The 56,241-nt window shown below is 67.1% G+C and carries 53 protein-coding genes and 1 tRNA gene (1 of these 54 only partly in view); 24 read left to right on the forward strand and 30 right to left on the reverse strand.

The window, feature by feature from the left end; genetic code table 11:
- The 3 genes from prmB to QMO14_RS06765 all read left to right on the forward strand — a co-directional run.
- On the forward strand, positions 1 to 706 hold a 706-nt coding region (prmB, locus tag QMO14_RS06755), incomplete at its 5' end, for a 50S ribosomal protein L3 N(5)-glutamine methyltransferase (RefSeq protein ID WP_301505610.1).
- Positions 707 to 904: 198 nt separating this feature from the next.
- On the forward strand, positions 905 to 2,908 hold the full coding sequence (locus tag QMO14_RS06760; RefSeq protein WP_301505611.1) for an ABC-F family ATP-binding cassette domain-containing protein: 2,004 nt from the start codon (positions 905 to 907) through the stop codon (positions 2,906 to 2,908).
- Positions 2,909 to 2,945: 37 nt separating this feature from the next.
- Positions 2,946 to 3,449 carry a hypothetical protein gene (locus QMO14_RS06765; protein ID WP_301505612.1) on the forward strand — a complete coding sequence of 168 codons (504 nt, stop codon included), beginning with the start codon at positions 2,946 to 2,948 and terminating at the stop codon, positions 3,447 to 3,449.
- On the opposite strand, the gene QMO14_RS06770 is transcribed toward QMO14_RS06765, so the two are convergent.
- Positions 3,400 to 3,633, reverse strand: a complete 234-nt coding sequence (locus QMO14_RS06770) for a hypothetical protein (protein ID WP_301505613.1) — start codon at positions 3,631 to 3,633, stop codon at positions 3,400 to 3,402. The two genes, QMO14_RS06765 and QMO14_RS06770, sit on opposite strands and share 50 nt — an antisense overlap.
- A 7-nt stretch (positions 3,634 to 3,640) precedes the next feature.
- On the reverse strand, positions 3,641 to 3,874 hold the full coding sequence (locus QMO14_RS06775; RefSeq protein ID WP_301505614.1) for an XRE family transcriptional regulator: 234 nt from the start codon (positions 3,872 to 3,874) through the stop codon (positions 3,641 to 3,643).
- Between the two features lie 68 nt (positions 3,875 to 3,942).
- Between QMO14_RS06775 and QMO14_RS06780 the strand changes: the two genes are divergently transcribed.
- Positions 3,943 to 4,659, forward strand: a complete 717-nt coding sequence (locus QMO14_RS06780) for an XRE family transcriptional regulator (protein ID WP_301505615.1) — start codon at positions 3,943 to 3,945, stop codon at positions 4,657 to 4,659.
- Positions 4,660 to 4,981: 322 nt separating this feature from the next.
- Here the strand turns inward: QMO14_RS06780 and QMO14_RS06785 are convergent, their stop codons facing one another.
- A complete protein-coding gene (locus QMO14_RS06785; protein ID WP_301505616.1) occupies positions 4,982 to 5,542 on the reverse strand; it encodes a fasciclin domain-containing protein in 561 nt (186 codons plus the stop codon).
- A gap of 259 nt (positions 5,543 to 5,801) precedes the next feature.
- Here QMO14_RS06785 and QMO14_RS06790 point away from each other — a divergent pair, with 259 nt between their 5' ends.
- From QMO14_RS06790 to QMO14_RS06800, 3 genes are read left to right on the forward strand one after another with little or no spacing between them, the layout of a single operon-like run.
- Positions 5,802 to 7,412 (forward strand): efflux transporter outer membrane subunit, encoded by a 1,611-nt coding sequence (locus QMO14_RS06790; protein WP_301505617.1) that lies wholly within the window; start codon positions 5,802 to 5,804, stop codon positions 7,410 to 7,412.
- 38 nt (positions 7,413 to 7,450) lie between these two features.
- Positions 7,451 to 8,623 carry an efflux RND transporter periplasmic adaptor subunit gene (locus QMO14_RS06795; RefSeq protein WP_301505618.1) on the forward strand — a complete coding sequence of 391 codons (1,173 nt, stop codon included), beginning with the start codon at positions 7,451 to 7,453 and terminating at the stop codon, positions 8,621 to 8,623.
- A gap of 10 nt (positions 8,624 to 8,633) precedes the next feature.
- On the forward strand, positions 8,634 to 11,729 hold the full coding sequence (locus QMO14_RS06800; RefSeq protein ID WP_301505619.1) for an efflux RND transporter permease subunit: 3,096 nt from the start codon (positions 8,634 to 8,636) through the stop codon (positions 11,727 to 11,729).
- A gap of 188 nt (positions 11,730 to 11,917) precedes the next feature.
- On the opposite strand, the gene QMO14_RS06805 is transcribed toward QMO14_RS06800, so the two are convergent.
- Complete coding sequence (locus QMO14_RS06805) at positions 11,918 to 14,557, reverse strand: GH92 family glycosyl hydrolase (RefSeq protein ID WP_301505620.1); 2,640 nt, start codon at positions 14,555 to 14,557, stop codon at positions 11,918 to 11,920.
- A gap of 249 nt (positions 14,558 to 14,806) precedes the next feature.
- Between QMO14_RS06805 and QMO14_RS06810 the strand changes: the two genes are divergently transcribed.
- From QMO14_RS06810 to QMO14_RS06840, 7 genes are all read left to right on the forward strand, one after another.
- Complete coding sequence (locus QMO14_RS06810) at positions 14,807 to 15,784, forward strand: LacI family DNA-binding transcriptional regulator (protein WP_301505621.1); 978 nt, start codon at positions 14,807 to 14,809, stop codon at positions 15,782 to 15,784.
- A gap of 497 nt (positions 15,785 to 16,281) precedes the next feature.
- On the forward strand, positions 16,282 to 17,649 hold the full coding sequence (locus QMO14_RS06815) for a carbohydrate porin (RefSeq protein WP_301505622.1): 1,368 nt from the start codon (positions 16,282 to 16,284) through the stop codon (positions 17,647 to 17,649).
- A 176-nt stretch (positions 17,650 to 17,825) separates the two neighbouring features.
- On the forward strand, positions 17,826 to 19,082 hold the full coding sequence (locus QMO14_RS06820; RefSeq protein WP_301505623.1) for an ABC transporter substrate-binding protein: 1,257 nt from the start codon (positions 17,826 to 17,828) through the stop codon (positions 19,080 to 19,082).
- A 27-nt stretch (positions 19,083 to 19,109) separates the two neighbouring features.
- Complete coding sequence (locus QMO14_RS06825) at positions 19,110 to 19,979, forward strand: carbohydrate ABC transporter permease (protein ID WP_301505624.1); 870 nt, start codon at positions 19,110 to 19,112, stop codon at positions 19,977 to 19,979.
- The gene (locus QMO14_RS06830; RefSeq protein WP_301505625.1) at positions 19,972 to 20,823 is read left to right on the forward strand and encodes a carbohydrate ABC transporter permease; all 852 of its coding nucleotides are present in this window, start codon (positions 19,972 to 19,974) and stop codon (positions 20,821 to 20,823) included. The genes QMO14_RS06825 and QMO14_RS06830 overlap by 8 nt, the downstream gene beginning before the upstream one ends.
- Positions 20,824 to 20,839: 16 nt before the next feature.
- A complete protein-coding gene (locus tag QMO14_RS06835; protein ID WP_301505626.1) occupies positions 20,840 to 21,967 on the forward strand; it encodes an ABC transporter ATP-binding protein in 1,128 nt (375 codons plus the stop codon).
- A gap of 115 nt (positions 21,968 to 22,082) precedes the next feature.
- Positions 22,083 to 22,754: a hypothetical protein gene (locus QMO14_RS06840; protein ID WP_301505627.1), complete on the forward strand. Its 672-nt coding sequence runs from the start codon at positions 22,083 to 22,085 to the stop codon at positions 22,752 to 22,754.
- Between the two features lie 85 nt (positions 22,755 to 22,839).
- Here the strand turns inward: QMO14_RS06840 and QMO14_RS06845 are convergent.
- The 5 genes from QMO14_RS06845 to tolB form a co-directional block, all read right to left on the reverse strand.
- Positions 22,840 to 22,915: transfer RNA gene (locus tag QMO14_RS06845), tRNA-Lys, on the reverse strand.
- A gap of 50 nt (positions 22,916 to 22,965) precedes the next feature.
- Positions 22,966 to 23,760, reverse strand: coding sequence for a tRNA threonylcarbamoyladenosine dehydratase (locus tag QMO14_RS06850; RefSeq protein ID WP_301505775.1), 795 nt, complete (start codon positions 23,758 to 23,760; stop codon positions 22,966 to 22,968).
- A gap of 76 nt (positions 23,761 to 23,836) precedes the next feature.
- Positions 23,837 to 24,586, reverse strand: coding sequence for a tol-pal system protein YbgF (ybgF, locus tag QMO14_RS06855; RefSeq protein WP_301505628.1), 750 nt, complete (start codon positions 24,584 to 24,586; stop codon positions 23,837 to 23,839).
- A complete protein-coding gene (gene pal / locus QMO14_RS06860; RefSeq protein WP_301505629.1) occupies positions 24,586 to 25,101 on the reverse strand; it encodes a peptidoglycan-associated lipoprotein Pal in 516 nt (171 codons plus the stop codon). The genes ybgF and pal overlap by 1 nt, the downstream gene beginning before the upstream one ends.
- Before the next feature lie 28 nt (positions 25,102 to 25,129).
- Entirely contained in the window at positions 25,130 to 26,356 is a 1,227-nt protein-coding gene (gene tolB / locus QMO14_RS06865; protein ID WP_301505630.1) for a Tol-Pal system beta propeller repeat protein TolB, read from the reverse strand.
- A 254-nt stretch (positions 26,357 to 26,610) separates the two neighbouring features.
- Here tolB and msbA point away from each other — a divergent pair, with 254 nt between their 5' ends.
- On the forward strand, positions 26,611 to 28,395 hold the full coding sequence (gene msbA / locus QMO14_RS06870) for a lipid A export permease/ATP-binding protein MsbA (RefSeq protein WP_301505631.1): 1,785 nt from the start codon (positions 26,611 to 26,613) through the stop codon (positions 28,393 to 28,395).
- 10 nt (positions 28,396 to 28,405) lie between these two features.
- On the opposite strand, the gene rng is transcribed toward msbA, so the two are convergent.
- From rng to QMO14_RS06910, 8 genes are all read right to left on the reverse strand, one after another.
- Positions 28,406 to 29,932: a ribonuclease G gene (gene rng, locus QMO14_RS06875; protein WP_301505632.1), complete on the reverse strand. Its 1,527-nt coding sequence runs from the start codon at positions 29,930 to 29,932 to the stop codon at positions 28,406 to 28,408.
- A gap of 7 nt (positions 29,933 to 29,939) precedes the next feature.
- Positions 29,940 to 30,542 carry a nucleoside triphosphate pyrophosphatase gene (locus tag QMO14_RS06880; RefSeq protein WP_301505633.1) on the reverse strand — a complete coding sequence of 201 codons (603 nt, stop codon included), beginning with the start codon at positions 30,540 to 30,542 and terminating at the stop codon, positions 29,940 to 29,942.
- 279 nt (positions 30,543 to 30,821) lie between these two features.
- The gene (rlmH, locus tag QMO14_RS06885) at positions 30,822 to 31,289 is read right to left on the reverse strand and encodes a 23S rRNA (pseudouridine(1915)-N(3))-methyltransferase RlmH (RefSeq protein ID WP_126181685.1); all 468 of its coding nucleotides are present in this window, start codon (positions 31,287 to 31,289) and stop codon (positions 30,822 to 30,824) included.
- On the reverse strand, positions 31,286 to 31,948 hold the full coding sequence (gene rsfS, locus QMO14_RS06890; protein WP_301505634.1) for a ribosome silencing factor: 663 nt from the start codon (positions 31,946 to 31,948) through the stop codon (positions 31,286 to 31,288). Before rsfS ends, rlmH begins: the two co-directional genes overlap by 4 nt.
- Complete coding sequence (gene nadD / locus QMO14_RS06895; RefSeq protein WP_301505635.1) at positions 31,948 to 32,595, reverse strand: nicotinate-nucleotide adenylyltransferase; 648 nt, start codon at positions 32,593 to 32,595, stop codon at positions 31,948 to 31,950. Before nadD ends, rsfS begins: the two co-directional genes overlap by 1 nt.
- Before the next feature lie 133 nt (positions 32,596 to 32,728).
- Positions 32,729 to 33,646, reverse strand: a complete 918-nt coding sequence (gene hemF / locus QMO14_RS06900) for an oxygen-dependent coproporphyrinogen oxidase (protein ID WP_301505636.1) — start codon at positions 33,644 to 33,646, stop codon at positions 32,729 to 32,731.
- On the reverse strand, positions 33,646 to 34,944 hold the full coding sequence (purD, locus tag QMO14_RS06905) for a phosphoribosylamine--glycine ligase (protein ID WP_301505637.1): 1,299 nt from the start codon (positions 34,942 to 34,944) through the stop codon (positions 33,646 to 33,648). Before purD ends, hemF begins: the two co-directional genes overlap by 1 nt.
- A 55-nt stretch (positions 34,945 to 34,999) precedes the next feature.
- Positions 35,000 to 35,725, reverse strand: coding sequence for a YebC/PmpR family DNA-binding transcriptional regulator (locus tag QMO14_RS06910; RefSeq protein WP_295979864.1), 726 nt, complete (start codon positions 35,723 to 35,725; stop codon positions 35,000 to 35,002).
- Between the two features lie 125 nt (positions 35,726 to 35,850).
- Here QMO14_RS06910 and QMO14_RS06915 point away from each other — a divergent pair, with 125 nt between their 5' ends.
- From QMO14_RS06915 to QMO14_RS06930, 4 genes are read left to right on the forward strand one after another with little or no spacing between them, the layout of a single operon-like run.
- Entirely contained in the window at positions 35,851 to 36,639 is a 789-nt protein-coding gene (locus QMO14_RS06915) for a class I SAM-dependent methyltransferase (protein ID WP_301505638.1), read from the forward strand.
- A 2-nt stretch (positions 36,640 to 36,641) separates the two neighbouring features.
- Positions 36,642 to 37,676: a Rid family hydrolase gene (locus QMO14_RS06920; protein ID WP_301505776.1), complete on the forward strand. Its 1,035-nt coding sequence runs from the start codon at positions 36,642 to 36,644 to the stop codon at positions 37,674 to 37,676.
- A gap of 40 nt (positions 37,677 to 37,716) precedes the next feature.
- On the forward strand, positions 37,717 to 38,514 hold the full coding sequence (locus QMO14_RS06925) for a 1-acyl-sn-glycerol-3-phosphate acyltransferase (protein ID WP_301505639.1): 798 nt from the start codon (positions 37,717 to 37,719) through the stop codon (positions 38,512 to 38,514).
- The gene (locus tag QMO14_RS06930; protein ID WP_301505640.1) at positions 38,481 to 39,257 is read left to right on the forward strand and encodes a glycosyltransferase family 2 protein; all 777 of its coding nucleotides are present in this window, start codon (positions 38,481 to 38,483) and stop codon (positions 39,255 to 39,257) included. The genes QMO14_RS06925 and QMO14_RS06930 overlap by 34 nt, the downstream gene beginning before the upstream one ends.
- 40 nt (positions 39,258 to 39,297) lie before the next feature.
- Here QMO14_RS06930 and QMO14_RS06935 read toward each other — a convergent pair whose 3' ends face one another.
- From QMO14_RS06935 to macA, 3 genes are read right to left on the reverse strand one after another with little or no spacing between them, the layout of a single operon-like run.
- On the reverse strand, positions 39,298 to 40,689 hold the full coding sequence (locus tag QMO14_RS06935) for an efflux transporter outer membrane subunit (RefSeq protein ID WP_301505641.1): 1,392 nt from the start codon (positions 40,687 to 40,689) through the stop codon (positions 39,298 to 39,300).
- On the reverse strand, positions 40,682 to 42,661 hold the full coding sequence (macB, locus tag QMO14_RS06940; protein WP_301505642.1) for a macrolide ABC transporter ATP-binding protein/permease MacB: 1,980 nt from the start codon (positions 42,659 to 42,661) through the stop codon (positions 40,682 to 40,684). Before macB ends, QMO14_RS06935 begins: the two co-directional genes overlap by 8 nt.
- On the reverse strand, positions 42,658 to 43,833 hold the full coding sequence (gene macA / locus QMO14_RS06945) for a macrolide transporter subunit MacA (RefSeq protein WP_301505643.1): 1,176 nt from the start codon (positions 43,831 to 43,833) through the stop codon (positions 42,658 to 42,660). Before macA ends, macB begins: the two co-directional genes overlap by 4 nt.
- A gap of 351 nt (positions 43,834 to 44,184) precedes the next feature.
- Between macA and QMO14_RS06950 the strand changes: the two genes are divergently transcribed.
- Complete coding sequence (locus tag QMO14_RS06950; RefSeq protein WP_301505644.1) at positions 44,185 to 44,538, forward strand: hypothetical protein; 354 nt, start codon at positions 44,185 to 44,187, stop codon at positions 44,536 to 44,538.
- Positions 44,539 to 44,618: 80 nt separating this feature from the next.
- On the opposite strand, the gene QMO14_RS06955 is transcribed toward QMO14_RS06950, so the two are convergent.
- The 8 genes from QMO14_RS06955 to QMO14_RS06990 all read right to left on the reverse strand — a co-directional run bounded on the left by QMO14_RS06955 (position 44,619) and on the right by QMO14_RS06990 (position 51,460).
- A complete protein-coding gene (locus tag QMO14_RS06955; protein WP_301505645.1) occupies positions 44,619 to 45,122 on the reverse strand; it encodes a disulfide bond formation protein B in 504 nt (167 codons plus the stop codon).
- Positions 45,119 to 46,216: a sulfate/molybdate ABC transporter ATP-binding protein gene (locus tag QMO14_RS06960; RefSeq protein ID WP_301505646.1), complete on the reverse strand. Its 1,098-nt coding sequence runs from the start codon at positions 46,214 to 46,216 to the stop codon at positions 45,119 to 45,121. The genes QMO14_RS06955 and QMO14_RS06960 overlap by 4 nt, the downstream gene beginning before the upstream one ends.
- A gap of 19 nt (positions 46,217 to 46,235) precedes the next feature.
- The gene (gene cysW, locus QMO14_RS06965) at positions 46,236 to 47,138 is read right to left on the reverse strand and encodes a sulfate ABC transporter permease subunit CysW (protein ID WP_301505647.1); all 903 of its coding nucleotides are present in this window, start codon (positions 47,136 to 47,138) and stop codon (positions 46,236 to 46,238) included.
- 1 nt (position 47,139) lies between these two features.
- Positions 47,140 to 48,027, reverse strand: coding sequence for a sulfate ABC transporter permease subunit CysT (cysT, locus tag QMO14_RS06970; protein WP_301505648.1), 888 nt, complete (start codon positions 48,025 to 48,027; stop codon positions 47,140 to 47,142).
- 136 nt (positions 48,028 to 48,163) lie between these two features.
- A complete protein-coding gene (locus tag QMO14_RS06975) occupies positions 48,164 to 49,180 on the reverse strand; it encodes a sulfate ABC transporter substrate-binding protein (RefSeq protein ID WP_301505649.1) in 1,017 nt (338 codons plus the stop codon).
- Positions 49,177 to 49,752, reverse strand: a complete 576-nt coding sequence (locus tag QMO14_RS06980; protein ID WP_301505650.1) for an alpha/beta hydrolase — start codon at positions 49,750 to 49,752, stop codon at positions 49,177 to 49,179. Before QMO14_RS06980 ends, QMO14_RS06975 begins: the two co-directional genes overlap by 4 nt.
- Positions 49,753 to 49,773: 21 nt before the next feature.
- Positions 49,774 to 50,415 carry a peroxiredoxin gene (locus QMO14_RS06985; protein WP_126019383.1) on the reverse strand — a complete coding sequence of 214 codons (642 nt, stop codon included), beginning with the start codon at positions 50,413 to 50,415 and terminating at the stop codon, positions 49,774 to 49,776.
- A gap of 130 nt (positions 50,416 to 50,545) precedes the next feature.
- Positions 50,546 to 51,460 (reverse strand): LysR family transcriptional regulator, encoded by a 915-nt coding sequence (locus QMO14_RS06990; RefSeq protein ID WP_301505651.1) that lies wholly within the window; start codon positions 51,458 to 51,460, stop codon positions 50,546 to 50,548.
- A 135-nt stretch (positions 51,461 to 51,595) separates the two neighbouring features.
- Between QMO14_RS06990 and QMO14_RS06995 the strand changes: the two genes are divergently transcribed.
- Complete coding sequence (locus QMO14_RS06995; RefSeq protein ID WP_301505652.1) at positions 51,596 to 52,243, forward strand: FMN-dependent NADH-azoreductase; 648 nt, start codon at positions 51,596 to 51,598, stop codon at positions 52,241 to 52,243.
- A 71-nt stretch (positions 52,244 to 52,314) separates the two neighbouring features.
- On the opposite strand, the gene QMO14_RS07000 is transcribed toward QMO14_RS06995, so the two are convergent.
- Positions 52,315 to 52,869: an NADPH-dependent FMN reductase gene (locus QMO14_RS07000; RefSeq protein WP_301505653.1), complete on the reverse strand. Its 555-nt coding sequence runs from the start codon at positions 52,867 to 52,869 to the stop codon at positions 52,315 to 52,317.
- A 151-nt stretch (positions 52,870 to 53,020) separates the two neighbouring features.
- On the opposite strand from QMO14_RS07000, the gene solA reads away from it, so the two are divergent.
- The 3 genes from solA to QMO14_RS07015 all read left to right on the forward strand — a co-directional run bounded on the left by solA (position 53,021) and on the right by QMO14_RS07015 (position 55,937).
- The gene (solA, locus tag QMO14_RS07005; protein ID WP_301505654.1) at positions 53,021 to 54,238 is read left to right on the forward strand and encodes an N-methyl-L-tryptophan oxidase; all 1,218 of its coding nucleotides are present in this window, start codon (positions 53,021 to 53,023) and stop codon (positions 54,236 to 54,238) included.
- A gap of 72 nt (positions 54,239 to 54,310) precedes the next feature.
- Entirely contained in the window at positions 54,311 to 55,252 is a 942-nt protein-coding gene (panE, locus tag QMO14_RS07010) for a 2-dehydropantoate 2-reductase (RefSeq protein ID WP_301505655.1), read from the forward strand.
- A 7-nt stretch (positions 55,253 to 55,259) separates the two neighbouring features.
- A complete protein-coding gene (locus QMO14_RS07015) occupies positions 55,260 to 55,937 on the forward strand; it encodes an Asp/Glu/hydantoin racemase (RefSeq protein ID WP_301505656.1) in 678 nt (225 codons plus the stop codon).
- Here the strand turns inward: QMO14_RS07015 and QMO14_RS07020 are convergent.
- A protein-coding gene (locus QMO14_RS07020; RefSeq protein WP_301505657.1) for an NAD(P)/FAD-dependent oxidoreductase crosses the window boundary here: on the reverse strand, positions 55,924 to 56,241 show its final stretch. The gene runs 1,041 nt beyond the window's last position; 318 of the gene's 1,359 nt are visible here — the last part of the coding sequence; its start codon lies off the right edge, out of view; it ends in the stop codon at positions 55,924 to 55,926. The genes QMO14_RS07015 and QMO14_RS07020 overlap by 14 nt on opposite strands.

The following is a 56,241-nucleotide window of genomic DNA, read 5'->3' on the forward strand; positions in this document are numbered from 1 at the left end:
CGACGCGGGCAAGGTGGCGGCGCTCATCGACGAGCGCATCTCCACGCGCAAGCCCGCCGCCTATCTCACCAAGGAAGCCTGGCTGCAGGGCGTGCCCTTCTACGTGGACGAGCGCGCCATCGTGCCGCGCAGCTTCATCGCCGAGCTGATCGCCGACGGGACCATCGACTACTGGCTGGGCGAACACACGCAGCGCGTGCTCGACCTGTGCACCGGCAACGGCAGCCTCGCGGTGCTCGCGGCGCTCACGTACCCGGAAGTGACGGTGGACGCAGGCGACCTCTCGGTGCAGGCGCTGGAAGTGGCGGCCATCAACGTCACACGCCACGCGCTGGATGCCCGGGTCAGGCTGATCGAATCCGACGGACTGAAGAAACTGCCCGGCCCCTACGACCTGGTGCTGTGCAACCCGCCCTACGTGAACAGCGCCAGCATGGCCGCCCTGCCCGCCGAATACCGTGCCGAACCCGAACTGGCGCTGGCCGGCGGCTCCGACGGCATGGATTTCGTGCGCCAGCTGTTCGCCGATGCGCCTTCGCGCATGAGCGAGCGTGCGGTGCTGGTGCTGGAGATCGGCAACGAGCGCGAGTACTTCGAGGCGGCCTTCCCGCAGCTCGAAGTCTTCTGGCTCGAAACCTCGGCCGGTGAAGACCAGGTTCTGCTGGTGACGCGCGACGCCCTGGTGGCCGGCGCCGGCACGCGTTAGCTGCGCTCGCCCGAGCCCCCTTCAGCCGCTTTCTCGCAGCCATTGGCTGCGAAACCCCATTCACCGGGCCATCTTCCCGCGCCTTTCCCCCGCGCCTTTCCCCCGCGCCTTTCCCCCGCGCCTTTCCCCCGCGCCTTTGCCCCCTTTTTCCGGGCGCGAAGGGCCGGGCGGGATAATCGCCCCTACGGTTCCTCTTTCATGATCACTCTCAAGAACGTCATTCTTCGCCGCAGCGCCAAGGTCCTGCTCGACGGCGCCACGGTCACCCTCAACCCCGGCGAGAAGGTCGGGCTTGTGGGCCGCAACGGCGCCGGCAAGTCGACCCTGTTCGCCCTGCTCAACGGCACGCTGCACGAAGACGGCGGCGATTTCTCCATTCCGAAGCAGTGGCGCATGGCCCAGGTGGCGCAGAACATGCCCGAGACCGAGGAGTCGGCCACCGACTTCGTGGTGGGCGGCGACACCCGCCTGACCGAGCTGCGCCAGGCCCTGGCCGCCATCGAGGCCGCCTACGCCGAGAACCCCGACGACGCCGACATCGGCATGGAGCTGGCCCACGCCTACACCGACCTGGCCGACGCCGGCGAGCACGACGCCGTGCCGCGCGCGCAGGCGCTGATCCTCGGGCTGGGCTTCAAGACGCACGAGCTCGATGCCCCCGTCAACAGCTTCTCCGGCGGCTGGCGCATGCGCCTTCAGCTGGCGCGCGCTCTGATGTGCCCGAGCGACCTGCTGCTGCTCGACGAACCCACCAACCACCTGGACCTGGACGCGCTGGTCTGGCTCGAAGCCTGGCTGCAGAAGTACCAGGGCACCATGATCGTCATCAGCCACGACCGCGAGTTCCTCGATGCCGTGACCGACGTCACCCTGCACATCGCCAACGCCCAGCTCACGCGCTACGGCGGCAACTACAGCAAGTTCGAGGACATGCGCGCGCTGCAGATGGAGCAGCAGCAGCAGGCCTTCGCCAAGCAGCAGGACAAGATCGCCCACCTGCAGAAGTTCATCGACCGCTTCAAGGCCAAGGCCAGCAAGGCTAAGCAGGCGCAGAGCCGGGTCAAGGCGCTGGAGCGCATGGAGCGCGTCGCGCCGCTTCTGGCCGAAGCCGAGTTCAGCTTCGAGTTCAAGGAGCCGGGCAACATCCCCAACCCGATGCTGTCGATAAGCAATGCGAGCTTCGGCTATGTGGTGGAGAACGAAGAGCCCAAGACCATCCTGCGCGGCGTCAACCGCTCGGTGCTGGCGGGCCAGCGCATCGGCATCCTGGGCGCCAACGGCCAGGGCAAGTCGACGCTGGTGAAGACCATCGCGCGCGAAATGGGCGCGCTGGCGGGCCAGGTCACCGAAGGCAAGGGCCTGAACATCGGCTACTTCGCGCAGCAGGAACTCGACGTGCTGCACCCCGAGAGCAACCCGCTGGAGCACATGGTGCGCCTGGCGCGCGAACTCGGCGGCAACGCCAAGGAGCCCTCGGGCGAGCAGGCGCTGCGCGGCTACCTGGGCAGCTTCAACTTCAGCGGCGACATGGTCAAGCAGCCCGTGGGCACCATGAGCGGCGGCGAAAAGGCCCGCCTCGTGCTCGCGATGATGGTGTGGCAGCGCCCCAACCTGCTGTTGCTGGACGAACCGACCAACCACCTGGACCTGGCCACCCGCGAGGCGCTGGCCGTGGCACTCAACGAGTTCGAAGGCACGCTGATGCTGGTGAGCCACGACCGCGCGCTGCTGCGCTCGGTGTGCGACGAGTTCTGGCTGGTGGGCCGCGGCGTGGTCGGCGACTTCGACGGCGACCTCGACGACTATCAGCGCTACCTGCTCGACGAGTCCAAGCGCCTGCGCGAGGAAGCCAAGGTGGCGGTGCGCCAGGCCGAGACCGCGGCAGCCGCTGCCGCCGTGTCGGCGGCCACACCCGCACCCGCACCCGCCGCCGCCCCGCAGCAGCGCAAGCAGGACGCCCAGGAGCGCCAGCAGCGCAGCGACCAGGCCAAGCCGATCAAGCGCGAGATCGCCCAGATCGACGAGCGCCTGGCCAAGGCCGGCACCGAGCGCGCCGAGCTGGAGGCGCGGCTGGCCCAGCCGCTGCCCTCCGGCGAGATCGCCGAGGCCGGCAAGCGGCTGAAGGCGCTCAACGACGAAATCGGCCGCCTCGAGGAGCGCTGGCTGGCCCTCTCGGACCAGCTGGAAGCCCTGGCGGCCTGAGCCACAGCAAGCAAGCAACAAGCAAGGGAGTCGCCGGATGCCGTCAGCCATCGATCTGGCCCGGGGTGACGAAAAGCTCATCGCCGCGATCCAGCGCAGCCGCCGCCTCATCAGCCGCAAGGCGCTGATGGCGGCCGCGGCCAGCGCGGTTCCGCTGCCCGGGCTCGACTGGATGGCCGATGCCGCGCTGCTCTCGCGGCTGGTGCCGCAGATCAGTACGGAATTCGGCCTCTCCGTCACGCAGGTCGAGAAGCTCGCGCCGCACCAGCGCGAACGCATCCAGAAGGCCGCGACCACCGTGGGCGCGCTGCTGGTCGGAAGACTGGTCACGCGCGACCTGCTGCTGAGGCTCGCCAAGCATGCGGGCGTGCGCCTCACGGCCAAGCAGGCGACAAAATACGTGCCCATCGCCGGGCAGGTCGTGTCGGCCGCGCTGGGCTACGCGGCGCTTCGCGCCCTGGGCGAACAGCACATCAAGGACTGCGTGCGCGTCAGTACCACCCTCGCTCTCGCGCCGCCCGAGCCGCACGCGAGCGCCTGAGCGCTTCGCCGTCGAAAAGCACCTGCGCCGCCCACGCGGCGCACGCCAGCCCGAAACAGCTGCCGCCCGCGACGGCCGGATGCGCCGCGATCAGGCCGAAGGCCAGCCCCGCCAGTGAAAGCAGCGCCAGCAGCACGCACAGCGCGCGGTCGAGCCACAGGCCCGACGTCCATCGTCGATGCACCGCCTGCTCATCGCTTCTTTGCCATAGGGCGGAAGGCCTCCGGCCCCGGCTTCAGCGCCTCCTCTTTCACCCGCTGCTCGTAGGCAGCCAGCAGCGCTACATAGTGGCGCGACATGACGTCTGCCACCCGGCCCAGGCCGATCTTGCTGATCGTCGGCTGCGGAATGCCCGTTCTCTGTTCGATCTGCTTCTGTGTGAGGCCCATGGCTCTCAGCGCCAGAACCAACTCCCGTGGTTTCATTCTTTCCTCCCTTTTCAAACTATTCTAGAGTTTTGGAGGAATATTCGTTTGGGCTTAAATCCCCAGCGATGGACAGCATTGCCAAACGCGCCCTGGCCGCGCGCAAATTCGCCAAGATGACGCAGAAGCAGGCCGAAGCGGTCTCGGGCGTCAAGCAATCGAGCATTTCCAAGATCGAGCGCGGGGACGTCACCCGCTCCATGAGCGTGCTGGCGCTGGCGCGCGCCTACCGGGCCGATCCGAACTGGCTCGACACCGGCGACGGCCCCGCCCCCTGGGACGAAGACCAGATGCGCCAGGCCCGCGACCGGGCCAGCGAGCCGCTCGGACCTTACCGGGTGACGCACATCCCGCCGACGATTCCGAGCTTCAACCCGCGCACGCCCGGCACCGTGCCGCTCATCTCATGGGCGGACGCAGCCAACTGGGACAGCCACGAGGTCTCGCAGCAGCCGCGCGCCGAGCGCTGGATTCCCTGTATCGCCCACCACAGCCTCCAGAGCTATGCGCTGCGCGTTCGCGGCGACAGCATGACCTCGCCCAGCGGCCAGCTGAAGAGCTACCCGCCCGGCTCCATCGTCTTCGTCGACACCGCGCTGAGGACGCCGGACGACGGCGAGCGCATCATCGCCAAGCTCGAGGACAGCGACGAGGTCACCTTCAAGGTGTTCAAGGAGGATGACGGGCGCCGCTGGCTGCTGCCACTCAATCCGAAGCACGAGCCGGTGCGCACGGCCTTCACCGTGCTGGGCACAGTGGTGGGCAAATGGGAAGACGAGGATTGAGCGAAGGCCCGGCGAGCGAAGAATGAGCCGGGAATTAGCCTGAAACAGAATTCCAGCAAGGTCAGGTTGCGTGCAGGTTCGGAGGCGATATTCATGGCTCTCCCTGTGGCCTGCATCCTCTGATCCTCCCTCCTCCAGCAGGTCACCTTCAAGCCCGCCTCGTGCGGGCTTTTTTTTAAATTTTTGCTCGCCCCCCAGGCTGCGCGGCACTGCGTGCCGCTTCGCCAACCCCCGACCGGGGGCAACACCTGCGGCCCGGCGGAGCCGGTTCCGCGGTGTTTCTGGAAGGGGTCAGTGGGAGCGGTGGCTTCGTTCTGTTGGCTTACTTCGGCAGCAGCACCTTGTTGACCACGTGGATCACGCCGTTCGACTGGTAGACGTTGGGGATCGTCACGGTGGCGGTGCCGCCCTTTTCGTCGGTGATCATGATCTTTCCGCCCTTTTCCTTGGCGACGAGCACGCCGCCGGCCACGGTCTTCAGTTCGGCGGAGCCCTTGCCGGCCTTGATTTCCTTCTTCAGCGCAGCGGCGTCGAGCTTGCCGGCCACGACGTGATAGGTCAGCACGCCGGTCAGGGCGTCCTTGCTCTCGGGCTTGAGCAGTGTGTCGACTGTGCCGGCCGGCAGTGCGGCGAAGGCTTCGTTGGTCGGCGCGAAAACGGTGAATGGACCCGGGCCTTTCAGGGTGTCGACCAGGCCGGCCGCCTTGACGGCCGCGACCAGCGTGGTGTGATCCTTGGAATTGACTGCGTTGTCGATGATGTCCTTGGTCGGCAGCATCGGCGCGCCGCCCACCATGACCGAGGCCGCAAGGGCCGAAACCGCGCCTGCAGACAGTGCAATGGCAAGGGAGAAGGCGGCGAGGCGATGAAATTTGCGTTGCATGTGAATGCTCCTGATTGAATGATTGACCGCCGCGAAATGGCGGCGGCTGTCTTCAGTACGGGTGCCCGCATGGAACGGATTCGACGGCGGCGAAAGAAAGAAGACCGCCCCACACGCAGTCGCGCTTCACGCCGCGCCCATGCATTTCGCGCTGTGTAATACCAATTTCGTCGCAACCGCCTCGCGGCGCGGAGCAGTGCGCACGAGACTTCAGAAAAGTCAGGCAGCCCGGGCGTTCCGGGTGTACAACCCCTGCGCCATGCAATATCAAGAAAACAAAGCGTTGGAGGATCACCCCGGATCGTCGTCGCGCACCGCGCCTGTGCGCCATCGGCCGGGGTGGCCCGTTCAGGGCGCCGTGCTCGGCGCCGTCCTGCTGCTGACGAGCGGCTGCGCGGTCGGGCCGGACTTCAGGACGCCCGACCTGCCGGCCGCAGCCAGCGGCGCGGACTACACGCCAGCGCCGATGCCCGCGCGCACCATGAAGTCCGACGTGCCGGCCGGCCAGGCGCAGGAACTGCTCCCCGGCCGCGACATTCCCGCCCTGTGGTGGGAGGTGTTCCGCTCGGAGCCGCTCGATCGCCTGATCCGCGCCTCGCTCGCCCAGAGCCCCACGCTGGCTTCCGCGCAGGCCGCGCTGCGGCAGGCAGAGGCCACCTACGACGCGAAGTCGGGCAACCTGCTATGGCCGCAGGTCACCGCGCAACTGGGCGTGCAGCGCGAGCGGGCCTCGGAGGTGAGCTCGCGGGTAGCGGGCGGCCAGTTGCTCACGCTGTACAACGCGTCGGTCAACGTCAGCTACAACCTCGACGTGTTCGGTGCCTCGCGCCGCCAGATCGAAGGCGCGCAGGCCGCGGTGGAAGCGCAGCGCTACCAGGTGGAAGCGACCTACCTCACGCTGACCTCGAACCTCGTCACCACCGCGATCCGCGAGGCCGCGTTGCGCGGACAGCTGCAGGCCACCCGCGAGGTGCTGCAGGCGCAGCGCGAACAGCTGGGCGTGATCGAAAAGCAGTTCGACACCGGCGCGATCCCGAAATCGATCGTGCTGCAGCAGCGCACGCAGGTCGCGCAGACGCAAGCGGCGATCCCGCCCCTGGAGAAATCGCTCGCCCAGACGCGCCACCAGCTCGCGGTGTTCGCGGGCCGCCTGCCTTCCGAGCAGGGCTTGCCGGAGTTCGACCTCGCCAGTCTCTCGCTGCCGCAGGAGCTGCCTTTGTCGCTGCCCTCGGAGCTCGCGCGCCAGCGGCCCGACGTGCGCGCCAGCGAGGCGCTGCTGCACCAGGCCAGCGCGGCGGTCGGCGTGGCCACGGCGAACCTCTACCCGCAGATTCAGCTCAGCGGCAGCTACGGCAACACCGCCTTGCGCGCACGCGATCTGTTCACCGGCCCTGCCACGCTGTGGAACCTCGGCGCGGGGCTCACGCAGCCGATCTTCAACGGCGGCGCCCTGCGCGCGCAGCAGCGCGCGGCTGTCGCGGCCTACGACTCGGCGGCGGCTCAGTACCGCAGCACAGTGCTCGGCGCCTTCCAGAACGTGGCCGATGCCTTGCGCGCGCTCGAGCTCGACGCCGCCGCGCTGCAGACCCAGGCCACGGCCGAATCGCTCGCCAGGCAGTCGCTCGAGCTGTCGACCGCGCAGTTCCGCGCCGGCGCCGTGAGCTACGTGACGCTGCTCACCGCCCAGCAGGCCTGGCTGCAGACGCACACCGCGCTGGTGCAGGCGCAGGCCGCCCGCTACGCCGACACGGCCGCACTCTTCCAGGCGCTGGGAGGCGGCTGGTGGAACCGTGGCGCGCTGGCGGACGCGGCCATCGCCCCGGGGCAACCCGCACCGCCGGCACAACAGGCAGCCGCACCGCAGAACTGAGCGGAACAGAACCCTCCAAAACTCCAAGAAGACAATTTATGACCCGAAGAATGATCATCATGATCGGCTGCGTACTGCTGCTGGTCGCCGTGCTCGCGTTCGGCAAGTTCATGCAGATCCGCGCATTGATCGCGGCCGTGCCCAAGCCGGGGCCGCAGACGGTGTCGACGGCCGAGGTGCAGAAGCTGCAGTGGCAGTCGCAGTTCACCGCTGTAGGCACGCTGAACCCGGTGCGCGGCGCCGATCTCGGCACCGAAGTGGCAGGGCTGGTGCGCACGGTGCACTTCAAGTCGGGCCAGGACGTGAAGGCCGGCACGCTGCTGGTCGAGCTCAACGCCGATTCCGACGTCGCCCAGCTGCATGCGGCCCAGGCCGCCGCCGCGCAGGCTGCCATCGTGCTCAAGCGCGACCAGGCGCAGTTCGCGGTGCAGGCGGTGAGCCAGGCGCAGATCGACGCCGACACCAACGACCTGAAGGCCAAGCGCGCGCAGGTCGAGCAGCAGGCCGCGCTGGTGGCGAAGAAGTCGATCCGCGCCCCCTTCTCCGGCCGCCTGGGCATCACCACGCTGAACCCCGGCCAGTACGTGAACGCCGGCGACAAGCTGGTCACGCTGCAGACGCTGGACCCGATCTACGTCGACTTCGCCCTGCCGCAGCAGCAGCTCGCGGGCCTGGCGGTGGGCCAGGTGGTGAACCTGACGGTCGACACCTTTCCCGGCCAGTCCTTCAGCGGCAAGATCAACGCGATCAGCCCCAAGGTGGATGCCGCCACGCGCAACGTGCAGGTCGAGGCCACCATCTCCAACCCGAAGCAGCAACTGCTGCCCGGCATGTTCGCCAACGTGAAGATCGACGTGGGCGGCGTGCAGGAGCAGCTCACGCTGCCTTCCACCGCCGTCACGTACAACCCGTACGGCTCGACCGTGTACGTGGTGAAGGAAGCCGAGCCACCCAAGGCCAGCGCCGCGGGTGCAACGGGCGCGCCCGCCCAGCCCGCCAATCCTTCGGGTGCCAAGCAACTTGTCGCGCAGCAGGTCTTCATCGAGACCGGCGCCACGCGCGGCGACCAGATCGCCATCGTCAAGGGCCTCACGGCCGGCCAGGTGGTGGTGAGCAGCGGGCAGAACAAGCTGAAGAACGGCACGCCGGTGGTGGTGGACAACAGTGTCCAGCCCACCAACAACCCGGCGCCGACGCCGCAGGAAAAGTGAGGTCGCCCGCATGAACTTCACCGACATCTTCATCCGCCGGCCGGTGCTGGCGATGGTGGTGAGCCTGCTGATCGTGGTGCTGGGACTGCGTGCGCTGGCGGGCCTGCCCGTCAACCAGTACCCGAAGACCGAGAACGGCGTGGTCACCATCAGCACTGCCTACTTCGGCGCCGACGCGGCCACGGTCGCGGGCTTCATCACGCAGCCGCTGGAGGCCGCCGTATCGCAGGCGCAGGGCATCGACTACCTCTCGTCGTCCAGCAGCCTGGGGGTGTCGACCATCACCGCCACGCTGCGGCTGAACTACGACTCCAACCGCGCGCTGACCGAGATCAACACGCAGGTGAACTCGGTGCGCAACCAGCTGCCGCCGCAGGCGCAGCAGCCGGTGCTGACGGTGGCCACGGGCCAGACCACCGATGCGATGTACATCGGCTTCTACAGCGACACGCTGCCCAACAACAACGTCACCGACTTCCTGGTGCGCGTGGTGCAGCCCAAGCTCAACGCCATTCCCGGCGTGCAGACCGCCGAAATCCTCGGCGCGCGCACCTTCGCGCTGCGGGCCTGGCTCGACGCGCAGAAGATGGCCGCCTACGGCGTGACCGCCACCGACGTGAGCGCGGCGCTGGCCGCCAACAACTACCTCGCGGCCGTGGGCCAGAGCAAGGGCCAGATGGTGAGCGTGCCTCTCACGGCCGGCACCTCGCTGCACAGCGTGGACGAGTTCAAGCAGCTGTCGGTGAAGAGCTCCAACGGCGCCATCGTGCGGCTGCAGGACGTGGCCAACGTGACGCTGGGCTCGGAGAACTACGACTTCAACGTGGCCTTCAACGGCGTGCGCTCGGTGTTCATCGGCATCAAGGTCGCGCCCGAGGCCAACATCCTCGACGTGGCCAAGCAGGTGCGCACCGTGTTCCCGGACATCCAGTCCCAGCTGCCCACGGGCCTGACGGGCAAGATCGTCTACGACTCGACCGACTTCATCAACACGTCCATCAGCGAAGTGATCAAGACGCTGGTGGAGGCGCTGATCATCGTGACGGTGGTGATCTACCTGTTCCTGGGGAGCCTGCGCGCGGTGGTGGTGCCGGTGATCGCGATGCCGCTGTCTCTGATCGGCACCTTCTTCATCATGCTGGCGCTGGGCTACTCCATCAACCTGCTCACGCTGCTGGCGCTGGTGCTCGCCATCGGCCTGGTGGTGGACGACGCGATCATCGTGGTGGAGAACGTCGACCGGCACATGCGCGAGGGCAAGTCGCCGCTGCAGGCCTCGCTGCTCGCGGCGCGCGAGCTGGGCGGGCCCATTCTTGCCATGACGGTGGTGCTGGTGGCGGTGTACGTGCCCATCGGCTTCCAGGGCGGGCTCACCGGCTCGCTCTTCACCGAGTTCGCCTTCACGCTCGCGGGCTCGGTGGTGGTGTCGGGCATCGTGGCGCTCACGCTGTCGCCGATGATGTGCTCGCGCTTCTTCAAGCCCGAGCAGGACAGCGGCAAGTTCGCGATGAAGATCGAGCACGTCTTCGAGCGCGTGCACCAGCGCTACCAGCTGATATTGCGCGGCGTGCTCAAGACCTGGCCGGTGATGATCGTCATGGGCGCGATCCTGGTGGCGCTGCTGTTCGTGATGTTCAAGATGTCGAAGTCGGAGCTCGCGCCCGAGGAAGACCAGGGCATCGTGCTGTCGCAGGTGGTGGGCGCGCCCACGGCCACCATCAACCAGATGCAGACGTACGCCGACCAGATCTTCAAGATCGCGCACGACACGCCCGAGTACGAGCAGCTCTTCCAGCTGACCGGCGTCCCCAGCACCAACGCGGGCATCGCGGGCGTGCTGCTCAAGCCCTGGGATCAGCGCACCCGCAGCGCGCACGACATCCAGACCGACCTGCAGAAGCGCTGGAACGGCATTGCCGGTGCAAAGGTGGTGGCCTTCCAGTTCCCGGCGCTTCCGGGCGCCTCGGGCCTGCCGGTGCAGTTCGTCATCAAGACGACCGAGCCCTTCGAGAACCTGAATGCGCTGGCCCAGCAGGTCATGGAGAAGGCGCGCGCCGACGGCAAGTTCTACTACATCGATGCCGACCTGAAGATCGACCTGCCGCAGGCCAAGGTGGTGGTCGACCGCGACAAGATCGCCACGCTGGGCATCACGCAGCAGGACGTGGGCAACGCCATGGGCGCGGCGCTGGGCGGCGGCTACGTCAACTACTTCTCGATCTCGGGCCGCTCGTACAAGGTGATCCCGCAGGTGCAGCAGGTCGACCGGCTCAACCCGTCGGACGTGCTGAACTTCTACATCAAGACGCCCAACGGCGTGGTGCCGGCCAGCACGGTGGCGAGCCTGAAGTACAGCGTGCAGCCCGAGACGGTGAACCACTTCCAGCAGCTCAATTCGGTAACCATCCAGGGCGTGCCCAGCGGCACGCAGGGCGAGACGCTGGAGTACCTGCGTGGCCTCGTGCAGCAGCTGGCGCCCAGCGGCTACACGGTGGACTACTCGGGCCAATCGCGCCAGTTCGTGCAGGAGTCGGGCAACTTCGCCATCACCTTCGTGTTCGCGCTGATCATCGTGTTCCTGGCGCTGGCGGCGCAGTTCGAGAGCTTCCGCGATCCGGTGGTGATCCTGGTGTCGGTGCCGCTGGCCCTCTTCGGCGCGATGATCTTCATCTTCTGGGGCTTCGCCTCGATGAACATCTACACGCAGGTGGGCCTGGTGACGCTGATGGGCCTCATCAGCAAGCACGGCATCCTGATCGTCGAGGTGGCCAACCGCCTGCAGAAGCAGGGCCTGAGCAAGCTCGACGCCATCGTGGAAGCCGCCGGCACGCGTCTGCGCCCCATCCTGATGACGACCGCCGCCATGGTCTTCGGCGTGCTGCCGCTGGTGATCGCCTCGGGCGCCGGCGCGGCGGGCCGCAAGGCGATGGGCATCGTGATCTTCAGCGGGCTTTCCATCGGCACGCTGTTCACCCTCTTCGTGGTGCCGGCGATGTACCTCTTCATCGCCGCGCGGCACCAGAAGGAAGAAAGCTCGGGCGAGGAATCTGCCGGCGGTGCAACGCCGCCGGCCGCGCTACCGGGCAGCGTGGCACCCGAGGCCTGAACGGCCCGGGTCTTCAGTCAAGCGGCGCGGCCAGCAGCTCGAATTCCGAGAGGCTGACCGCCCCGCTCCCCCCAATCTCCAGCAGGTAGCTCGGCCAGAGCCGCCGCCGCATCCCCACAAGGCCGCGGCGACGAGCCATGCGGCAGCCTGGGCAAGCCTGCCCCCCCCCGCGAATCGTGCCGAGGCGCTCACATCGCACCCGATGCGGTTGACCTGGTGTAGTCCGCTGCCGCCCCCGAGGGCGGCGTCAGCGACGGATCGGAAGCCCAGTCGGTGGGCGTCGTCGACAGCTTGAAGGAAAGCGTTCCGCCGTCCTTGATCTTGTCGAGCGGCAGCCACGAGCCCGCGTAGGTCGTGCCGTTGAGCTTCATCTCGCCGATGTAGCGCACGTTGTCGATCAGCGCCTGCCGGTCGGCCTCGATGCGCAGCTTCTTCCCGTTGCCCAGCCACAGCGTCATGCCCGAGAACTGCGGCGTGGACACGGCCAGCCCAGGCGCCGAGGGAATCACCGGGTACAGCCCCATCGATGCCCACACGAACCAGCCCGAGGTAGCGCCCATGTCGTCGTTGCCCGGCAGGCCGCCCGGGGCGGTGCTGAAGTTCTTGCGCAGGATGGCCGGGATGATGTACTGCGCGTACCTGGCGGAGCCGATCCAGTTGTAGGCCCATGGCGTCTGGAATGCGGGCTCGTTGCCGATGTAGTAGTTGTCGGAAGTCTCCCCGCCGTTCAGGTCCTGTCCGCCGGGCTCGGTGCCGTTGAAGGGGTCGGCGGCATCGAGCGAGAACAGGCTGGCGAGCCGGTCGAGCGCGCCTTTCCGGCCTCCGAGCTTCTGCTCGAGACGGGTCCAGTCGTAGGCGAAGGTCCAGAGGTAGTTGGCCTCGGTCGATTCATGGAAGACGCCGTCGGTCCAGTCGCCCGCCGCGGTCTTCGACTTCAGCGTCCTGCTGGTGTCGTCGAAGATGTTCTGCCAGTTGCCCGCGCGCTTGAAGAGCGTGTCGATCACGCCCTTGTCGGTGGCCCGGGTGGCGGGCAGCGCATCGAGGAAGGCGCCTGCGGAGCGGTCGGTGGTGATGGCCTCCAGCGTTGTCGACGAGGGGTTGTCGTAGCCCCTGTCGGAGGGAATCCAGCCGAGGCTCATGTAGTCGGCCAGGCTGTCGCCGGCCTTGCCGATGGAGAACTTGTCGTTGCACCGGCCCTTGGGGTTGGTGACGGCCTGCAGCATGTACTTGCGCGCAGTGTCGAGGTCGAACTTGCGCGCACCGAAGATGTACGAGCCGGCCACGACGGTGGGCGCATGGTCGCCGTTCATCGGCGTGGTGTCCTCGCTGCCGTCCACCCAGTGCGGGAAGGCCCCGCACTGCTGCGCGTCGGCCACCAGCGACTGCATCATGTCGCTGGCCTCGTCGGGCGCGATCATGGCGAGCAACTGGGCCTGGCTGCGATATGTGTCCCACATCGAGAAGCCGCTGTAGTGCGTCTTGTAGCTCGCGTCCTTGCCGTCGAGCTTGAACTTGTAGCTCGCGACGTTCTCGGTGGCCCGGGTCGGCAGCACGTTGTTGGGCTGAGAGAGGTCGGCCTGCTTCATGCTGCGGTAGTCGCCGTTGACGTCGCTGTAGACGGTCGGGCCGCTGTAGACGCGGTAGAGCGCGGTGTAGAACTTGGTGAGCTGGGTTTTCGCGTCGTCCTTCTTCTTCGCGTCGAGTTTGTCGATTTCTCCCGGCTTCGCGAGGTCGAGCTGCACGACGTTGAGCCGGCTGTTCCAGTTGCTCTCGGCCGCGGCCCTGACGGTGTCGAAAGAGGCGTCGAGGTTCTCGGCCTCGAGGTTCTTCTTCGCGTTCGCGACGCTCACGGACGAGATGCCGACGCGCACCTGCACCGAGAGGTCGTCGTCTTTCAGGTCGAACTGCAGGGTCGCCGCCTTGCCCGAAATGGCCGAACCTGCATTCTTCAGTGGCTTGTCGAAGCTCGCGTAGTAGTAGACGGGCTGCTTCCAGGTGCCGCCGCAGAACTCGTTGGCGACCGCTGTGCCGGACACCGACCTGAGATCGGCGCCCAGCGCGATGCTCGTCAGGCCGCTGTAGGACACGCCGTTCTGATTGGGGTTGTTGCGCGCGGAGTCGATGACGAGAAAGGCCTTGTCCTTGTCCGCGTAGCCGATCCGGGCCATGCCGGTGCGCGTGGTCGCGGTGAGCTCGCTGGTGATGCCGTTGTCGAACTTCACCTTGTAGTAGCCGGGCTTCGCCGACTGGTTCGCCTTGGCGTAGGAAAGGCCGCCGGAGGGAATGCCGCCCGTGACGCTGTTCGGCAGGATGGCCACCGCGCCCTGCCCCCTGCAGCCGGGGCCGTTGAGGTGGGTCATGCTGAAGTAGCGGATGGCGTTGTCGCTGTCGTAGTAGCCGCCCGAGCCGTAACCCCAGGGCGAGCCGCTGCCCCGCGTGTCGGGGCCGAAGCTGACCATGCCGAAGGGCGTCTGCGCGCCGGGATTGACGTTGCCCGAGTGACCGCTGCCGGTGTCGGATTTCGCCGTTCCGATGAACAGGCTCACGTAGTCCGTGAGGTTTCGAATGTCTTCTCGCTTTTCGGCAGGAGGAGCCTCGCCTCCGTTCAAGCCCGAGCCGCTGCCCGAGCCGGCGCCTGCGCGGTTGTCTGCAACGCGCCCGGAATCGGGGCCGTTCGCGGCCGGAGGGGCGGTGGTGGTTGTCGATGCCGTCGATGCCGGCAGCGGCATCGAGAAGCCGCCCGAACCACCACCGCCGCAGCCCCAGAGCAGCGAAGCACCGATCACCGCGACGGCCAAAGTCCTGCCGCATGCGAACTTCTTTTCCATGTTGTCTGTCTCCCTGGTTGCCTGTACATCGCTCACGATGGAGCGCCGGACGGGCGCAGTGTATGTACGGCCCCCACACCGTCGGTCTTGTGATTTCCCCGACGAAACACGGCGTTGGCAGGGAAACAAATCAGAGCGCTTCCCCTTTCATGTCGAGACGCGCGCGCGTGCAGCATTACCTCGACAACCTCGCCGAGCCCCCGTGAAAATGACGCCCCCTCCAAGCAAAGACACTACCCAAGGAGCTCCATGCCCGTAACCATCCGCGATGTGGCCGAGGCCTCTGGCGTCTCCATCAGCACCGTGTCGCGCGCCCTGAAGAACCAGCGCGGCCTCTCGGACGAAACGCGCCGCATGATCCGCCAGGTGGCGCGCGACATCGGCTACAACGCGGCGCGCCTGCGCGGCGCCAAGGCAAAGCAGCTGGCCTTCATGGTGCACAGGCAGCACAGCCACTTCTCGACCAACCCCTTCTTCTCCGACGTGCTGCATGGCGTCGAGGAGGCATGCCGAAGGTTCGGCATCGTGCCCACGCTGCTGACCTGCGGCCCCACCGATCCGATCCGGGAACAGCTGCGCATGCACGAGCCCGACATGATCCTCGCGGCCGGCTACTTCGAGAGCGAAGTGCTGCAGATGGTGGCGGGTCTCGACCTGCCGATCGCGCTGATCGACTTCTCGCAGGGCGACCTCCCCAGCGTGAACCCCGACAACGCGGTGGGCGGCTACATGGCCACGCGCCACCTGCTGGACATCGGCCGCAAGCGCATCGCCTACATCGCGGGCTCGCTGGCGCACGTGAGCATCCTGGAGCGTGCGCAGGGCTATCGCCGCGCGTTGTTCGAGGCCGGCATCCTCGCAGACCCCGAACTGGAGGTGGTGGCGCCAACGGGTCAACTGCACGACCTGGGCGCATCGGCTGCGATGCAGCAACTGCTGCGCCTGCGCCAGCCGCCCGACGCGGTGTTCGCATACAACGACGCGGCGGCGCTCGCGGCGCTGCGCACGTGCATGCAGGCGGGCCTCTCGGTGCCCGGCGACATCGCCATCGTCGGCTTCGACGACACCCTTTCCGCGGCGCAATCCGATCCACCGATCACGACGCTGCGCGTGGACCGCCAGGAGCTCGGCCGCTTCGGTGTCGAACTGGTGCTGCAGGGCTCCTCGATGCCCAGGCTCAACACCCTGCCGGTCGAGCTGATCGTGCGCGCGAGCACGAGCGGCTGAAGCTCTCTTCTTGCGCTCTAGCACGCCCTTCGCTGCGGCGTCTTTTGCGCTGGCAACGCTGTGTTTCGTCCGGGAAATCACAAGATCGCCGTACGAAACCCCGCTCCTACACTGCGTGCCGTCACACATCGGGCTCTCTCGGAAGGCAGGCCTTCCGGCAACGAGCGCCACGACTCGCGCAGCACAACAACAGGAGATACAGCACATGGCAGCGAACTGCATCCACGACCGGCAAATGCCTGAACGCAGGCATCGCTGCCGCCTCGTCGTGCGTCCCCTCCTTCGCGAATGCCTTGTGCTCTGTGCCCGCCCCGCCTGTCGCCCGATGAAGCGATAGCGCCTCCCTCCTTCCCTCTCCCCTTTCCGTCCGAACGCGTCTGAACGCGACACACCGGTTCTTGCCGGTGCGGGACCGCTTTTGCCCAAAGCGGCCGGACGGCCTTTTTCTCTCCCGCTTCCTTCACGCCTTCACAACAACCCTGACCAAGGAGACTTCCGTGAGACCCAAGCTGAACCGAATTACCGCCGCAGCCGCCGTACTGCTGGCCGGCCTGCACGGACTGGCACAAGCCCAGTCGGCAGAGATACCGACGGATGCACCACCCCTGGCCGAGGCGAAGTCCGACCCCACCAAGGACTTCGTGAAGAAGGTCAACGACGCCACCGGCCTGGAGTTCTGGGGCTACGGCCGCGGCGGCTTCTACAGCGCCGGCAACGGCAAGCCCAAGGGCGGCTACTCGCTGGGCGGCGACCTGCAGAAGTACCGCCTGGGCAACGAGGGCGACAACTACCTGGAGTTCGGCATCGGCAAGCGCTTCGACCTGGGCGACGGCATCAAGTGGGGCGTGTTCTACATGCCCACGATCTACAACGGCAAGAGCGGCACGGCGCAAGCGTACTTCTCGCTCAGCGGCATCTTCGGCAACAGCGCCACTCTGTGGGCCGGCCAGCGCTACCACCGCGTGCAGGACGTGCACATCGTCGACAAGTGGGTGGTGGAGGACGGCGACAACTACGGCGCAGGCATCGACGACATTCCGCTGGGCGGCCTCGGGCGGCTGAACGTGGCGGTGCACACGGCCGACTCGGTCGACAACAAGAGCGGCAACCCCAACAACGCCAAGCGCATCAACGTGCAGTGGCGCGACATCCCGACCAACCCGGACGGCAAGCTCACCATCACCGGCGGGCTGATCTCGGGCAACTTCGCCAAGGGCAAGGACGGCGGCGCGCTAGGCCTGATGCACGTGCAGAAGAACTTCCTGACGCCGGGGCTGAACAACACCTTCATCGCGCAGGCCTCCAACGGGCATTCGTCGCTCAGCGGCAAGTTCCACAACCTGGACAACAGCACGACGACCACCGGCTTCCTGCTGCCGCCGGGCATCGGCCAGTCGGACAGCTTCTTCTTCGCGCCGCTGGTGGAGCGCACGGTGATCACGCCGCAGGCGGGCGCGAAGCAGCGGCGCATCCTGGACTCGATGGACTTCCAGGTCGGGCGCTTCGGCGGACAGACGCTGATCGGCTACCAGACCACGCACCCTGATGACGGCCCCGAGACGCGCGACTTCACGCTGGGCGGGCGCGTGTCCTACGGCATCGCCAAGTACACGAAGCTCCTGGCCGAGCTGGGCACGACGCGCCGCAGCATCGACGGCCAGCCCAGGCAGACGCTGAACAAGGGCACGATCGCCGTGGCCTTCTCGCCGAACACCGATTTCTGGACCCGGCCCGAATTCCGCATCTACGCCACGCGCGCGAGCTGGAACAAGGCAGCCGCCGACGCCAACGCGGGCACCTTCGGGGCCAACGGGCGGCGCAGCGCCACCGTCTTCGGCATCCAGATGGAAGCCTGGTGGGAGTGAGACGCCCCATGGCCATTCCTCACGCACTCCTGGCGGCGCTTTTGTTGCGCTCGCAACGCTGCATTTCGTCCGGGAAATCACAGCGCGCGGCCCCGAAGGGGCTGCCTAAACTGCCGCCGGCTCCGGTTTCCAACATTTCGGCCGCAACGGCCAGAACGCTCAGAAGAGACAAGCACATGAAGACCTCATCCCGATTCGCCGCAGCCGCCCTCAGCCTCGCCATGGGAAGCGGCGCCGCAATGGCGCAGCAGCAGCAAAGCGTGGAAGTCCTGCACTGGTGGACCTCCGGCGGCGAGGCCGGCGCGCTCAACGTGCTCAAGGGCAATCTCGAGAAACAGGGCGTCAAGTGGAACGACATGCCCGTGGCCGGCGGCAGCGGCGAGGCCGCCATGACCGCGCTGCGGGCTCGCGTGACCTCGGGCAATCCGCCCACCGCTTCGCAGATGCAGGGCTTCGACATCCTCGACTGGGGCAAGCAGGGCGTGGTGGCCGACCTCAACGAGCTCGCCCGGAAAGGCGGCTGGGACAAGGTGGTGCCGCCCGCGCTGCAGAAGTTCTCGAAGTACAACGGCAAGTGGATCGCGGCGCCGGTCAACATCCATTCGACCAACTGGGTGTGGGCCAACCAGGCGGTTCTGGCCAAGGCCGGCGTGACGGCCGAGCCCAAGACCTGGGACGAGTTCATCGCCGCCGCGCAAAAGGTGCAGAAGGCCGGCTTCGTCGCCATCGCCCACGGCGGCCAGCCGTGGCAGGACGCGACGCTGTTCGAGAGCGTGGCGCTCTCCACCGGCGGCATCGACTACTACCGCAAGGTGTTCATCGAACTCGACGCCAGGACCATCGGCTCGCCCACCACCGAGAAGGTGTTCCAGCGCATGAGCCAGCTGCGCAAGCTGGTGGACAAGGACTTCTCGGGCCGCGACTGGAACGTCGCCTCGGGCATGGTGATCGGCGGCAAGGCCGGCTTCCAGGTGATGGGCGACTGGGCCAAGGGCGAGTTCATCAACGCCAGGCAGGTACCGGGCAAGGACTTCGCCTGCTTCCGCTTTCCGGGCACGCAGGGCGTGGTCACCTTCAACACCGATCAGTTCGTGATGTTCAGGATGAAGGACGCCGACAAGGAAGCCGCCCAGCAGAAGCTGGCCGCCGCGATCATGGAGCCGGGCTTCCAGTCGGCCTTCAACGTGGTGAAAGGCTCGGCGCCCGCGCGCATCGATGTGCCGGACACGGCCTTCGACGCCTGCGGCAAGAAGGCCATCAAGGACGTGGCCGAGGCCAGCGCGGCCAACACGCTGGTGGGCTCGATGGCGCATGGCCACGCGGTGCCCGCGTCGATCAAGAACGCCTTCTACGACGTGATCACGCGGCACTTCAACGGCCAGCTGGACGACAGGAAGGCCGTTGCGGCACTGGTGTCTGCGGCGAAGAACTGAAGACCCCATCGACGCCTGCTACCGCCCTTGAAAACCAACCTGCTCCCCCGGCTCCTGCTGAGCCCCAGCGCCCTGCTCGTGCTGGTCTGCGTGTACGGGTACATCATGTTCACGGTGTACCTGTCGTTCACGACATCGACCATGCTGCCCACCGCCGAGTGGGCGGGCACGGCGAACTACGAACGCCTGCTCGGCCTGGAGAACTGGGAGGTGTCGCTGCGCAACCTCGCGGTGTTCGCCAGCCTCTACATCGTCGTTGCGATGGTGCTGGGGCTGGCGCTGGCGATACTGATCGACCAGAAGATCCGCGCCGAGGGCGTGCTGCGCTCCATCTTCCTCTACCCGATGGCGCTCTCGCTGATCGTCACCGGCACGGCCTGGAAATGGCTGCTCGACCCCGGCGTGGGCCTGGAGCACACGCTGCGGAGCCTGGGCTGGAACAGCTTCTCCTTCGGCTGGATCAAGGACGGCGACATGGCGATCTACTGCGTGGTCATCGCCGCCGTGTGGCAGACCTCCGGCTTCGTGATGGCGATGTTCCTGGCCGGCCTGCGCGGCGTGGACAGCGAGCAGATCAGCGCCGCGCGCGTCGACGGCGCGCGCACCTGGCAGATCTACGCGCGCATCGTGATCCCGCAGCTGGGGCCGGTGTTCGTCTCGGCCTTCGTGATCCTGGCGCACATGGCGATCAAGTCCTACGACCTGGTGATCGCGCTGACCAACGGCGGGCCCGGGCGCTCGACCTGGCTGCCTTCGGTCTTCATGTACCAGTACACCTTCGCGCGCAACGAGATGGCCGTGGGCGCCGCGAGCTCGGTGCTGATGCTGCTGGCGATCAGCGTCGTGGTGGTGCCCTATCTGCTGCGCGAGATGCGGGGAGCGAAGAACAATGGCTGAGCGAAGCCTGCGCATCGCGCTCTACGCGCTCTTGGCCGTGATGGCGCTGGTGTTCCTGATGCCGGTGTACGTGATGGTCGTCAACTCGCTGAAACCGCTGGAGGAGATCCGCAACGGCAACCTGATGACGCTGCCGGTGGACTGGACCCTCGCGCCCTGGCGTGCCGCCTGGAGCACCGCGCAGATCGGCGTGCAGCCCACGGGGCTGAAGCCCTACTTCATCAACTCGTTCCTGCTGGTGGTGCCGGGCGTGGTGCTGTCGACGCTGATCGGCGCGGTGAACGGCTACATCCTCACGCAGTTCAGGGTGCGCGGCGCGCACCTGCTGTTCGCGGCGATGCTGTTCTCGGTGTTCATCCCATTCCAGATCGTGCTGATCCCGATGGCCAAGACGCTGGGCCTGCTTGGCATCGCGGGCACGGTGACGGGGCTGGTGTTCGTCAACACCGTGTACGGCATCGGCTTCACCACCCTCTTCTTCCGCAACTACTACGCGGCCTTTCCCCAGGAGCTGGTGCGCTCGGCGCGCATGGACGGGGCGGGCTTCTTCGGCGTGCTGTGGCGCATCCTGCTGCCCAACAGCACGCCGATCGTCGTGGTGACGGTGATCTGGCAGTTCACCAACATCTGGAACGAGTTCCTCTTCGGAGCCTCGTTCAGCGACTACAGCTCCTTCCCCATCACCGTGGCGCTGAACAACCTCGTCAACAGTTCCACGGGGGTCAAGGAATACAACGTGCACTTCGCGGGCGCCTTCATCGCGGCGCTGCCGACGCTCGTCGTGTATCTGGTTTCCGGCAAGTACTTCGTGCGCGGCCTCATGGCCGGCTCGGTCAAAGGTTAGTTACTTAGGTAGGTGAATGGCTTCTCTGGACTTGATTGGCATCCGCAAGAGCTTCGGCCCTGTACACATCCTCCACGACATCTCCATCGCGCTGGACGATGGCGAGTTCCTGGTGCTCGTCGGTCCCTCGGGCTGCGGCAAGAGCACGCTGATGAACATCGTCGCGGGGCTGGAAGAGCCCACCGAGGGCCGGCTGCAGCTCAACGGCAGCGACATCACGCATGCGGCTCCGGCCGAGCGCAACATCTCGATGGTGTTCCAGTCGTACGCGCTCTACCCCAACATGACGGTGGCGAAGAACATCGAGTTTCCGCTGGAGATGCGCAAGGTCGACAAGGCCACCCGCGCCGAGCGCGTGAAGAAGGTGGGCGAGCTGCTGCAGATCGGCCACCTGATGGACCGCAAGCCGCGCCAGCTCTCCGGCGGCCAGCGCCAGCGCGTGGCCATCGGACGCGCTTTGGCACGCGAGCCGCAGCTCTACCTCTTCGACGAGCCGCTGTCGAACCTCGATGCGCAACTGAGGCTGGACATGCGCACCGAGATCAAGAAGCTGCACCAGCGCCTGAACGCCACCATCGTCTACGTCACCCACGACCAGATCGAGGCCATGACGCTGGCCACGCGCATCGCGGTGATGAAAGGAGGCGTGCTGCAGCAGTTGGGCACGCCGCACGAGGTCTACAACCGGCCGGCCAATACCTTCGTGGCAAGCTTCATGGGATCGCCGCGCATGAATCTGCTTCGTGTGCGGATGGCGAGCGGGCGGCATGGGGAGCTGCGGCTGGTGGCTTCGGATGGTGGCGTCGGGGAGACGGCGATCAACCTGCCGGCGGAGGTGTTGGCGGCTGTGCCGCAGGCGGTCTGCACCGGGCAGGATGTCATCGTCGGTCTGCGGGCCGAGGCGGTGAGCCTGGCTGCTTCGGACACGGTGCCCGGTCCCTCGCAGTGCTATCTGGAAGCACGTGTGCAGGTGGTCGAGCCGACCGGGGCGGACACGCTGGTGCTGCTCGATATCGATGGGCATGACTTCACTGCGCGGCTGGCGCCGGATGGGGCGCTGACGGCTGGCGCGCGGGCGCGGTTTTCGGTCGATCTGTCGAAGGTGGTTTTCTTTGATGTGGAGAGTGAAAAGCTGATTGCGTAGGTGAGAGCCAAGCGCCTGCTGCAAACCAAAAGGCCCGCCATGGATCCATGGCGGGCCTTTTGTTTGCCGGGGCTCGCCCGGCCGCGGAAGCCTTCAACGCAGATACTACGGCTCCATGAGCACCGAAGACGAACACGATCCGATGCGAGAACGCCAGGAGGCCATGGCCGCCTGGGAGCGGAGCTTGCGACAGCCCCGGCCGGAACGTCGCCTGGCACTGTGGCTGGTGGTGGCCGTGCTGGTGGTGTTCGTGTTCTATCTCGTGGCCGAGTGGCTGCTGACGCAGCCCGTCGGGCGGCGCCCCACCATGACGCCCTCGCCTGCCGCACCAGCATCGGCAAGCAGTCGCCCTGCACCTTCAGTGCCGCACCCACTTCCCCAGGAAGGCACGACGACACCGGACACTTTCGAGGTCACGAAGTGCCTCACACCCTCCGGCAGGGCCGCGTACTCCGATGGGCCGTGTCCCGAAGGCTCACGCGCTACCACGGTCCGCCTGCGGCGCGACGTGAACATCGCCGATGGGATGAGTCCGCAGGAGCGCGAGGCATCGCGACGGAACAACGCGATCATCGCGGCGCAGCAGCAGGAATATGAGCGGCAGGTAGCGCAGAACGTCGATCGCGGAATGGATGCCGAGTGCAGCGATCTTGCCGAACGCATCAAATCGCTGGACGCACTCGGGAGGCAGCCGCAAGGCATGTACACGCAGGATTGGCAGCGTGCGGAGCGGCATCGGACGCGGGACAGGCAGTTCAGGCTGGGGTGTCCTCAGCAGCGGCCTTGAAGATGCGTCGCCGGGCGCGACGTATTGCATCAGCCAAGAAAAAATCCTCGCGTGCACAAGGCAGGCGAGGATTTCGAAGAGGGTCTGGTAGGACGTACTGGATTCGAACCAGTGACCAACGGATTAAAAGTCCGCTGCTCTACCAACTGAGCTAACGTCCCGGAACCATTTTTCTGTTCTTTGCCGAAGTGATATCCGGCAAAGCCAAAGATTATAGCGCGACGTTGGACGCGATTTTGTCCAGAACCCAACCTGCCGCGCATTGTCCGAAAGTCGCGGTCACGCTGACCACCGATCCGTAGCCGTGGCAGTTGAGCGTGCCATCGCCGCTTTCGATGGCGCACGAGGCGTCCGGCGGGGCCACGCTTTCGCGGCTGAAGACGCAGGCGACACCGATCTTGCGGCCTTCGCGCGGAGCGCCGTGCTCCTTGCGCAGGCGCTGGCGGAGCTGGGCCAGCAGCGGGTCGTGCGTGACCAGCGACAAATCTTCGATGTCGACCTTGTGCGCCTGCCGCTTGCCGCCTGCAGCGCCCACGGTGATGAACGCTGTGCGCGATGCACGCGCCCAGGCCGCCATCGCCACCTTGGCCTTCACCTGGTCGCAGGCGTCGATGATGGCCGTTGCCGGCCCGTTCGCGGCCTGTGCCCCGTCTAGAAGCGCAAGCCAGTTGCCGGGCTCGACGAAATCGTCGATGGCCTGCACCTTGCACTCGGGGTTGATCTGCGCGATGCGCTCGCGCATGGCCTCGACCTTGGCCTGCCCGACGGTTGCGTCGAGCGCGTGGATCTGGCGGTTGATGTTCGACTCCGACACATGGTCGAGGTCGATCATGGTCAGGCGCCCCACTCCGCTGCGCGCCAGCGCCTCGACGGCCCACGAGCCGACGCCGCCGATGCCGACGATCAGCACATGCGCATCGCGGATGCGCGCGGCCCCAGCCACGCCGTAAAGCCGCTCGAGGCCGCCGAAGCGGCGCGCGAAGTCAGGCGCCGAGATGTCGGTAATGACATCCGCGGCAGCCGTGGGAGGAGTGAGAGATTCAGCAGCGATGATGGCGCTCAAGCGGAATGCTCCGCCCGCATCAGCGCAGGCGCGAGAGACGTTCGCGGCCAGCCTGAGCGGCTTCGGACTGCGGGTAGGCCTTGGTCAGGTCTTCCAGCGTGCGGCGCGCGGCACGCGTGTCCTTCAGCTCGATCTGGCAGTTCGCGATCGACAGCACGGCCTCGGGAGCCTTGGCGTGGTCGGGCGCGAGCGAGAGCATGGAGCGGAAGTTCGCGATGGCCTCGTTGTAGTTGCGCGTGGCGTACTGCGCATTGCCCAGCCAGAACAGCGCCGAGGCGTTGTAGCCGCTTTGCGGGTAGCGCTTGACGAATTCGGCGAACGCTGTCTGCGCCTGCGCGAACTGGCCCGAGCGGAACACGCCGAGGGCTGCCTCGAAGTCGGCCTTTTCCTTGGGATCGGCGGTGAACTCGCGGCCGTCCACCGACACCTTCGAGGGCTCGCTCTGACGAAGCTTGTCGTCGATGGTGGTCTGGCGCGACTGCAATTCGCTCAGCGTGCGCGTGAGCTGCTCGTTTTGCCCCGTCATGCGGGCCAGATCGCCGCGCATCTGCTCGATCTGGTTCTGCAGGTCGAGCAGGCTGCGGCGCAGCTGGCCGTTTTCGTCGGTGAGCCGCTGGTCTGTCTGCTGGCGCATGGCCTCGACACGCTGGCGCAGGTCGAGAATGGCGCGGCGAGCCTCGTCATCCTCGAACAGCGCGGCCTGCGATGCCGCCGAGACGCAAAGCAAGGCGGCGGCCAGCGCCGCGCCTCGCATTAGGGCGCGCGGCATCACCGGGTGTAGCGGATTTCGGCGCGACGATTCTGCGCCCAGACTTCCTCGCCCGAGCCGGTGACGGCCGGTTTTTCCTTGCCGAAGCTCACGGCTTCGATCTGGTTGTCGTTGACGCCCAGCAGGGTCAGCGCACGACGCACGGCTTCGGAGCGCTTCTGGCCAAGGGCCAGGTTGTACTCGCGGCCGCCGCGTTCGTCGGTGTGGCCTTCGATGGAAACGCGGCGTTGCGGGTTGGCCTTCAGGAACCGGGCATGGCCGTCGATCAGCGACTGGAACTCGGGCTTGACCGTGTAGCTGTCGTAGTCGAAGTAGACGATGCGCGCCACGCCCACCGGGCCTTGCGCGGTGCCCGCGGTCGGGTCGATGGTGACGGGTGCCACGGTGCTGGCGCCCTGCTGGCCGCCAGCCGTGCCGGAACGATCGGTCACCGGCGTTTCGTTGAGCTTGGTGCCCGACGAGCAACCGGCAATGAGAGCCACGATGGCCAGCGAATAGAGCGTGCGTTTCAACATTTTTTCAAACTCCTCAAATAAACCTTGGTCATTGCTTTTGGAACGGACCCCAGTCCGGTTCACGGATGTCTCCCGCCTGCCCCGCCAGTCGTGCCTTTATTTTTCCATCGAGCGTGGTCGTCATCAGGGCTTCACGGCCCTGCAACTGGGTTGCATAGACGATCAGCTTGCTGTTCGGGGCAAAACTTGGACTTTCGTCCGCGGAAGTGTCGGTGATCGCGTTGACGTTGCCGGTTGCCAACTCCATCACATGGAGTTTGAAGGCGCCGCCCACTCGCGAGATGTAGGCCAACCACCGGCCATCGCCGCTGACAGACGGAGAGATGTTGTAGGTGCCGCTGAAGGTCACCCGCGTCGGGTTGCCACCGCCAGCGCTCATCTTGTAGATCTGGGGGGCGCCGCCGCGGTCGCTCACGAAGTAGATCGTGCTGCCGTCGGCCGAGTACACCGGCTCGGTGTCGATGCTGGAGCTCTGGGTCAGGCGGCGGGGTTCGCCGCCGCTGGCTGGAATGGAGAAAAGCTGCGAGCCGCCGTCCCGGCTGAGCGTGACGGCCAGCGAATTTCCGTCGGGTGCCCAGGCCGGGGCGCTGTTGGAGCCCTTGAAGTTGGCGAGCAGGCGGCGTTGGCCGGTGGCCACGTTGTGCACGTACACGACCGGCTTGCGCGACTCGAAGGAGACGTAAGCCAGCTGCTGGCCGTTGGACGACCAGCAGGGCGAGATGATCGGTTCGGGGCTGGCGAGCGCGGCCTGGGCGTTCTCGCCGTCGGCGTCCGCCACCCACAGCGAGTAGCGGCTTCCCGCCTTGGTGACGTAGGCGATGCGGGTCGAGAAGATGCCCTTTTCGCCGGTCAGCTTCTCGTAAACGTAGTCGGCGATGCGGTGCGATGCCAATCGAAGGTCGCCCTGGGGAACGGTGTAGCTCTGGCCGCCCAGATCCTGCCCCTTCACCACGTCCCACAGGCGGAAGCGCACGTCGAAGCGGCCGTCGGCCAGCCGGGTGATGCTGCCCGCCACGAGCGAGTCGGCGGTGCGCTGGCGCCACAGCGAAAGATCGGGGCGCGACGCCTCGTCCAGCGCCTGGCCCGAGGCATCGACGCCGCGGAACTGGCCGCTACGCTCCAGGTCGGCCTGGACGATGTCCGAGATCTTCTGCGGGGACGATTCCTGCCCCTTGAAGGGAACGAGCGCGATCGGCAACTGCGTGAGCCCCACACCGGAAACCTCGACCCGGAACTGGGCCAGAGCAGGGATCATGGGGGTTGCAGCGAGGGCCGCAATGAGGGTGCGGCGTGCAAATAGCGATGAAGAAGGAGTTGGATTTTGAGCTGGCAACGGCTTGTTCATGCGGTTCGGAGAGGTTTCGGGGTGAAAAAGTTCTCCCGGCTTCAACGGGCCACATGTTACACACTGGCCCAGCAGCGCCGTCACAAAACGTTTATCCATCGGCGCGGTCCTACAGGCACGGCGGCAGCAAGCCTGCGCAGGCCCCACCCGTAGAATCCGCCGCCATGCAAGCATCCCCCGGCGCCGAGAGCGCGCGCCCTCCCCTGATGCGCCGTCTGGCGCGACTCATGACCTGGTTCGGCGGCTCCCGCCAGTGGTGGGCCCTCGGTCTCATCGGAGCGGTGCTCGCCGCGGTTACCGAGCCGCTCATGGCGGCTCTGTTGAAGCCACTGCTCGACCGGGGTTTCACGCGCGGCGAAATGCCGCTGTGGTTCGTGCCCGCCGCCGTGCTGCTGCTGTTCGCGGTGCGCGGCATCGCGCAGTTCATTTCACAGTACGCGCTTTCGCGCATCGCCAACGAAGGTATGCAGAAACTGCGACGGGTGCTGTTCGAGCGGCTGCTCGGCGCCGAGCTCGCACTGTTCGCCCGGCAATCGGCCAGCGCCCTTTCGAACACGGTCGTCTATGAAGTGCAGACCGGCGCGATGCTGCTTGTGCAGGCGCTGCTCGGCCTCACGCGCGACGGCTTCACGCTGATCGCGCTGCTGGGCTATCTGGTCTACCTGAACTGGAAGCTCACGCTCATCGTCGCCTTCCTTGTGCCCAGCATCTCCTGGATCATGAAAGTGTTCTCCAAGCGGCTCTACCGGCTGACCCTGCAGGGCCAGCAGGCCACCGACGAGTTGGCCTACGTGGTCGAGGAAAACGTGCTCGCCCACCGCGTGGTGCGGCTGCACGGCGCCGAGGACGCCCAGGGCCGACGCTTCGAGCAGCTCAGCCAGCGCCTGAACCGGCTGGCCGTCAAATCGACCATCGCCCAGGCCGCCACGACGCCGCTCACGCAGATGATGGCGTCGCTGGCGCTTTCAGTGGTGGTGATGATCGCGCTGTGGCAAAGCGGCAAGCAGGGCTTCACCGTGGGCGRCTTCGTGGCGTACATCACGGCCATGCTGATGCTGATCGCGCCGATCCGCCGCCTTGCCGAGGTGGCCGGGCCGATCACGCGCGGCCTCGCCGCGCTGGAGCGCGGGCTGATCCTCATCGACGAAGTCGCCCCGGAATCGCAGGGCAGCTTCAGCCTCGAGCATGCCCAGGGCCGCATCGAACTGCGCAACGTGCGGGTCAGCTACCGCGGCGACGACGAGCTTCGCGCGCTCGACGGCGTGAACCTGACCATCGAACCCGGCCAGGTGGTGGCCTTCGTCGGTCCTTCGGGCTCGGGCAAGACCACGCTGGTCAACCTGCTGCCGCGCTTCGTGCAGCCCAGCAGCGGCCAGGTACTGCTCGACGGGCACGACACCAGCGAATGGCAGCTCAAGAGCCTGCGCGCCCAGTTCGCGATGGTGAGCCAGGACGTTGTGATGCTCAACGACACGCTGGCCGCCAACGTGGCGCTGGGCGCCGAGGTCGACCGCGAGCGCGTGCTGCAGTGCATAGAGGCGGCCAACCTGAGCGCGCACGTCGAGATCCTGCCCCAGGGCATCGACACCGTGCTGGGCCACAACGCCACGCAGCTCTCGGGCGGCCAGCGCCAGCGGCTCGCCATTGCCCGCGCGCTCTACAAGAATGCGCCCGTGCTGCTGCTCGACGAGGCCACGTCTGCCCTCGACACCGAATCCGAACGCCTGGTGCAGGACGCCCTTCAGCGCCTGATGCAGAACCGCACCACGCTGATCGTGGCGCACCGCCTCTCGACCATCCAGCACGCCGACCGGATCATCGTGATGGAGCAAGGCCGCATCGCCGAGCAAGGCAGCCACGAGCAACTCATGGCGCTCGACGGGCTCTATGCGCGGCTGCAGACGCTGGCCGTGCGCAGCGCGCCGCCGGGGCAGGACCCGACGCTCTGATCCTGCCCGGTCAGAGCAGCACGATGTCGTACTGCCCCTGCCCGATCGCCGGCTCGGCCTGCAGCGAAATCGGCTTGCCGATGAAGTCGCTCAAACCCGCCAGATGCTGGCTTTCCTCGTCGAGGAACAACTCGATCACCTGAGGCGACGACACGATACGGAACTCGCGCGGCGTGAACTGCCGCGCCTCGCGCAGGATTTCACGCATCACGTCATAGGCCACGCTGCGCGCTGTCTTCACGATGCCCTGGCCGCCGCAGGCGATGCAGGGCTCGCACAGCATGTGCGCCAGCGATTCGCGCGTGCGCTTGCGCGTCATTTCCACCAGCCCCAGTTGCGAGAAGCCGCCCGCCGTGGTCTTCACGCGGTCGCGCGCGAGCTGCTTGCGGAACTCGGCCAGCACCTGCTCACGGTGGTCGTCGCGGCCCATGTCGATGAAGTCGACGATGATGATCCCGCCCAGGTTGCGCAACCGCAGCTGCCGCGCGATGGCCTGCGCGGCCTCCAGATTCGTCTTGAAGATGGTGTCGTCGAAGTTGCGTGCGCCGACGAAGCCGCCCGTGTTCACGTCCACCGTGGTCAGCGCCTCGGTCTGGTCGACCACGAGGTAGCCTCCCGACTTCAGGTCGACCCGCCGGCCCAGTGCCTTGGCGATTTCCTCGTCGACCGAATACAGGTCGAAGATCGGCCGCTCGCCCTTGTAGTGCTGCAGCTTGCCGGCCGCCTTGGGCATGAATTCGAGGCCGAACTTCAGCAGCACCTCGAACTGCTCGCGCGAGTCGATGCGGATGGTCTGCGTGTCCTCGCTCGTCATGTCGCGCAGCACGCGCTGCAGCAGGCTCAGGTCCTGGTGCAGCAGCGACATCGGAGGCATGCGCATCGAGGCTTCGCGGATGCGCGACCAGGTCTTGCGCAGGTAGGCGATGTCCTCGGCCAGCTCGGCATCGCTGGAATCTTCGCCATTGGTGCGCAGGATGAAGCCACCCGTGTTGGCCGGCACCACGCCGCCGCTGTCGGCCGCCGCGGCAGCCTCGATGAGTGCCAGCATGCGGTTGCGCAGCGACTCGCGCTGCTCCGCGGGGATCTTCTGCGACACGCCGATGTGGTTGTCCTGTGGCAGGAACACCAGCAGCCGCCCGGCGATGCTGATCTGCGTCGAGAGCCGCGCGCCCTTGGTGCCGATGGGGTCCTTGATGACCTGCACCAGCAGCGACTGGCCCTCGAACACCTGCTTCTCGATGGGCACCATCGGCCCGCCATTGCGGTGGTCGCGCTCGGGCGCCGGCGCGCTGGGGCGCGAGCCCGGCGTGAAGGGCGCCACGATGTCGGCCACGTGCAGGAAGGCAGTGCGTTCCAGGCCGATGTCGATGAACGCCGACTGCATGCCCGGCAGCACGCGCGACACCTTGCCCAGGTAGATGTTGCCGACCAGCCCGCGCTCCAGCGTGCGTTCGACGTGCAGTTCCTGCACCGCGCCGTGCTCGATCAGCGCCACGCGGGTCTCTTGAGGAGACCAGTTGATCAATATGTCCTGCATGGAGTTCTCAGGTTTTGAATCCGGCGGCTCGAAGCAGCCCTGCCGTCTCGAACATGGGGAGGCCCATGATGCCCGAATAGGACCCGCTGATGTGCTCGATGAACGCGGCTGCCGCGCCCTGGATGGCGTACGCGCCGGCCTTGCCCATCGGCTCGCCGCTTTCGGCATAGCGCGCGATCTGCGACTTCGTGATGTCGGCGAAGCGCACGCGCGACACGCTGAGCGCGGCATGGCTCTTCTTGCCATGGTGCAACGCCACGGCAGTGAGCACACGGTGCGTGGTGCCGGAAAGCATCCGCAGCATCCGCGCAGCGTCCTTTTCGTCTTCGGGCTTGCCGAGGATGGCGCGGCCGAGCGCGACCGTGGTGTCGGCGCAGAGCACCGGCGCGTCCGGCAGGCCACGCTTGCGCATCCGGGCCACGGCGGCGTCGAGCTTCAGTCCGGTGACGCGCTGCACGTAGGTGGCCGGGGCCTCGTTGGGCAGCACGGCTTCCAGCGACTCGGCATCCTCGTCGGCATCGGCCAGCAGCAGTTCATGGCGAACGCCGAGCTGGCCGAGCAACTGGGCGCGGCGCGGGCTCTGCGAAGCGAGGTAGATGAAATCCGGCAAGGTTCAAGTCTCCTGTGGGCACGGCTGTACGCCGGCCACCATGCAATTCCGGACCAGTCCGTGCGGCAGGCCCCGGGGGTCCGAACAGAAAGTGAAGAACGCGGCGGCGCGCCGGCGACTTCGCGTGAGGAGGCATGCGCGCCGTCTCGCGCGCCGTACGGACCGTTCGAGGAGAAGCGGCTCGCAGGGCCTGAGCTTCCTCGGCGTCCTGCAACAACAGCGCCGACACCAGCGCATGGCCACTTGGCTCGAGCAACGCAAGCTGCCCGTCGGCGTTCGTCATTCGCGGTGGTAAGGATGGCCCGCGTTGACCGACCACGCACGGTACAGCTGCTCGACCAGCAGCACGCGCGCCATCGCGTGCGGCAGCGTGAGGTCGGACAGCCGGATGCGTTCGTGGGCCGCGGCCTTGAAGGCCGGGTCGAGCCCGTCGGGCCCGCCGATGACCAGGGCGACGTCATCGCCCTCGCCCTGCCAGGCCTGCAGGCGCGCGGCGAGGGCCTTGGTGGTCAGCGCCGTGCCGCGCTCGTCGAGCACCACGATGCGCATACCGCGCGCGATGGCGCCTTCGATGCGCTCGCGCTCGGCGGCATAGAGCGTTTCCAGTGTCTTGGAGCCGCGCGGCTCTGTCTTGACGGCGCGCAGCTCGAGCTTGAGCTCGGGCGGAAAGCGCTTGGCGTAGTCGTCCCAGGCAGTCTGAGCCCAATCGGGCATGCGCTGCCCGACGGCGACCACCAGCAGCTTCATGCGCGGCGGGCTGGCGCCTTCCTGGCGGCCGTCGTCTTCTTTGCCGCCGGCTTCTTGGCAGCAGGCTTGCCCACGACCTTGACCGGCACGCGCGCGGTGGCGGTCTTCTTTGCAGGCGCCTTCTTCGCGGCCGTCTTCTTGGCTGCTGGCGCTTTCGCCGCCTTGGCTTCCTGCTCGGCCGCACGGATCGCGGTCTTGGCGGCGCTCGAACGGCGCAGCGTCGGGGCCTTGGCGGCGGCCTTCTTCTCTTCGGTGACGACCTTCGAGGCAGTCGCCACCGCAGGCTTGGTGCCGCCGAGCTTGGCGCGCACCGGCTTGTCGCCCCAGATCTCTTCCAGGTGGTAGTACTGGCGGATGGCGGGCTGCATGATGTGCGCCACGGCCGAGCCGCAGTCCACGATGATCCACTCGCCGTTGTCCTCGCCCTCGACGCGCGGCTTGGCGAAGCCCGCCTCGCGCACCGCATCGCGCACGCTGGCGGCCAGCGCCTTGGTCTGGCGGTTGGAGGTGCCCGAGGCGACGATCACGCGCTCGAACAGCGGCGAGAGATGCTCGGTGTCGAAAACCTGGATGTCCTGCGCCTTGACGTCTTCGAGACCATCGATGATGGCTCGCTGGAGTTTCTGGGTGTCTTTCTTTGCGGCGGCTTCAGTGGTCATCAGGCAGTGCGGTAGAGGTGGTGTTGGTCAATATAGCGTGCAACCGTGGGCGGAACCAGCGAGGAAATGTCCACGCCGAGCGCCGCGCGCCGCCGGATCTCGGTGGCGCTGATGTCCATGGGAGGCAGTTCGAGCGCCTCGAAACGCGCGCCGGGCGGAAGGCCGGGCAGTGATTTCGGATCAAAACGGGCAGTGTTACCCGTCGATAGTGCGCGATACGCTACAGAAACAATAGCAATGCCGAGTATATCCTGCCAGCCATGCCAGGTCGGCAGCGCGCTGGCCTGGTCGGCGCCCATGATCAGCACCAGCTGCGCACCGGGCTGCTCGCGCTGCAGTTCGTGGAGGGTGTCGAGGGTGTAGGTGGGGCCGTCGCGCAGCACTTCGCGGCTGTCGACCACGACGGTGCCCTTCAGGTCGCCGAAGGCCAGCCGGGTCATGGCGAGGCGGTCTTCCTTCGGCGTGAGCGCCCTGCTCTTGTGCCAGGCCTGGCCGGTGGGAATCACGTGCAGCTCGTCGAGATCGAGCTGCGCCATCGCGGCTTCGGCAAGGGCCACATGGGCGTTGTGCGGCGGATCGAACGCGCCGCCGAAAACGCCGATGCGCTGTGCCTCCATCAGCCGCACGCGGGAACTCGACGGCAGCATCGCGAAACTCGAGATGCCTGGCGGATGCGCAGCCACCTTCCAGGGATACCGCGGAACCGGCTTTGCCGGGCCGCTGCTATCGCCCCCTGGAAGGGGGTGGGCGAAACGACACGAAGTGCGCGAAGCCTGGGGGTCATACCCAATCCCGTCGGACGATGAAGTCGCTGTACAGCGCGGCTTCGGGGCTGCCAGGCTCGGGCTGCTGCCGGTAGGCCCAGCTCGCCAGCGGCGGCATCGACAGCAGGATCGACTCCGTGCGCCCGCCCGATTGCAGGCCGAAGTGCGTGCCACGGTCCCACACGAGGTTGAATTCCACGTACCGCCCGCGCCGGTAGAGCTGGAAGTTGCGCTCGCGCTCCGCGTACGGCGTGGCGCGGCGGCGCTCGACGATGGGCAGGTAAGCTGGCAGGAAGCCGTCGCCCACCGAGCGGATCATCGCGAAGCCGTTCTCGAAGCCGCCTTCGGAGAAATCGTCGAAGAAGATGCCGCCGATGCCGCGCTGCTCGTTGCGGTGCTTCAGGAAGAAATACTCGTCGCACCAGGTCTTGAAGCGCGGGTACTTGTCGTCGCCGAAGGCGGCAAGCGAATCGCGGCACACGGTGTGGAAGTGCACCGCGTCTTCCTCGAAGCCGTAGCACGGCGTGAGGTCCATGCCGCCGCCGAACCAGCAGACCGGCTCCTTGCCCTCGGGAAGCGCGGCAAGCATGCGCACGTTCATGTGCACGATGGGCACGTACGGGTTGCGCGGATGGAACACCAGCGACACGCCCATCGCCTCGAAAGGCGCACCCGCCAGCTCAGGACGGCTCTGCGTGGCCGAGGGCGGCAGCTTCGGCCCGCGCACCTGCGAGAAGCCGCAGCCCGCGCGCTCGAAGAGCTCGCCGCCTTCGAGGATGCAGGTCAGGCCGTTGCCCTGCAGCGGCTCACCGGGCTCCTTCTGCCAGGCGTCGCGCACGCAGGTGCCGCCATCGGCCTTCTCGACCGCCGCGATGATCGAATGCTGCAGTCCGCGCAGGTATTCGCCGACCGCCGCCGGATTGGTCTGCTGCATCAGGCGCCGTGAGGGGTGCGCGCGTGCACCGCGCGGAATCCGATGTCCTTGCGGTACTGCGCCCCATCGAAGCTGACGCGCGCCGCGACCTCGTAGGCCCGCTGCTGCGCCTGCTTCACGCTGTCGGCCAGCACGGTCACGCAGAGCACGCGGCCGCCGCTGGTCTTGAGCTCGCCGTTGTCCAGCGTGGTGCCCGCATGGAACACGACCGCATCGGGCGCCTCGGCCGGAATGCCGGTGATGCGGTCACCCTTGCGCGGCGACAGCGGATAGCCGTGCGCGGCCATGACCACGCCCAGCGCCACGCGGCGGTCCCACTGCAGTTCGACCTGGTCGAGCGTGCCGTCGGTGGCATGCCAGAAGACTTCGAACAGGTCGGACTTGAGCCGCATCATGATCGGCTGCGTCTCGGGGTCGCCCATGCGGCAGTTGAACTCGAGCGTCTTGGGGTGGCCCGTCGCGTCGATCATCAGGCCGGCGTAGAGGAAGCCGGTGTACGGAATGCCGTCCTTTTCCATGCCGCGGATGGTCGGCAGGATGATCTCGCGCATGGCGCGCGCATGCACCTCGGCAGTGACCACCGGCGCGGGCGAATAGGCGCCCATGCCGCCGGTGTTGGGGCCTTCGTCGTTGTCGAGCAGGCGCTTGTGGTCCTGGCTGGTGGCCAGCGCGGTCACGTTCTTGCCGTCGCACAGCACGATGAAGCTGGCTTCCTCGCCCTGCAGGAACTCCTCGATGACGACGCGCGCGCCGCCTTCGTTGTGCGACACGCCGAACTTGTTGTCGACCAGCATGAAGTCGACGGCCTCGTGCGCTTCCTGCGCGGTCATGGCGACCACGACGCCCTTGCCTGCCGCCAGGCCGTCGGCCTTGACGACGATCGGAGCGCCCTTGGCGTCGATGTAGGCGTGCGCGGCGGCGGCGTCGGTGAAGGCCTCGTACTCGGCCGTCGGGATCTTGTGGCGCTTCATGAAGGCCTTGGAGAAGGCCTTCGAGCTTTCGAGCTGCGCCGCAGCCTGAGTCGGGCCGAAGATGCGCAGGCCGTGCGCGCGGAACTCGTCGACCACGCCGGCGGCCAGCGGGGCCTCGGGGCCCACCACGGTCAGCGCGATCTTTTCCTTGATGGCCCACTCGCGCAGCGCGGCGGGCTCGGTGATGTCGATGCAGTCGTAGCGCTCGTCGCTCGCGGTGCCGCCGTTGCCCGGCGCCACGTACACGCGGCTCACCCGGGCGGCCTGCGCCAGGCGCCATGCCAGAGCGTGTTCGCGGCCCCCTCCCCCAATTACCAGTACCTTCATTCGCGGGCCTTCATTTCTCGCTGTGTTTCAACAAATTTGCATCCGGCGCTCGTGTTCACTCGGACAGCGAGGCGTTGTGATAGACGTCCTGCACGTCGTCGAGGTCTTCGAGCACGTCGAGCAGCTTCTGCATTCTTGCGGCGTCCTCGCCGGTCACGTCCACGGTGTTCTCGGCACGCATCGTGACTTCGGCGGCATCGGGCTTCAGGCCGGCGGCTTCGAGCGCGTTCTTCACGGCCTCGAAGTCGGCCACCGAGGTGATGACCTCGATGGCGCCGTCGTCGTCGGTGACGACGTCCTCGGCGCCCGCCTCGAGCGCCACTTCCATCACCTTGTCCTCGCTGGTGCCGGGCGCGAAGATGATCTGGCCGCAGTGCTTGAACTGGAAGGCCACGGAGCCTTCGGTGCCCATGTTGCCGCCGTGCTTGGAGAAGGCGTGGCGCACTTCGGCCACGGTGCGCACGCGGTTGTCGGTCATGGTGTCGACGATGATCGCCGCGCCGCCGATGCCGTACCCTTCGTAACGAATCTCTTCGTAATTGACGCCTTCGAGGTTGCCCGTGGCCTTGTCGATGTTGCGCTTGATGGTGTCGATGGGCAGGTTGACCGCCTTGGCCTTTTCAACCGCCAGCCGCAGCCGCGGGTTCGCACCCAGGTCGGCGCCGCCGGCGCGGGCGGCCACCGTGATTTCGCGGATCGCGCGGGTCCAGAGCTTGCCCCGCTTTTCGTCCTGGCGGCCCTTCCGGTGCTGAATGTTCGCCCACTTGCTATGTCCGGCCATGGCTTTCTATCTCGCTGTCCTGTGTTTCTGTGTCAATCGAGCAGCCCCGAGTTTACTGTCCGGCGCACACAACGCTGGCGCTGGCGGCCGGAATTCGGGCCAATGCTTTTGGTGATAATTGTTCGATGACGCCATCGCCTTCCGTCGGGCCCGGGAATCCCGACACCCTGCCACCGCACGCGCCCTTGCCGCTGTACTACAGCAACGAGGCGGAGCACCAGGCGTTCCTGCGGCGCATCTTCGACAGCACCGCGGCCGACTACGACCGCATCGAAAGCGTGCTGGCGCTGGGCACCGGCCCCTCGTACCGCCGTGCGGTGCTGCGGCAGGCAGGACTCGCGACAGGCATGCAGGTGCTCGACGTGGGCATCGGCACCGGGCTGGTGGCGCGCGAGGCGCTGAAGCTGATCGGCCCCGCCGGGCACCTCGTCGGCGTCGACCCCAGCCCCGGCATGCTGGGCCAGGTCAGGCTGCCCGGCGTCGAGCTGGTGCGCGGCGTGGCCGAAGCCCTGCCCCGACCCGATGCCAGCTGCGATTTCGTCAGCATGGGCTACGCCATGCGCCACATCAGCGACGTGGCCGCCGCCTTCGCCGAGTTCCATCGCGTGCTGCGCCCCGGCGGGCGCGTGGCGGTGCTCGAGATCACCAAGCCCGAGGGACGCATCGCAACGGCGCTGCTCAAGGGCTACATGCGCGCCGTGGTGCCGCTGATCGCCCGCGTGATCGGCCGCCAGCGCAATACATCCGAACTGTGGCGCTACTACTGGGACACGATCGAGGCCTGCATTCCGCCCGAACGGGTGATGCAGGCGCTGGCCGCTGCGGGTTTGCGCGACGTGCGCCGGCACGCGAGCCTCGGCGTCTTCTCGGTCTACACCGCCACCAAACCAGAAAACACCGCAGAGGCCAGTTGACAGTGCGAGCCCAGGACGAAACCTCTACTTCCCCTTTGCGCGTCGAGCGCCTTTCGCTCACCGCCAGCCTGGCGCTCGCGGGCGGCGGCAAAGCACCTTTCGCCGCGCTCGGCTACGGCACGCCGCACGGAGTGGCCTGGATGCCGACAGTCAACGCACACGTGCTCTCGTCCGATGGCGCCATGGCCGACGTGTGGCACGCGGGCGGCGCGCGGATCAGGTCGGGCACCACCGGCATCGCGCGCTGGCGCACCGACGGGCACTGGCTGCTGGGCGCCATCGACCTCGACGAAACAGCCGAAAAGCAGGGCCTGGCCGAACTCGCGCACCGCGCCTATCGCGACCTGTTCAAGGCGCTCGAACAGGCCGGCACGCCGCACCTGCAGCGGATCTGGAACTACCTGCCTCAGATCAACGCCGATGGCGGCGGCCTGGAGCGCTACCGCCAGTTCAACCTCGGCCGGCAGGAGGCGTTTCTCGAAGCGGGCCGCGCCGCCTTCGAGGGCGCACCTGCCGCTTGCGCGCTCGGCATTCATCAAGGCGCACTGTCGATCCGTTTCCTGGCCGGGCAGCAGGCACCGCTGCCGGTAGAGAACCCGCGGCAGGTTTCGGCCTACCGCTATCCCGAAACCTACGGCCCGCGTTCGCCGACTTTTTCCCGCGCCGCGCTGGCGGACATCGGCGATGGCAGCGTCGCCCTCTTCATCTCCGGCACCGCGAGCATCGTCGGCCACGAGACCGTGCACCACGGCGACGTGCGGGAGCAGACGCGCGAGACCCTGCGCAACCTGCAGGCAGTGATCGCCGCCGCCAACGAGCGCTGCAGCGCGACGTTCTCGCTGGCCGGGCTCGACTGCGTGGTCTACGTGCGGCATCCGTCGGACACCGGCACCGTGCGCGCCATCATCGAGCAAGCGCTGGGCGCCGACGCGCCGATGTCGCGCCACGCCGTTTACCTCGAGGCGGACATCTGCCGCAGCGACCTGCTGGTCGAGATCGAGGCCCACGCCGTCGCCGCGGGGCAGCTGCGGGCCTGACCGGCTCCCGTCCGGCCGTCCCGTCAGATTGACCGACTCAATGAACCGCGTGCTGAGATTTCTCACGTCGATTCCGCTCGCGCTGATGCTCTATGCGCTGCTGCTGTTTCTCGGCCTGATTTCGCTGGTCTGGAACGTCTTCGCCATGCTCATCCATCCGGTGATGCCGGCGGCGCCCGCCCGTGCGCTGGGCCGCATGACCATCGCCTTCGCCTACCGCATGTTCTGGTGGCTGGCCTCGGTGACCGGCATGATGCGCATCGACGCCAGCTGCCTCGACCCGATGCGCAAGGAACCCGGCGTGATCTTCGTGGCCAACCATCCGACCATGCTCGATGCGCTGCTGCTGGTGGCGCGGCTGCCGCGCAGCGCGTGCATCATGAAGGCCGACCTGATGGGCAACATCTTCCTGGGCGCGGGCGCCCGGCTGGCGCGCTACATCAGCAACAAGTCGGCGCGCACCATGGTGCGGCTGGCTGTGAACGACCTGCGCAATGGCGGGCAGCTGGTGATCTTCCCTGAAGGCACGCGCACGGTGACGCCGCCGCTCAACCCGTTCCGCCCGGGCACCACGCTGATCGCCAAGCTGGCGCAGGCGCCGATCCAGACGGTGTTCATCGACACCGACTCGCCCTACCTCGCCAAGGGCTGGCCGCTGTGGCGGGTGCCGCCGCTGCCCATCGTCTTCAGGCTGCGGCTGGGCAAGCGCTTTTCGCCCACGCAGGACAGCGACGTGCTGCAGGCCGAACTCGAACAATATTTCCGACAGAACATGGAGCAGCGCGCCACCGACGCGTCCCCCGAATGCCAGACGCCTCGCGCACACACCTTGTCCTGATCCCGAGCTACAACACGGGCGAGCGCCTGTTCTCCACGGTCGCCGCCGCACGCGCGCAGTGGAACCCGGTGTGGGTGGTGATCGACGGCAGCGACGACGGCACCGGCGAGCGGCTGCAGCAGCTCGCCGAGGGCGATCCGGGCCTGCGCGTGTGGGTTCTGCCGCAGAACCAGGGCAAGGGCTCCGCCGTGCAGCACGGCCTGCGCGCCGCGAAGGAAGCCGGCTTCACCCACGCGCTGACGATGGACTCCGACGGCCAGCATCCGGCCGACCTGATCCCCGCCTTCATGCAGGCCTCGCTTCGGCGCCCCGAGACCATGGTGCTCGGCCGCCCGGTGTTCGACGCCAGCGCGCCGCTGCTGCGTGTGCGCGGACGGCGCGTGTCGAACGGGTGGACCCAGCTCGAGACCCTGTTCGCGGGCGTCGGCGATTCGCTCTACGGTTTTCGCGTGTATCCCGTGGCCGACCTGATCGCGGTGATGGCCCGCCAGCCCTGGATGCGCCGCTTCGACTTCGACACCGAGGCCGTCGTGCGGCTGGCGTGGCGCGGAGTGAAGCCTGTGAACATCGACGCGCCGGTGAAGTACCTGTCCGCCGAAGAAGGCGGCGTCTCGCACTTCCGCTATGGCCGCGACAACGTGCTGCTCACCTGGATGCATGCGCGGCTGATGGTCGAGTTCGTGCTCCGCCTGCCCTTGCTGCTGTTGCGCAAGCTGGCGAAGAAGCCGCCGTTCCAGGACTGATGTCTCGTCCCCTCTCCCCCTGGGAGAGGGAGCAAATGCGCTACGAAGCCACCGCCGCCCCGCCCAGCGCCTTGTAGAGCGTCATCGTCGCGTTGAGCTGGTTCAGCCGGTTCTGCGCCAGCGACACCTCGGCCGCGCGGCGCCTGTCCTTGGCGTCGAGCACCGGCTGCAGCGCGGTCGCCCCGGCGCGGTAGCGCACTTCCGACAGGCGCTCCGCGCGCTGCGCCTCCTGCAGGGCCAGCATCAGGCTCTCGCTTTCGGCGCGCAACTGCGTGCGCGACGACAGAGCGTTCTCCACCTCCGACAGCGCGGTGTACAGCGACTGCCTGAAGCCCACCACCGCCTCTTCGTACTGCGTCTGCGACACCGCCACGGTCAGCCGCGCGGTGTTCCATTGCAGGAAAGGCAGCGTCAGCCCCGCACCCAGCGTGCCCACGGGATTCTTCAGCAGCTCGCCGAGCGCAGCGCTCGACGTGCCCAGCGTGCCCGTGAGGCTCAGCGCGGGATAGAAGCCGGTGCGCGTGGCGTCGACGTTCGCCAGCGCACCGCGCAGGCGCTGCTCGGCGGCGCGGAGGTCTGGGCGGCGGCCCAGCAGGCTCGCGGGCACGCCGGCATCGATGGCCGGCAATGCGATATCCGGCAGCTGCGCGGGCTCGGCGGACATCGGCTCCGGCGGCTGGTCGAACAGGATCGCCAGCGCGTTGCGCGCCTCCACGCGCTGCTGCAGCAGCTGGGTGTGGGCCGCTTCCTGCGTGGCGAGACTCTGGCCGGCCTGCGCCACATCCAGCCCCGACACGGCGCCGGCCGCGTACTTCACGCGCGCAAGCGCAAGGATGCGCCGGCCGTCTTCCATGCCCGCCTCGCTCAGCGCGATGCGCTGGTTCAGGTAGCCGGTCTGCCAGTAGAGCCCCGCCGTGGTGCCGACCAGCGACAGCGCAGCCGCCTGCCGGTCGGACTCGGTGGCCTTTAGCTCCCAGTCGGCGGCGCTGCGCAGTGCAGAGAGCCGGCCCCAGAGGTCGAGCTCGTAGCTCAGTGCCACCGACGCGTTCGACGCAGAGCTGGCCACACCGCCGCGCTTCAGGTCGTAGCTGCGGCTGGTGTTGGCCTGGCCGAGCACGCCGGGCGTGAGATTCGTGTTCGCCAGCCCGGCCTGCAGCTGCGCGCGCTGCACGCGGATGCCGGCCACCGCCAGGTCGTTGTTGGTGCGCAGGGCGCTGTCGATCAGCCGGTCGAGCTGCGGATCGTTGAAGGCCGTCCACCAGTTGGCGGACAGCGCCACCGCGGTGCCGGTGGTCGCAGGCGGAGTCGACTGCTGCCAGCGCTGCGGAACATCGAACGGCCGCTGCGTGCGCTGCTCCGGCTGAAACAGAGTGCAGCCGCCCAGGGCGAGCACGGCAGCGGAGGCCAGGGAAAGAATACGCGCCCTACTCACGAGCCAGCGCCTCGATGGGGTCCAACCGCGCAGCGTTGCGCGCCGGCAGGTAGCCGAACAGCACGCCGATCAGCGACGCGCAGAGAAACGCCGACACCACCGCGCCCATTGAAAAGATCATTTGCCATTGCTTGACGAGAAGCGAGAACAGGAAGCTGATGCCATACGAAAGCGTCACGCCGATCAGGCCGCCCACCAGGCACACCAGCACCGCCTCGGTCAGGAACTGCTGCAGCACGTCGCTCTGGCGCGCGCCCACGGCCATGCGGATGCCGATCTCGCGCGTGCGCTCGGTCACCGACACCAGCATGATGTTCATCACGCCGATGCCGCCCACCACCAGCGAGATCACCGCGATGAGCGACAGCAGCAGGGTGAGCGACTGGCTGGTGCGCTCGGCCGTCTTGACGATGCTGTCCATGTTGAAAGTGAAGAAATCCTTGGTGCCGTGGCGCAGCGTGAGCAGCTTGACGATGCTGTCCTCGGCCGCCTTGGTCGGCTGGTCGTCCCGGATGCGCACCGTGATGTTGTCGAAGTGCTGCTGCCCGAACAACCGGCTCGCGCCCGTGCTGTAGGGCAGCCAGAGGTTGAGCGACTTGTTGCCGTCGCCGAACACCGTCTTCTTCTCCTGCGCCACGCCGATCACCGTGCACGGCAGGCTGCCCACGAGGATGATCTTGCCCACCGGCTCGGTGCCTTCGAGAAACAGCTTGCGCCGCGTGTTCTGGTCGATCACCACCACCTGCGACTGATGGCGCACGTCGGAAGCGGTGAAGGCCGCGCCGCTGGCCATCTGCATGTCGCGCACGCGGAAGAAACTGTCGCTCACGCCGTTGGCCGTGCCGTTGATGTCCACGCTGCGGTAGCGCAGGCGCAGGCTGCGCGAGGTCACGGGCGTGACGCTGTGCACGTAAGGCTGCGCCGCGATGGCGTCGAGGTCGGAAGGTATCAGCGTGCGGATGCTCGTCGCCTTGTCGTCGCCGAAGTCGCGGCCCGGATACACGTCGAGCGTGTTGGTGCCGATGGCGCGGATGTCCGACAGCACATAGCGCTTGGCGCCCTCCCCGATGGCCACGATCGACACCACCGAGGTGATGCCGATGACGATGCCCAGCATGGTGAGCGCCGTGCGCATGCGGTGCGCCATCATCGAGCGCCAGGCCATGCGGAAGGCTTCGGCGAAGCGGGCCCAGCCAGTGCTGAAGCGGGCGATGCCCAGCCGGGGCTTCGTCATCGCCGCTGCGGGAGACGCGGCTTCGACCTGCGAAGGCATCGGCACCGTCGGCAAGTTCGGCCGATCGCCCACGATCACGCCATCGGCGATCTCGATGATGCGCTCGGTGCAGCTCGCCACCTGCATGTCGTGCGTCACGATGATGATCGTGTGGCCCTGCGCATGCAGCTCGCGCAGGATGCCGATCACCTCCTGGCCGCTGCGGCTGTCGAGCGCGCCGGTCGGCTCGTCGGCCAGGATCACCTGCCCTCCGTTCATGAGCGCGCGCGCGATGCTCACGCGCTGCTGCTGGCCGCCCGACAGCTGGCTCGGCCGGTGCTCGGTGCGGTCGCCCAGGCCCAGCCGCTCGAGCAGCTGGCGCGCACGCGAGTCGCGCGCCTGGCTGTCGGTGCCGGCGTACACGGCGGGCACTTCGACATTGCCGGTGGCCGTGAGGTGCTGCATCAGGTGGTAGCGCTGGAAGATGAAGCCGAAGTGCTCGCGCCGCAGTTCGGCCAGCGCGTCGCTGTCGAGCGCCCCCACGTCCTGGCCGGAGACGGTGTAGGAGCCCGTGCTCGGCCGGTCGAGGCAGCCCAGGATGTTCATCAGCGTCGACTTGCCCGAACCCGAGGCGCCGACGATGGCCAGCATCTCGCCGCTGCCGATGTCGAGGTTGACGTCCTTGAGCACCTGCACTTCCTGCTCGCCCGAGGGAAAGCTGCGGCCGATACCGCGCAGGGTGAGCAGCGGCTGCGTCATTGAGGCTTGCCCCGTCCGCCGCCGCCGTCGCCGTTGCTGCCTGTCTCGCCGCGCTCCATCACCGCCGAGGCATCGCCGGTGATGACGCTGTCGCCCTCCTTCAGACCTTCGAGCACCTGTGCCTGGAAGTTGTTGGAGATGCCGACGCGCACCTTGCGCGTCTCGACGGAGTGATCGGCCTTGAGCACGCGCACTTCCTGGCGGCCGTCCTTGTCGCGCGCACCCAGCGCGGTCAGCGGCACGGTCAGCGCCTGTTTGGCCTCGCCCAGCAGGATGGCGACCTGCGCCGTCATGTCCACGCGCAGCGTGCGGTCGGGGTTGGGCACGTCGAAGAGCGCATTGAAGAACACGGCGTTGTTGATCTTCTCGGGCGAAGGCTGCACCGCGCGCAGCGTGCCGTGATAGCGCTTGTCGGGGTCGCCGAGGATGGTGAAGTACACCGGCTGCCCCGGCTTCACGCGCACCACGTCGGCTTCCGACACCTGCGCCTTCACGGTCATGGTCGACAGGTCGGCCAGCTTCATCAGCGTGGGCACCTGGAAAGCCGCGACCACGGTCTGGCCCTCGAGCGTGTTGATGGAAACCACGTCGCCGTCGATCGGTGCGACGATGCGCGTGTACGAGAGGTTCTGCTGCGCAGACGCCACGGCCAGCTTCTGCTGGCGGATCTGCGCCTCGAGCGCCACCGCGTCGGCGCGCAGCGCGCGCAGCTCGGCGTCGGCGCTTTCCATGTCCTGCTTCGCGGCCGCGTCCTGCGCGAGCATTTCCTGTTGGCGCGTCCAGGTGAGCTGCGCCTGCTTGATGCGCACTTCCTTGGCCAGCTTCTGCGCCTGCAGGTTGTCGAGCCTGGCCTGCTCCTGCGCCAGGGTGTTCTGCGAGATGACGGGGTCGATCTCGGCGAGCCAGTCGCCCTTCTTCACCGTCTGCCCGAGCACCACCTTGAGCGACTTCAGCTGACCGCTCACCTGCGCGCCCACCTCCACCTGCTTGAGCGCCTGCAGCACGCCGGTGGCGAGCACCGCGTTTTCGAGGTCGGTGCGCTGCACCGTGGCGGTGAGGTATTCGTTCTTCTTCGCCGGACTCAGCCAGGCGGAGGCAATGACGGCCAGCACGATGAAGACGGCAATGCCGATCAGGTATTTGCGCGATCGCCGGGGTGGGTTATTGGGCATGCAAAGAAAAAGGAATGAAAGGCGCTGGAGAGGAATGCTTTTCTTGAAGAATTCAACGCCAAAAAAGAAGTTCCGCGGGTATTCGCACAATCCTAGCTGCGTTTGCTGAAGAGCTTTTAAAGACCCGCGCGGTGCATTGACACCATCCTCTTACAAGAGAGCGAATGGCGCTTCAAGCCTCGGGCAGATCGTGACTTTAGGCACTGTGTGCACGCAAATTGCACTCCTACATTCGCAATTGGGCAGCGCATTGCAAGCCGCCCGCCACAGCAGATGCCAATGGCCCGCGAATATCTTTTTTCCCGGCCGGGGGCATCTCTTTTCCGACGCATTCAATTAAGGGAAACGACCATGAAATTCAAACAGTCGAACACACTGCTGCGCAATGCAGCCCTGGCCGGTGCAATTGCGACGCTGCTGGCTTTCAGCGGTACTGCGGGCGCAGCCCATACGCCCCAGGACAGCGACGCGCTGCAGACGACGGGCGTCATCGCCAGCGTTGGCGCGCCCGCTTCGAAGATCAAGATGGAAGAAGTGTCGGCCCAGCAAGACCTGCTGAGCCTTGTGGCGCCGGCTGCCAAGCCCGAGATGCTTCAGCCCGCCGTGAACACCGCCATCGTCGACAGCTGCGCCAGCCGCTGGTACTGGCGCAGCCTGCTGGAAGAAATGGCTTGCGGCTTCTCGGGCCAGGGCTGGTTCAACTGAGGCGAACCCGCCCCGCTCTCGTCAAAACGCCGCTCATCCGGGCGGCGCTTTGCTTCGTGCCAGGTTGCTTCTCCTGCCGATCAGCGCGCGCGACGCGAGCGCATGAGCAGCGTGACCAGCAGCAGCGAGAGAACCACGAATGCGATGAACGACCAGTTCGCCAGCGTCAGGCCGAACAGAGACCAGTCGACCTTCGAGCAGTCGCCGCCGCCGCGGAAGATCATCGGCAGCGCACGCTTCAGCGGGAAGGTCTCGATCATCCCGTAGAGGTCGCGCCCGCAGGTGACGACTTCGGGCGGATACCACTGCAGCCAGCTCTGCGACGCCGCCGTGTAGGCGCCACCCAAAGCGGCCAGCAGCGCCAGAACGCCGCTGACCACACGCAGGCCCACGCTGCGGAACACGCCGGCCAGCCCGGTGAACAGGGCCACCAGCACCAGCGCGTAGCGCTGCACGATGCACATGGGACAGGGTTCGAGCCCGACCACGTGCTGCAGGTAGAGCCCGAAGGCCAGCATCAGGACACAGGCCAGGCAGATCAGCCCGAACGCGCGGCGCGGCGCGCCGAAGTACCAATCGATCAAGGAGATACCCAATCTTCTTCTACGAACACTCTGGCCTTGCGCGGATTGGCGACGACGGTGTCGCCCTCCTTCAAGCCCAGATCGCGGAACTGTTGCGCAGGGAGTTGCGCTTCGATGATGGTTCCGGAGCCCGGATTATCCGGATTCGATTCCGTGGGCTCAAGTTCCAGCCGCGCGATGGGGCCGACGACGATCGCGCGCGACAGCGTGGCGACGATGCCCGAGGCACCGCTCACATAGCGTGTCACGTCGATGTCATGCGGACGCACGTAGGCGCGCGCCTTGGCATCGCGCGCGCCGCTGTGCTCGGGAGATTCGAGACGCATGCCGTCCAGTTGCACCGCGCCGTTGTCGGCACGGCCGTGGAACAGGTTCACGTCGCCGAGGAAACCGTAGACGAATGGGCTGGCGGGCTGGTCCCACACTTCCTGCGGCGAGCCGACCTGTTCGATCCGGCCCTTGTTGATGACCACCACGCGGTCCGCCACCTCCAGCGCTTCCTCCTGGTCGTGCGTGACGAAGATGGACGTGACGTGCAGCTCGTCGTGCAGCCGGCGCAGCCAGCGGCGCAGCTCCTTGCGCACCTTGGCGTCGAGCGCGCCGAAGGGCTCGTCCAGCAGCAGCACCTTGGGCTCCACCGCCAGCGCGCGGGCCAGCGCAATGCGCTGGCGCTGGCCACCCGAGAGCTGCGAGGGGTAGCGGTCGGCCAGCCAGTCAAGCTGCACCAGCTTGAGCAGATCGGTCACCTTGGCCTTGATCTGCGCGTCGCTAGGGCGCTCCTTGCGCGGCTTCACGCGCAGGCCGAAGGCCACGTTCTCGAACACGGTCATGTGGCGGAACAGCGCGTAGTGCTGGAACACGAAGCCCACTTGCCGTTCGCGCACGTGCACGTCGGTGGTGTCCTCGCCCGAAAAAAGGATGCTCCCGGTGTCGGCTGTCTCCAGCCCCGCGATGATGCGCAGCAGCGTGGTCTTGCCGCAGCCCGAAGGGCCGAGCAGCGCGACCAGTTCGCCCGATTCGACGTCGAGGTTCACGTCGCGCAGCGCGCGGAAGTCGCCGAACTGCTTGCTGATGTTGCGGATTTCGATGCTCATGATTTCTTCTCTCTCAGGCTCAGGCCGCCGTGGTTTCAGGGGGCCGTTCCGGGGGCAGCTCGGCAATGGCTTTCATCTCGCGCTCGTGGCGCCATTCGATCACCGACTTGATCACCAGCGTGACCAGCGCCAGGATGGCCAGCAGCGAGGCCACGGCGAACGCGGCCACCGACTGGTATTCGTTGTAGAGCACTTCCACGTGCAGCGGCATGGTGTTGGTCTGGCCGCGGATGTGGCCCGACACCACCGACACAGCGCCGAACTCGCCCATGGCGCGCGCGTTGCAGAGAATCACGCCGTACAGCAGGCCCCACTTGATGTTGGGCAGCGTCACACGCCAGAAAGTCTGCCAGCCGGTCGCGCCCAGCACGATGGCGGCCTGCTCCTCGTCGGTGCCTTGCGCCTGCATCAGCGGAATGAGTTCGCGCGCGATGAACGGGAAGGTCACGAACACGGTCGCCAGCACGATGCCCGGCACCGCGAAGATGATCTTGATATCGTGCTCCGACAGCCAGGGGCCGAGCCAGCCCTGGGCACCGAACACCAGCACGTAGATCAGGCCCGCCACCACCGGCGACACCGCGAACGGCAGGTCGATCAGCGTGGTGAGGAAGGCCTTGCCACGGAACTCGAACTTGGCCACGGCCCAGGCGGCGGCCACGCCGAACACGAGGTTCATCGGCACCGCGATGGCGGCCGTGATCAGCGTGAGGCGGATGGCGCTCCAGGCGTCGGGCTCCTTCAGCGCTTCGAGGTAGGCATTGACGCCCTTGCGCAGTGCCTCGGTAGCCACGGCGGCCAGCGGCAGCACGAGGAACAGGAACATGAACGCGAGCGCCATGCCGATCAGCGTCCAGCGTACCCAGGCGGATTCGGTGGTGCCGGCTTGCGCGCGGCGGATGACTTTGGAAGGTGCGCTCATGTCAGGCTCCAGCCCTGCGACGCTGCCAGGCTTGCAGGCCGTTGATGACCAGCAGCAGGACGAACGAAATGACCAGCATCACCAATGCGACCGCCGTGGCACCCGCGTAGTCGTACTGCTCCAGCTTGCCGATGATGATGAGCGGCGTGATCTCCGAGATCATCGGCATGTTGCCGGCGATGAAGATCACCGAGCCGTACTCGCCGATGGCGCGTGCGAAGGCCATGGCAAAGCCCGTCAGCAGCGCGGGCGCGATCGACGGAAAAATCACCTTGGTGAAGGTCTGCAGCCGCGTCGCGCCGAGCGAGGTGGCGGCTTCTTCCAGCTCTTTCTCGGCATCTTCCAGCACCGGCTGCACCGTGCGCACCACGAAGGGCAGCCCGATGAAGATCAGCGCAATCACGATGCCCGCCGGCGTGAACGCCAGCTTGATGCCGTGCGGCTCCAGCAGCTGGCCGATCCAGCCGTTGCCCGCGAGCAGCGCGGTCAGCGAAATGCCGGCCACCGCCGTCGGCAAGGCGAACGGCAGGTCGACCAGCGCATCGACGATGCGCTTGCCCGGAAACTTGTAGCGCACCAGCACCCAGGCCACCAGCAGGCCGAACACCGCGTTGACCATGGCGGCGATCAGCGATGCGCCGAAGGTCAGCCGGTAGGAAGCCATCACGCGCGGGGCGGTCACGGCCACCCAGAATTGCTCCCAGCTCAGCGTGAAGGTCTTGAAGACCAGCGCCGACAGCGGGATCAGCACGATCAGGCTCAGATAAAGAATCGAGAAGCCGAGCGTGATGTGGAAACCGGGCAGCACGCGCTTGGCGCCGCCTGCCCGGTTGGCACGCGAAAAAGGCGCTCCCGCGGTTGGGAGCGCCGAAGAAGTCACACCACTCATGATGAGAACAGTCCGTTGTTGAAGCGCTGGCCACTTCGTGGAACACCGCGGAACCGGCTTTGCCGGGCCGCAGGTGTTGCCCCCTGCAAGGGGGTTGGCAAAGCGACACGAAGTGCGCGAAGACTGGGGGTGTGCTTCACTTGCCGCCAGGGGTGTACAGCTTGTCGAACTGTCCGCCGTCGTTGAAATGCACCTTTTGTGCTTCGCCGAGGCTGCCGAAGAGTTCCTGCACCGTGAAGAGTTGCAGCGGCTTGAAGGTAGCGGCGTACTTCTTCAGCACGGTCTGCGAACGCGGGCGCAGCGCGTGCTTCGCGGCGATTTCCTGCGCTTCCTCGGAATACAGCCAGTCGAGGTAGGCCTTGGCGAGCTCGCCGGTGCCTTTCTTCTTGACGGTGCGCTCGACCACGGCCACCGGGTTCTCTGCCACGATGCTGATGGAGGGGTAGACCGAGTCGACCTTTCCGGTGCCGAATTCGCGGTCGATGGAGACCACTTCCGATTCGAAGGTGATCAGCGCATCGCCGATGTTGCGCTGCAGGAAAGCGGTGGTCGCATCGCGGCCGCCGCGCGCCAGAACAGGCACGTTCTTGAACAGCTTGCCGACGAACTCGGCGGCCTGGGCGTCGGTGCCGCCCTTCTTCTTGATGTAGCCCCAGGCGGCCAGGTAGGCGTAGCGGCCGTTGCCGCCGGTCTTGGGGTTGACGATCACGACCTGCACGCCGGGCTTGACCAGGTCCTCCCAGTCCTTGATGCCCTTCGGGTTGCCGTTGCGCACCAGGAACAGCATGGTCGACGTGGTCGGCGATGCGTTCTCGGGGAATTTCTTGGTCCAGTCCTTGGCGACCACGCCGGCGTTGGCCAGGAAGTCGATGTCGGTGGAGGTGTTCATCGTCACCACGTCGGCGTCGAGGCCGTCGGCCACCGCGCGGGCCTGCGCGCTGGAGCCGCCGTGCGACTGGTCGATCTTCACGTCCTTGCCGGTGGCCTTCTTGTAGTGCGCCACGAAGGCCGCGTTGTAGTCCTTGTAGAACTCGCGCGCCACGTCGTAGGAGGCGTTCAGCAGCGAGGTGCCTTGAGCGAAGGCGGTGCTGCCGGCGAGCGCGGAGGACGCCAGCGCGAGCACGGCGACGAAGGTCTTGATTCTGGAAGTCATGTGGTTGCGAGGTTCTCTGAAAAATCATGGCCCGCCGACCATGCGGCGGGCTCGTCGGTCAGCGACTGGAGCAAGGCAAGGCCCAGCGGCCAGTCCCCGTGCCCCGAATCGATGTTGATGTGGCCCGCATTCTGCATCCGCACGAACTCGCTGCCCCAGGCGCGCGAATAGGCGCCCGCCAGGCGGATCGGACAGTACGGATCGTTGCTGCTGGCCACCACGATGCTGCGGTATGGCAGCGCGGCATGCGGCACGGGCGCGAAATCGGAGAGCACGGCGCGGCGCTCGGGGTCGGCCGGCGCCACCAGCAACGCGCCGCGGATGCGGGCAGCGGCCGCAGGCGGCAGGTGCGCCGTGGCGATGCAGCCCAGGCTGTGCGCGGCGATCACCACCGGGCCGGGTTGTTCGAGCACCAGCTTCGCGAGCGCCGGCACCCAGGCATCGCGCTTGGGCGAGGCCCAGTCGTCCTGCACCACGCGCGCAGCGCCCGGAATGCGCTCTTCCCACAGGCTCTGCCAATGGCCAGGGCCGGAGTCGCGCCAACCAGGCACGATGACGACGCGCGTCTGCATGACTGAGCTTGCCCTGCCCGCTTACTTGTTCGGCTGCGGCGTAATGCGCAGGTAGGGGCGCACGGCCTTGAAGCCCTTGGGGAAGCGCTCGGCGAGCTCGGCCGGGTCTTGAATGGCCGGGATGATGACCACGTCGTCTCCGTCCTTCCAGTTCACCGGCGTGGCGACCTTGTGGCTGTCGGTGAGTTGCAGCGAGTCGATGACACGCAGGATCTCGTCGAAGTTGCGGCCGGTGGACGCGGGGTAGGTGATGGTCGTGCGAACGATCTTCTTCGGGTCGATGATGAACACGCTGCGCACGGTGGCCGTGGCCGAGGCATTCGGGTGGATCAGGTCGTACAGGTCGGCCACCTTGCGGTCCGCGTCCGCGATGATGGGGAAGTTGACCGTGGTGTTCTGCGTGTCGTTGATGTCCCCGATCCATTCCTTGTGCCTGGTGGCCGGGTCCACGCTCAGCGCGATGGGCTTCACGCCGCGCTTGGCGAATTCGCCCGACAGCGCCGCGGTCTTGCCCAGTTCGGTGGTGCACACGGGCGTGAAATCGGCGGGGTGCGAGAAGAACACGACCCACGAATCGCCGGCCCACTGGTAGAAGTCGATGGGGCCTTCGCTGGAATCCTGGGTGAAATTGGGGGCGGTGTCGCCTAGACGCAGAGTAGCCATGGTCGCTCCTGGATGGATGGGAGTCGTGGATTGTGCGAACCCTTGCTTCAATGCCAAACGAATATCTGCTTGTTTGGATATGACGTTTTCCGCATAACGAAGGCAATCCGACCCCGAATCCGCCCCGGACCTAGAACATTCGCATGTCCTCGTTCTGCAGGTGTTCCATCAGGAAATCGATCAGCTTGCGCACCGCCGGCACCAACGCCCGCCGGGCTGGAAACACCATGTGCGCGACCACCGGCGGCGGCCCCCAGCCCGGCAGCAGCCGCACCAGGCGGCCGGCTTCCACGTCGGCGCGGCACATGTAGTCGGGCAGCATGGTCGCGCCGACGCCGCCCAGTGCGCCGAACTGCAGCGTGGCGAGATCGTCGGCCACGTACTGGGGCGTGTGCGAATGGACGAGGCTCTCGCCGTTCGGGCCTTCCAGCCGCCAGTCGCTGCGCCCTTCCCCGTTGACCGACATGGCCGCCGTCGGCAGCTTGCCCAGGTCGGCCACCGTTTGCACCGGCCCGTGCCGGGCCAGCAGCGCCGGGCTCGCCACCAGCACGCCGCGGCTGTAGCCGAAGGTCTTGGCCACCAGCACGGTGCTGTCTTCGATGACCGACCGCACGCGCAGGGCGATGTCGATGCCCTCTTCGATCAGGTCGACTGGCCGGTTGATCACCTTCATGTCGATGCGCACCGCCGGATAGCGCTGCATGAACACCGGCATGAGCTGCGCCAGCCCGCTGTGCGCGATGGTGACCGGGCAGCTCAGCCGAACCAGCCCGCTGGGCTCTGTCTGCACCTGCGCCACCGCCTCGGCCGCCGCCTGCGCCGCGTCGCGCATGGCGGAGGCGTGCCGGAGGTAGATCTCGCCGGCCGGGGTGAGCGACAGACGCCGGGTGCTGCGCTGCATGAGCTGCACTCCGAGCCGGTCCTCGAGCTCCGCCACGCGGCGCGAGAGGCGCGACTTGGGAATGCCCAGCGCCCGGCTGGCGGCCGCGAAGCCGCCGCGCTCGGCCACCTCGGCGAAGAAAACCATGTCGTTGAGGTCCTGCATGTCGTTCATTGTCCTGCAATCAGAACGATCTATGCAATTTTTGGCTACTTATCGGCAACTCGACCCAAAAATAGAATTACGCCATCGCCGGCCGATTTGAGTGCCGACAGCCAACACAGAAAGTGATTGATTGAAATGAAGCTGCTCCACATCGACTCCAGCATCCTCGGCACCAACTCGACCTCGCGCCTGCTCTCGGCCGAGATCGTGACCGCATGGCGTGCCGCCCACCCCGACACCGCCGTCGAGTACCTCGACCTGGCGGTGGACGCCCCCTCGCACTTCGGTGCCGACGCGCTGGGCATCAAGGTCGGGGTGCAAGCGCAGCCGACCGAAGCCCAGGCGCGCGAAAACGCCCTGTCCGAAAAGCTCGTGAGCCAGTTCCTGGCCTCGGACGTGGTCGTCATCGGCACGCCGTTCTACAACTTCTCGATCCCGACGCAGCTCAAGGCCTGGATCGACCGCCTGGGACAGGTCGGCCGCACCTTCAAGTACACCGACAAGGGCCCCGTGGGCCTGGCCGGCGGGAAGACCATCATCGTGGCCTCCAGCCGCGGCGGCGTCTACTCGACCAGCGAAGGCGGCCAGGCCATGGAACACCAGGAGAGCTACCTGAAGGCGGTCTTCGGCTTCTTCGGGATCACCGACGTGCGCATCGTGCGCGCCGAGGGCGTGGCGATGGGCGACGAAGCCCGCAACAGCGCCCTGGCGGCTGCCCGCGCCGACATCCTGGTGGCGACGGCGGAAGCCGCGAACCAGAAGAACGTCGCGCAGGCTGCCTGAGCACGTTCCGCTTCGCACCATGAAAAAAACCGCCCGATGGGCGGTTTTTTCGTTCCGGCTGGCGCGGAATCTCAGGCCGCGTGGCTCTTCACCCAAGCCACGTACTTGTCCATCCAGCCCTGCAGGAATTTCTTCGAGCCTTCGTTGCCGATGTGGCCCTTGTCGTCGAACAGGTCGTCCTTGGCCTGCAGGAACACTTCGGGCGCGCCCATCGTGGGTACGTCGAGGTAGGCCAGGATGTTGCGCAGGTGCTGCTGCGCCAGCGCGGTGCCGATGGCGCCGACCGAGATGCCGACCACGCCGGCCGGCTTGCCCGCCCAGGCGCTCTGGCCATAGGGGCGCGAGGCCTGGTCGATCGCGTTCTTCAGCACGCCGGGAATCGAGCGGTTGTATTCGGGCGTGACGAACAGCAGGCCGTCGGCCGCCGCGATCTCGGTCTTCAGGCGCTTCACCGGCGCGGACTGGTTGCCATCGTCGTCCTGGTTGTACAGCGGCAGGTCGTCGATGCGCAGGGTTTCGAAGGTGAAGTCCGAGGGCGCGAGGTGCGCCAGCGCGAGGGCCAGCTTGTGGTTGAACGAATCCTTGCGCAGGCTGCCGACGATGACGGCGATGCGGGTCTGGGCCATGGGTGAAGCTCCTTGTTTGAGAGGGTCGGAATGACGAACGCGATTATGCGAAGCGTCCAAGACCTTATCCGGAAAAGTTCATGCGATGCCGGGCGAACGGCGGCAAGATGATGCGCTCCCTTCCAAACCCATCGAAGCGCAGGACGCATCAGTGCCCCAGCCATCCTCTCACTACGACGTCATCGTCGTCGGCCTCGGCGCGCTCGGCGCCGCCACGCTCCACCAGCTCTCGCAGCGCCGCGCCCGCGTGCTGGGCATCGACCAGTTCGCGCCGCCCCATGACCAGGGCTCCTCGCACGGCGACTCCCGCATCACCCGGCTGGCCGTGGGCGAAGGCGACGAATACGTGCCTTTCGTGCAGCGCTCGCACGCCATCTGGCGCGAGCTCGAAGCACGCACCGGCAAGCCGCTGATGACCACCACCGGCGGCCTGATCCTCGCGCCGCGCGACCGCGTGGCCGAGCACCACGGCAAGTCCGACTTCGTGCGCCGCACCATCGCCTGCGCCGAGCGCTTCGGCATCGCGCATGAAGTGCTCGACGCGGCAGGCATCCGCGCGCGCTTTCCGCAATTCAACCTGCGGGGCAATGAAATCGGCTACTTCGAGCACGAGTCCGGCTTCGTTCGGCCCGAGGACGCCATCGGCGCCCAGCTCGCCGTGGCCCGCGCCTCGGGCGCCGAAACACGCACCGGCGAGCGCGTGGAAGCCGTCGAGCCCGTGGGCAACGGCGACATCCTGCGCGTGCGCACCGCCACCGCAAGCTTCACGGCCGACCGCGTCGTGGTCGCTGCCGGCGCGTGGCTGCCCGCCTTCCTCGGCACACAGGCGCGCGCCGACTGGCAGGCCGATTTCTCCGTGCACCGCCAGGTGATGCACTGGTACGACACCGGCAGCGCAGCCGCCGACTTCGCGCCGGGGCGCTTTCCCATCTTCATCTGGATGTTCGGCGACGGACCCGAAGACTACATGTACGGCTTCCCCGCCTCCGACCCCGCGCAGCCCGCGCTCAAGGTGGCGACCGAGCAGTACGCGGCCGCCACCACGCCCGAGACCATCGACCGCAGCGTGAGCGCCGAGGAAAGCGCCGCCATGTACCGCGAGCGCGTGGCCGGCCGCTTCCCGCAGATCGACGGCCGCGCCGTCAAGGCGCGCGCCTGCATGTACACCGTGACGCCCGACCGGCGCTTCGTGATCGACGCGCTCGACGGCATGCCCAGCCTGCTCGTCGTCTCGGCCTGCTCGGGCCACGGCTTCAAGCACTCGGCCGGGCTGGGCGACGCCATCGCGGATCATGTGCTGGGCCGCCCGGGCGCGCTCGACCTCTCGCCCTTTGCCCGCGGCCGGCTGCTGGAGAAGGCGCCGGCCTGAAGCAGGCTCCGGCGATCCCGGGCATCATCGCGGCCGGTCTTTTTTCACTCTCGGATACAGGAGCGAAGCGCGATGAGATTTCTGGTGGTGGGTGCCGGCGCACTCGGTGGTTATTTCGGCGGCCGTCTGCTGGAGGCGAGACGCGACGTCACCTTCCTGCTGCGCCCGCGCCGCGCGGCACAGCTCGCGAAGACCGGGCTGGTGGTGCAGAGCCCCTTCGGCAACCTGCAGCTGCCCCCGCCGAAACACGTGCTGGCCGACGGCATCGACGGCCCCTACGACGTGATCGTGGTCGGCAGCAAGGCCTACGACCTCGACTCGACCATGGACTCCTTCGCGCCGGCCGTCGGCCCTGACACCGTGATCCTCCCCCTGCTCAATGGCATGAGCCACATCGACAGGCTGGCCGAACGCTTCGGCAGCGAGCGCGTGCTGGGCGGCCTGTGCATGATCTCCGCCACCCTCGACGACGAAGGCCGCGTGCTGCACCTCAACGACATGCACGGCCTGAGCTTCGGCGAACGCGCGGGCGGCCGCTCGGCGCGGGTCGACGCCATCGCGGCGCAGTTCGCCGGCGCGAAGTTCGATGCCACGGCCAGCGAGAACATCTCGCAGGACATGTGGGAAAAGTGGGTCTTCATCGCCTCGGCCGCCGGCCTCACCAGCCTGATGCACGCATCCATCGGCGACATCGTGGCCGCCGGCGGCCAGGACGTGGCGCTTTCGATCTTCGACGAGTGCTGCGCCATCGCCACCCACAACGGCTTCGCGCCGCGCCCCGCCGCCGTGCAGCGCGGACGCGCCATCATCACGGCCGCCGGCTCGCCCATGACGGCGTCGATGTACAAGGACATGGCGCGCGGCGCGGCCGTGGAAGCCGATCACATCGTCGGCGACCTGCTGAGCCGCGCCGCGCCCGGCAATGCGACGGTGCCCACCGTGCTGCGCACCGCCTACGTGCACCTCAAGGCCTACGAGGCGAGGCGCGCCCGCGAAGCCGCCGCCGCGGCCTGACGAAGCCATGCAAGAGGCGCTGGCCTTCCTTCACACGGCGCAGTCTCATGTGCCGACCTTCGAGCAACTGGTGCGCGCGAACGCGCCCGGGCTGCGCGTGCGGCACCTGGTGCGCGAAGAACTGCTGGCCGACGCGCGCATCACCGGCGTCAACGACGCCGGGCTCGTTGCCCGTGTCCACGAGGCCATGCACGAAGCCGCCTCGGGCGGTGCGAAGGTCGTGGTGTGCACCTGCTCGACCATCGGCGCCATCGCGCAACGCACGCCGACCGGCGATGCGTTCAGGGCCTTGCGCATCGACCGGGCCATGGCAGACCAGGCAGTGCGCACCGGACCGCGTGTGCTGATCGCGGCGGCGCTCGAAAGCACGCTGGCGCCGACGCAGGCGCTGGTTCTTTCCGCAGCGGAGGAAGCTGGTGTCGCGGTGCGACCGGCCTTGCTGTTCGTAGAGGACGCATGGCCGCATTTCGAAGCCGGAGACAACGCGCGCTACATCGGGACGCTGGCCTCCTCGATCCGGGCGGCATCTGCCGAAGCCGACGTCATCGTGCTCGCCCAGGCCTCGATGGCCCCGGTGGCCGACGCGCTCGCCGACCTTCCCATCGACGTGCTCAGCAGCCCCGCGCCGGGCACCGCGCACGCGGTGGCGCTGGCCTTGGCCGCCCTGTCGCTCAGTCCGACTTGAGGATCGTCTCGCCCTTCAGCATCCCCATGTCGCGGACGTTGAAGCGGTGGCGCTTCCAGCCTTCCCAGGTGCGGCGCATGTTGCCGATCGAGATCAGGTAGTACAGCACCTTGAACATGCCGACGGGGCCGCGCATCGGCGTGCCTCGGTAGATGTCGCCGGCCAGCAGCGTCATCAGGCCTTCCTTCACGCGGAAGGGGTTGCCCGGGTGCATGAACATGTCGCGGATGGTCGGGTTGGTCACGCGATAGATGAACCACGAGTACTCGCGCGGGCCCTTGCGCATCATGGCCTCGAAGCCCTT

Origin of the sequence: Variovorax sp. CAN15, from assembly GCF_030462475.1 — a bacterium.
Taxonomy (GTDB): Bacteria; Pseudomonadota; Gammaproteobacteria; order Burkholderiales; family Burkholderiaceae_C; genus Variovorax.

Coding starts and splice junctions, on each gene's coding strand:
- QMO14_RS06760 (WP_301505611.1), top strand. CDS start 905: ATGATCACTCTCAAGAACGTCATTCTTCGCCGCAGCGCCAAGGTCCTG.
- QMO14_RS06765 (WP_301505612.1), top strand. CDS start 2,946: ATGCCGTCAGCCATCGATCTGGCCCGGGGTGACGAAAAGCTCATCGCC.
- QMO14_RS06775 (WP_301505614.1), bottom strand. CDS start 3,874: ATGAAACCACGGGAGTTGGTTCTGGCGCTGAGAGCCATGGGCCTCACA.
- QMO14_RS06780 (WP_301505615.1), top strand. CDS start 3,943: ATGGACAGCATTGCCAAACGCGCCCTGGCCGCGCGCAAATTCGCCAAG.
- QMO14_RS06785 (WP_301505616.1), bottom strand. CDS start 5,542: ATGCAACGCAAATTTCATCGCCTCGCCGCCTTCTCCCTTGCCATTGCA.
- QMO14_RS06790 (WP_301505617.1), top strand. CDS start 5,802: ATGCAATATCAAGAAAACAAAGCGTTGGAGGATCACCCCGGATCGTCG.
- QMO14_RS06795 (WP_301505618.1), top strand. CDS start 7,451: ATGACCCGAAGAATGATCATCATGATCGGCTGCGTACTGCTGCTGGTC.
- QMO14_RS06800 (WP_301505619.1), top strand. CDS start 8,634: ATGAACTTCACCGACATCTTCATCCGCCGGCCGGTGCTGGCGATGGTG.
- QMO14_RS06805 (WP_301505620.1), bottom strand. CDS start 14,557: ATGGAAAAGAAGTTCGCATGCGGCAGGACTTTGGCCGTCGCGGTGATC.
- QMO14_RS06810 (WP_301505621.1), top strand. CDS start 14,807: ATGCCCGTAACCATCCGCGATGTGGCCGAGGCCTCTGGCGTCTCCATC.
- QMO14_RS06820 (WP_301505623.1), top strand. CDS start 17,826: ATGAAGACCTCATCCCGATTCGCCGCAGCCGCCCTCAGCCTCGCCATG.
- QMO14_RS06830 (WP_301505625.1), top strand. CDS start 19,972: ATGGCTGAGCGAAGCCTGCGCATCGCGCTCTACGCGCTCTTGGCCGTG.
- QMO14_RS06835 (WP_301505626.1), top strand. CDS start 20,840: ATGGCTTCTCTGGACTTGATTGGCATCCGCAAGAGCTTCGGCCCTGTA.
- QMO14_RS06840 (WP_301505627.1), top strand. CDS start 22,083: ATGAGCACCGAAGACGAACACGATCCGATGCGAGAACGCCAGGAGGCC.
- ybgF (WP_301505628.1), bottom strand. CDS start 24,586: ATGCCGCGCGCCCTAATGCGAGGCGCGGCGCTGGCCGCCGCCTTGCTT.
- pal (WP_301505629.1), bottom strand. CDS start 25,101: ATGTTGAAACGCACGCTCTATTCGCTGGCCATCGTGGCTCTCATTGCC.
- tolB (WP_301505630.1), bottom strand. CDS start 26,356: ATGATCCCTGCTCTGGCCCAGTTCCGGGTCGAGGTTTCCGGTGTGGGG.
- rng (WP_301505632.1), bottom strand. CDS start 29,932: ATGCAGGACATATTGATCAACTGGTCTCCTCAAGAGACCCGCGTGGCG.
- rlmH (WP_126181685.1), bottom strand. CDS start 31,289: ATGAAGCTGCTGGTGGTCGCCGTCGGGCAGCGCATGCCCGATTGGGCT.
- rsfS (WP_301505634.1), bottom strand. CDS start 31,948: ATGACCACTGAAGCCGCCGCAAAGAAAGACACCCAGAAACTCCAGCGA.
- nadD (WP_301505635.1), bottom strand. CDS start 32,595: ATGCTGCCGTCGAGTTCCCGCGTGCGGCTGATGGAGGCACAGCGCATC.
- hemF (WP_301505636.1), bottom strand. CDS start 33,646: ATGCAGCAGACCAATCCGGCGGCGGTCGGCGAATACCTGCGCGGACTG.
- purD (WP_301505637.1), bottom strand. CDS start 34,944: ATGAAGGTACTGGTAATTGGGGGAGGGGGCCGCGAACACGCTCTGGCA.
- QMO14_RS06910 (WP_295979864.1), bottom strand. CDS start 35,725: ATGGCCGGACATAGCAAGTGGGCGAACATTCAGCACCGGAAGGGCCGC.
- QMO14_RS06915 (WP_301505638.1), top strand. CDS start 35,851: ATGACGCCATCGCCTTCCGTCGGGCCCGGGAATCCCGACACCCTGCCA.
- QMO14_RS06925 (WP_301505639.1), top strand. CDS start 37,717: ATGAACCGCGTGCTGAGATTTCTCACGTCGATTCCGCTCGCGCTGATG.
- QMO14_RS06930 (WP_301505640.1), top strand. CDS start 38,481: ATGCCAGACGCCTCGCGCACACACCTTGTCCTGATCCCGAGCTACAAC.
- macB (WP_301505642.1), bottom strand. CDS start 42,661: ATGACGCAGCCGCTGCTCACCCTGCGCGGTATCGGCCGCAGCTTTCCC.
- macA (WP_301505643.1), bottom strand. CDS start 43,833: ATGCCCAATAACCCACCCCGGCGATCGCGCAAATACCTGATCGGCATT.
- QMO14_RS06950 (WP_301505644.1), top strand. CDS start 44,185: ATGAAATTCAAACAGTCGAACACACTGCTGCGCAATGCAGCCCTGGCC.
- QMO14_RS06960 (WP_301505646.1), bottom strand. CDS start 46,216: ATGAGCATCGAAATCCGCAACATCAGCAAGCAGTTCGGCGACTTCCGC.
- cysW (WP_301505647.1), bottom strand. CDS start 47,138: ATGAGCGCACCTTCCAAAGTCATCCGCCGCGCGCAAGCCGGCACCACC.
- cysT (WP_301505648.1), bottom strand. CDS start 48,027: ATGAGTGGTGTGACTTCTTCGGCGCTCCCAACCGCGGGAGCGCCTTTT.
- QMO14_RS06975 (WP_301505649.1), bottom strand. CDS start 49,180: ATGACTTCCAGAATCAAGACCTTCGTCGCCGTGCTCGCGCTGGCGTCC.
- QMO14_RS06980 (WP_301505650.1), bottom strand. CDS start 49,752: ATGCAGACGCGCGTCGTCATCGTGCCTGGTTGGCGCGACTCCGGCCCT.
- QMO14_RS06985 (WP_126019383.1), bottom strand. CDS start 50,415: ATGGCTACTCTGCGTCTAGGCGACACCGCCCCCAATTTCACCCAGGAT.
- QMO14_RS06990 (WP_301505651.1), bottom strand. CDS start 51,460: ATGCAGGACCTCAACGACATGGTTTTCTTCGCCGAGGTGGCCGAGCGC.
- QMO14_RS06995 (WP_301505652.1), top strand. CDS start 51,596: ATGAAGCTGCTCCACATCGACTCCAGCATCCTCGGCACCAACTCGACC.
- QMO14_RS07000 (WP_301505653.1), bottom strand. CDS start 52,869: ATGGCCCAGACCCGCATCGCCGTCATCGTCGGCAGCCTGCGCAAGGAT.
- panE (WP_301505655.1), top strand. CDS start 54,311: ATGAGATTTCTGGTGGTGGGTGCCGGCGCACTCGGTGGTTATTTCGGC.
- QMO14_RS07015 (WP_301505656.1), top strand. CDS start 55,260: ATGCAAGAGGCGCTGGCCTTCCTTCACACGGCGCAGTCTCATGTGCCG.